The organism is Cryptosporangium japonicum (assembly GCF_039524755.1).
Classification (GTDB): domain Bacteria; phylum Actinomycetota; class Actinomycetes; order Mycobacteriales; family Cryptosporangiaceae; genus Cryptosporangium; species Cryptosporangium japonicum.
On record NZ_BAAAGX010000026.1, the window covers coordinates 4,097 to 55,700 of the forward strand.

At 71.3% G+C, this 51,604-nt stretch carries 34 protein-coding genes; 20 read left to right on the top strand and 14 right to left on the bottom strand.

Going from position 1 to position 51,604, the window contains the following annotated elements:
- Positions 1-868 (bottom strand): HAMP domain-containing protein (locus ABD437_RS30835; protein WP_344652461.1); only part of this gene is annotated, 868 nt, incomplete at its 3' end.
- A gap of 180 nt (positions 869-1,048) precedes the next feature.
- Positions 1,049-3,139: a S9 family peptidase gene (locus ABD437_RS30840; RefSeq protein ID WP_344652462.1), complete on the bottom strand. Its 2,091-nt coding sequence runs from the start codon at positions 3,137-3,139 to the stop codon at positions 1,049-1,051.
- Between the two features lie 77 nt (positions 3,140-3,216).
- Between ABD437_RS30840 and ABD437_RS30845 the strand changes: the two genes are divergently transcribed.
- On the top strand, positions 3,217-4,221 hold the full coding sequence (locus ABD437_RS30845; RefSeq protein WP_344652463.1) for an LLM class flavin-dependent oxidoreductase: 1,005 nt from the start codon (positions 3,217-3,219) through the stop codon (positions 4,219-4,221).
- Here ABD437_RS30845 and ABD437_RS30850 read toward each other — a convergent pair.
- Entirely contained in the window at positions 4,211-5,725 is a 1,515-nt protein-coding gene (locus tag ABD437_RS30850) for an aldehyde dehydrogenase family protein (RefSeq protein ID WP_344652464.1), read from the bottom strand. The genes ABD437_RS30845 and ABD437_RS30850 overlap by 11 nt on opposite strands.
- Before the next feature lie 213 nt (positions 5,726-5,938).
- Between ABD437_RS30850 and ABD437_RS30855 the strand changes: the two genes are divergently transcribed.
- The 4 genes from ABD437_RS30855 to ABD437_RS30870 are packed head-to-tail and all read left to right on the top strand — an operon-like array spanning position 5,939 to position 9,496.
- Complete coding sequence (locus ABD437_RS30855) at positions 5,939-7,612, top strand: 3-hydroxyacyl-CoA dehydrogenase family protein (protein WP_344652465.1); 1,674 nt, start codon at positions 5,939-5,941, stop codon at positions 7,610-7,612.
- Between the two features lie 10 nt (positions 7,613-7,622).
- Positions 7,623-7,904 carry a hypothetical protein gene (locus ABD437_RS30860; RefSeq protein WP_344652466.1) on the top strand — a complete coding sequence of 94 codons (282 nt, stop codon included), beginning with the start codon at positions 7,623-7,625 and terminating at the stop codon, positions 7,902-7,904.
- 4 nt (positions 7,905-7,908) lie between these two features.
- A complete protein-coding gene (locus ABD437_RS30865) occupies positions 7,909-8,706 on the top strand; it encodes an alpha/beta hydrolase (RefSeq protein WP_344652467.1) in 798 nt (265 codons plus the stop codon).
- A 13-nt stretch (positions 8,707-8,719) separates the two neighbouring features.
- Positions 8,720-9,496, top strand: a complete 777-nt coding sequence (locus tag ABD437_RS30870) for an alpha/beta fold hydrolase (protein ID WP_344652468.1) — start codon at positions 8,720-8,722, stop codon at positions 9,494-9,496.
- Between the two features lie 120 nt (positions 9,497-9,616).
- Here ABD437_RS30870 and ABD437_RS30875 read toward each other — a convergent pair whose 3' ends face one another.
- The 4 genes from ABD437_RS30875 to mce form a co-directional block, all read right to left on the bottom strand.
- Entirely contained in the window at positions 9,617-15,562 is a 5,946-nt protein-coding gene (locus tag ABD437_RS30875) for a hypothetical protein (RefSeq protein WP_344652469.1), read from the bottom strand.
- Positions 15,563-15,799: 237 nt separating this feature from the next.
- The gene (locus tag ABD437_RS30880; protein ID WP_344652470.1) at positions 15,800-17,161 is read right to left on the bottom strand and encodes a coiled-coil domain-containing protein; all 1,362 of its coding nucleotides are present in this window, start codon (positions 17,159-17,161) and stop codon (positions 15,800-15,802) included.
- 192 nt (positions 17,162-17,353) lie between these two features.
- On the bottom strand, positions 17,354-18,685 hold the full coding sequence (gene ccrA, locus ABD437_RS30885; protein WP_344652493.1) for a crotonyl-CoA carboxylase/reductase: 1,332 nt from the start codon (positions 18,683-18,685) through the stop codon (positions 17,354-17,356).
- 70 nt (positions 18,686-18,755) lie between these two features.
- Complete coding sequence (mce, locus tag ABD437_RS30890) at positions 18,756-19,190, bottom strand: methylmalonyl-CoA epimerase (RefSeq protein ID WP_344652471.1); 435 nt, start codon at positions 19,188-19,190, stop codon at positions 18,756-18,758.
- A 143-nt stretch (positions 19,191-19,333) separates the two neighbouring features.
- Between mce and ABD437_RS30895 the strand changes: the two genes are divergently transcribed.
- From ABD437_RS30895 to ABD437_RS30935, 9 genes are all read left to right on the top strand, one after another.
- Positions 19,334-20,533 (top strand): acetyl-CoA C-acetyltransferase, encoded by a 1,200-nt coding sequence (locus ABD437_RS30895; protein WP_344652472.1) that lies wholly within the window; start codon positions 19,334-19,336, stop codon positions 20,531-20,533.
- 81 nt (positions 20,534-20,614) lie between these two features.
- Positions 20,615-21,568, top strand: a complete 954-nt coding sequence (meaB, locus tag ABD437_RS30900) for a methylmalonyl Co-A mutase-associated GTPase MeaB (RefSeq protein ID WP_344652473.1) — start codon at positions 20,615-20,617, stop codon at positions 21,566-21,568.
- A gap of 37 nt (positions 21,569-21,605) precedes the next feature.
- Positions 21,606-22,055, top strand: a complete 450-nt coding sequence (locus ABD437_RS30905; RefSeq protein ID WP_344652474.1) for a DUF6313 family protein — start codon at positions 21,606-21,608, stop codon at positions 22,053-22,055.
- Positions 22,048-22,377, top strand: a complete 330-nt coding sequence (locus tag ABD437_RS30910) for a DUF6313 family protein (protein ID WP_344652475.1) — start codon at positions 22,048-22,050, stop codon at positions 22,375-22,377. The genes ABD437_RS30905 and ABD437_RS30910 overlap by 8 nt, the downstream gene beginning before the upstream one ends.
- 10 nt (positions 22,378-22,387) lie before the next feature.
- Complete coding sequence (locus ABD437_RS30915) at positions 22,388-23,203, top strand: pentapeptide repeat-containing protein (protein WP_344652476.1); 816 nt, start codon at positions 22,388-22,390, stop codon at positions 23,201-23,203.
- A gap of 74 nt (positions 23,204-23,277) precedes the next feature.
- A complete protein-coding gene (locus ABD437_RS30920; protein WP_344652477.1) occupies positions 23,278-23,595 on the top strand; it encodes a DUF3817 domain-containing protein in 318 nt (105 codons plus the stop codon).
- Between the two features lie 31 nt (positions 23,596-23,626).
- Entirely contained in the window at positions 23,627-24,541 is a 915-nt protein-coding gene (gene trxA / locus ABD437_RS30925; RefSeq protein WP_344652478.1) for a thioredoxin, read from the top strand.
- 177 nt (positions 24,542-24,718) lie between these two features.
- Positions 24,719-29,704 carry an NAD-glutamate dehydrogenase gene (locus ABD437_RS30930; RefSeq protein ID WP_344652479.1) on the top strand — a complete coding sequence of 1,662 codons (4,986 nt, stop codon included), beginning with the start codon at positions 24,719-24,721 and terminating at the stop codon, positions 29,702-29,704.
- The gene (locus ABD437_RS30935) at positions 29,694-30,935 is read left to right on the top strand and encodes a transporter substrate-binding protein (protein WP_344652480.1); all 1,242 of its coding nucleotides are present in this window, start codon (positions 29,694-29,696) and stop codon (positions 30,933-30,935) included. The genes ABD437_RS30930 and ABD437_RS30935 overlap by 11 nt, the downstream gene beginning before the upstream one ends.
- Here ABD437_RS30935 and ABD437_RS30940 read toward each other — a convergent pair.
- The 6 genes from ABD437_RS30940 to ABD437_RS30965 form a co-directional block, all read right to left on the bottom strand.
- A complete protein-coding gene (locus ABD437_RS30940) occupies positions 30,932-32,947 on the bottom strand; it encodes a WD40 repeat domain-containing serine/threonine protein kinase (RefSeq protein WP_344652481.1) in 2,016 nt (671 codons plus the stop codon). The two genes, ABD437_RS30935 and ABD437_RS30940, sit on opposite strands and share 4 nt — an antisense overlap.
- Before the next feature lie 60 nt (positions 32,948-33,007).
- Positions 33,008-33,202, bottom strand: coding sequence for a hypothetical protein (locus ABD437_RS30945; RefSeq protein ID WP_344652482.1), 195 nt, complete (start codon positions 33,200-33,202; stop codon positions 33,008-33,010).
- Between the two features lie 107 nt (positions 33,203-33,309).
- The gene (glgB, locus tag ABD437_RS30950) at positions 33,310-35,676 is read right to left on the bottom strand and encodes a 1,4-alpha-glucan branching protein GlgB (protein WP_344652483.1); all 2,367 of its coding nucleotides are present in this window, start codon (positions 35,674-35,676) and stop codon (positions 33,310-33,312) included.
- Positions 35,677-35,702: 26 nt separating this feature from the next.
- Positions 35,703-37,094 carry a maltokinase N-terminal cap-like domain-containing protein gene (locus ABD437_RS30955; RefSeq protein ID WP_344652484.1) on the bottom strand — a complete coding sequence of 464 codons (1,392 nt, stop codon included), beginning with the start codon at positions 37,092-37,094 and terminating at the stop codon, positions 35,703-35,705.
- Between the two features lie 87 nt (positions 37,095-37,181).
- Positions 37,182-38,855 (bottom strand): maltose alpha-D-glucosyltransferase, encoded by a 1,674-nt coding sequence (treS, locus tag ABD437_RS30960; RefSeq protein WP_425558285.1) that lies wholly within the window; start codon positions 38,853-38,855, stop codon positions 37,182-37,184.
- 149 nt (positions 38,856-39,004) lie between these two features.
- Positions 39,005-40,978: an alpha-1,4-glucan--maltose-1-phosphate maltosyltransferase gene (locus ABD437_RS30965; protein ID WP_344652486.1), complete on the bottom strand. Its 1,974-nt coding sequence runs from the start codon at positions 40,976-40,978 to the stop codon at positions 39,005-39,007.
- Between the two features lie 195 nt (positions 40,979-41,173).
- On the opposite strand from ABD437_RS30965, the gene glgP reads away from it, so the two are divergent.
- Complete coding sequence (gene glgP, locus ABD437_RS30970) at positions 41,174-43,735, top strand: alpha-glucan family phosphorylase (RefSeq protein WP_344652487.1); 2,562 nt, start codon at positions 41,174-41,176, stop codon at positions 43,733-43,735.
- A 25-nt stretch (positions 43,736-43,760) separates the two neighbouring features.
- Positions 43,761-44,435: a hypothetical protein gene (locus tag ABD437_RS30975; protein ID WP_344652488.1), complete on the top strand. Its 675-nt coding sequence runs from the start codon at positions 43,761-43,763 to the stop codon at positions 44,433-44,435.
- On the opposite strand, the gene glgX is transcribed toward ABD437_RS30975, so the two are convergent.
- Positions 44,432-46,558, bottom strand: a complete 2,127-nt coding sequence (glgX, locus tag ABD437_RS30980; RefSeq protein ID WP_344652489.1) for a glycogen debranching protein GlgX — start codon at positions 46,556-46,558, stop codon at positions 44,432-44,434. The two genes, ABD437_RS30975 and glgX, sit on opposite strands and share 4 nt — an antisense overlap.
- Positions 46,559-46,827: 269 nt before the next feature.
- Between glgX and ABD437_RS30985 the strand changes: the two genes are divergently transcribed.
- The 4 genes from ABD437_RS30985 to ABD437_RS31000 form a co-directional block, all read left to right on the top strand.
- Positions 46,828-47,658, top strand: a complete 831-nt coding sequence (locus ABD437_RS30985; protein ID WP_344652494.1) for an ABC transporter ATP-binding protein — start codon at positions 46,828-46,830, stop codon at positions 47,656-47,658.
- 100 nt (positions 47,659-47,758) lie between these two features.
- On the top strand, positions 47,759-50,296 hold the full coding sequence (locus ABD437_RS30990) for a protein kinase domain-containing protein (protein ID WP_344652490.1): 2,538 nt from the start codon (positions 47,759-47,761) through the stop codon (positions 50,294-50,296).
- Positions 50,297-50,360: 64 nt separating this feature from the next.
- Positions 50,361-51,143 (top strand): enoyl-CoA hydratase/isomerase family protein, encoded by a 783-nt coding sequence (locus ABD437_RS30995; protein ID WP_344652491.1) that lies wholly within the window; start codon positions 50,361-50,363, stop codon positions 51,141-51,143.
- Between the two features lie 125 nt (positions 51,144-51,268).
- Positions 51,269-51,604: helix-turn-helix domain-containing protein (locus ABD437_RS31000; RefSeq protein WP_344652492.1), on the top strand; the 336-nt coding region annotated here is incomplete at its 3' end.

Genomic DNA, 51,604 nt, shown 5'->3' on the forward strand with positions numbered 1-51,604 from the left:
AGGCCACCGTGGTCTGCGAACTGGTTTCGTCGGCGGCGTCGGCGATGCTGGCGCTGGCCTCGGAGAGCTGCTGGGACGAGCGGGTGAGCGCGGTCGCGTTCTCGCCGACGGCCTCGAGCACCTCGCGGATGCTCGCGGTCGCCGCGTCGAGCGACACCGCCATCTGCCCGACCTCGTCGCGGCTCGTGATGTCGGCCGAGCGGGTGAGGTCACCGCTGGCCAGCCCGTCGAGCACCGCGCGCATCCGGGCCACCGGGCGGGTGATGCCACGCACGATCGGGATCGCGAACAGCAGCAGGAGCGCCAGCGCCAGCAGGACGGTGATCAGCACCGCGCGGGTGGCCGAGCTGGACGTGGCGTCCATGTCGGCCCGCTCCTGCACGATCGCGGCGTCGACGGCCTCGTGCAGCACCTCGAGCTTGTCGTCGACGGCGTGGTTGGTCTCGGCGATCTGCCCCTCGTTCGCGCGGGCCGCGGCGTAGTTCGTGCCCGCGGTGCTCACCAGCGTCGTCACCGTGGTCGTGAACGTCTTCAGGTCGGGGCCGATCGCGTCGAACTGGGCCTGCAGGTTCGCGGGCAGCCCGGCGTCGTTCACGGCGGCGACCGCGTCGTCGATCGAGGCGGCGTCGTCAGTGGTGTCCTTCTGCACCGACGCCAGGTCGTCGGTCTCGATCAGCGAGCGGTAGCCGTCGACCTTCAGCTCCGCGTTGCGGGTGTCGACGTGGTTGAGCGCGGCCTTGGCGACTTCCAGCGTGCGGATGCGCTCCGACTGCTCGGAGAGCTGAGCCTGCGACCGGAGCCCGATCGCGCCCACGGCCAGTGCGCAGGCGACGCCGACGACGATCAGCACGCTCAGCTTCACTGCCATCCGGAGGTTCTGGAACCCCTGGTTCAACCGGGACACCGCAGACACGAGCGCCGCCTCGAATCGTCAGGGCGCGTGCCGGGCTGACGGGCGCCTCATTTCTCTGTCGGCCCGGCGACCAGCGAACTGAGAGTTTGCAGTGTTAACGGGTGTAATCGGAGAGCAGCCGGGTACCGTCGCCGGTCATGCCGGGGCGGCCCCCGCGACGTCGATGATGAACGCGGTGGCGAACGCGGCCTCGCGCCACGCGTCGTACCGGCCGCTCGGGCCCGAGTGGCCGGCGCCCATCTCGGTACGCAGCAGCACGTCGTTCGCGCCGGCCGCCCGGAGCTTGGCGACCCACTTGGCCGGCTCGTGGTAGAGCACCCGGGTGTCGTTCAGCCCGGCCAGCACGAGCAGCGCCGGGTACGGGCGCGCCTCGACGTTGTCGTACGGGGCGTACGAGCGGATGTACGCGTAGGCCTCCGGGTCGTGCAGCGGATCGCCCCACTCCTCCCACTCGGTGACGGTGAGCGGCAACGACGGGTCGAGGATCGACGTCAGCGCGTCGACGAACGGCACGTCGGCCACGATCGCGCGGAACGCCTCCGGCGCCATGTTCGCGATCGCGCCCATCAGCAGCCCGCCGGCGCTGCCGCCCCGGGCGACCAGGCGCTCGGTGGACGTCCACCCGGCCTCGACGACGCGGTGCGCGGCCGCGATGAAGTCGGTGAACGTGTTCTTCTTGCGCAGGAGCTTGCCGTCGTCGTACCAGTGCCGGCCGAGTTCGCCGCCGCCCCGGACGTGCGCGACCGCGAACACGAAGCCGCGGTCGAGCAGGGAGAGCCGGGCGACCGAGAACCAGGGGTCGATGCTGATCTCGTACGCCCCGTAGCCGTAGAGCAGGCAGGGAGCCGACCCGTCCCGCGGGGTGTCCTTCCGGGCGACGATCGAGATCGGCACCTTCGTCCCGTCGGGCGCGGTGGCCCACTCGCGGAACTGCTCGTAGGCGTCGGGCTCGTACCCGCCGAGCACCGGCTGCTGCTTGCGCAGCGTGAGCTCGCCGGTGGCCAGGTCGCAGTCGTAGACCGAGTCGGGCGTGACCAGCGACGTGTAGTGCAGGCGGAACAGCGTCGTCCCGTAGTCGGGGTTGCCGGCCGGCTCGACCGTGTAGACGGCTTCCGGGAACGTCAGGTCGCGGTCGGGCTCGCCCTCGGTGAGCACGCGCAGCCCGGTGAGACCGTCCTTGCGCAGGTGCACGACGACGTGGCCGGCGAACGCGTCGACGTCGGCCAGGCGCACCGCGGGGTCGTGCGGGATCAGCGGCGTCCACTCGGCCGGGGCGTCGATCGGGGCGGTGGCGAGCGTGAAGTTCTCCGCGCCGTCGTTGTGCAGGACCAGGAACCGCTCGGGGCGGTTCGGCCCGGCGGCCTGGTGGTCGACCGAGTACTCGACGCCGTCGCGCCGGGGCGCGATCAGGCGGGGTTCACCGGTGGCCGCGGCGGCGTCGAGGACACGCACCTCGCTGGTGGTCTTGCTGCTGGCCTGAATGATGACGTAGGCCTCGCTGCGGGACAGGCCGACGCCCACCCAGAACCGCTCGTCGGGCTCTTCGAACACGATCGTGTCCTGATCGGCCGGGGTGCCGACGGTGTGCCGCCACACCCGGTGCGGACGCCACGCGTCGTCGACCGTGAGGTAGAAGAGCTCGGTGCCGTCGGCCGACCAGGCGGTGCCGTACGAGGTGTTCGGCACCTCGTCGGCGAGGTCCTTGCCGGTCCCCAGGTCGCGGATGCGCAGCGTGAAGCGCTCGTCGCCGGCGAAGTCGGTGGAGTAGGCGAGCAGCCGGTCGTCGGGGCTGATGTCGAAGGCGCCGAGTGAGAGGAACGCTTCGTCGCCGGCGAGCGCGTTCTCGTCGAGCACGACCTCCTCGCCGGGCAGCGGGGTGCCGTCTTTCGTCTCGGGGGGCGTCGTGACGCCCGGCTCCGCGCGGAGCCGGCAGTGGATCGCGTACTGCTTGCCCTCCTCGGTGCGGCTGTAGTGCCACCAGTCGCCCTTGCGGCTGGGCACCGAGAGGTCGGTCTCCTGCGTGCGTCGCTTGATCTCGTCGAACAGCGTCTCGCGGAGCCCGGCGAGGTGCGCCGTGGCCTGCTCGGTGTAGGCGTTCTCCGCCGTGAGGTACGGGATCGTGTCCGGGTTCTCCCGGTCGGCGAGCCACGCGTAGTCGTCCACGACGTCGTCGCCGTGGAAGCTCCGGGTGAACGGGATCCGCTTGGCGACCGGAGGAGTAGTCATGCGCAGCACCGTACTGCGTCGGACCGACGATTCGCTGAAACGGGGAATGTCTCCGGATGGGCAGGGTTGATACCGGCATGGCGCCTGTTTCAGTACTCGACTTCGTCGGCATCCAGTACGGCGGTACCGCTACCGACGCGATCGACGCCAGCGTGCAGCTGGCCCGCGACGTCGAACGGCTCGGGTACCAGCGGATCTGGTTCTCCGAGCACCACAACTCGCCGACGCTGGCGTGTACCGCGCCGGAACTGCTGATCGCGCGGGTGGGCGCGGCCACCAGCACGCTGCGGGTGGGCTCGGGCGGCATCATGCTGCCCAATCACGCGCCGCTGAAGGTCGCCGAGACGTTCCGGACGCTCGAGGCGATGTACCCGGGCCGCGTCGACCTGGGGCTGGGCCGTGCGCCGGGTACGGACGGGCTCACCGCGCTCGCGTTGCGCGGCTCCGAGGACAAAGTGATGGGCAACGACTTCCCGCAGCTCATGGGGGAGCTGCTGGCGTTCCTCACCGACGGCTTCCCGGACGACCACCCGTTCCGCCGGGTGCAGGCCACGCCGGTCGTGCCGGGGATCCCGTCGCTGTGGGTGCTCGGCTCGAGCGACTACGGGGCGCGGTTCGCGGCGGTGAACGGGCTGGCGGCGAGCTTCGCGCACCAGATCAACCCCGAGCTGGCCGGGCCGGTGCTGCGGGCCTACCGGCGCGACTTCCGCCCGTCGTCGTTCCTGGACGCACCGCGCAGCAGCGTGTCGACGATCGCGTTCGCCTCCGAGGACACGCGGGAGATCGAGGAGTTCGCGGCCTACTGGACGCTGAACATGGCGAAGCTGCGGTCGGGGCGGCCCGGGCCGATCTCGCCCGACGAGCTGCGCGAGTTCGCGGCCTCGTCGTCCTACCCCGCGGCCCGGGAGGGCATGGGCGACCGCCTGAACGTCGGCACGCCCGATCTCGTCGCCGACCGGTTGCGTGCGTTGCTCGAGGAGACCGAGGCCGACGAGTTGATCCTCGCGACCCCGGCTCCGTCCTTCGAGGCCCGCACCCGCTCCTACGAGCTGCTGGCGAAGGCGCTCGACGTCACCGCTTAGGGGCGCCCCGCCCGTAGAGCAGGCGCATGCTCCTGATCAGCAGCGCGTTCGTCTTGTCGGTGCGACCGAAGCTGTAGATCGACATCGGCAGCGGGTAGCGCTGGCGCGCGATCGACTTCGGGCGGGTGAACTCGCGCAGCCCGTCCTCGCCGTGGATGCGGCCGAACCCGGAGTCGCCGACGCCGCCGAACGGCAGCGCGGCCACGCCCGCGAACGACAGCACGGAGTTCACCGCGGTCATGCCCGACCGGATCCGGCGGGCGAGCTCGATGCCGCGCCGCTTCGAGAACACCGAGGCGCCGAGCCCGTAGGACGTCGCGTTCGCCCGCTCGACGGCCTCGTCCATGTCGCGCACCTTGCTGACGGTGAGCGTCGGGCCGAACGTCTCCTCCTGGACGGCGGCGGAGTCCTCCGGGACGTCGGTGAGCACGACCGGGCCGACGAACGGCCCGCTCACCGACTCCGCGCCCCCGACGACCGCGGTGCCGCCGCGGGCCAGCGCGTCGTCGACGTGACGGCGGATGACGTCGAGCTGGGACGGCATGGTCGCCGGCCCGTACGCGGCGTCGACCGCCTCACCGGGGGTGACGGCCTTCGCCGTGGCCGTGAGCTTGGCCAGGAACGGCTCGTACACCGCCTCGTGGACGTAGATCCGCTCGGTGCCGATGCAGGTCTGGCCGCCGTTGGACATCCCCGACCAGACCGCGGCCTCGGCGGCGGCGTCCAGGTCGGCGTCCGCGTCGACGAGCAGTGGGTCCTTGCCGCCGCACTCGATCAGCACCGGCGTCAGCGTGTTCGCGGCGGCGGCCATGATCTTCTTGCCGGTCGCGGTGGAGCCGGTGAACGCGATCTTGTCGACGCCGGCCGCGGTGAGCGCCGCACCGGTCTCGCCGCCGCCGAAGATGCCGGTGAACACCGGGTACTCGGGCACGACCTCGGCGAACGTGTCGATCAGCCACTTGCCGACCAGCGGGGTGTACTCGCTCGGCTTGAACACCACGGCGTTGCCGGCGGCCAGCGCGTACGCGATCGACCCCATCGGCGTGAACACCGGGTAGTTCCACGGCCCGATCACGCCGACGACGCCGAGCGGCTGGTACTCCAGCGACGCGGCGATGTTCGACGAGAGCATCCCGGACGGCACCCGGCGCGGGCCGAGCACCTTGGCCGCCTTCTTCGCGGCCCAGTCCAGGTGGTGGACGGTGATCAACAGTTCGAGCATCGCGTCGTCGGTGGGTTTGCCGTTCTCGCGGTGCATGAGATCGGTGATCTCGTCGAGGCGCTGGACGATCAGCGCGCGCCAGGCCAGCAGCCGGGCACGACGCCCGCCGAACCCGAGGCCGGCCCACCAGGTCGACGCCGCGCGGGCGGTCGCGACGGCGGCACGGACGTCGTCCGGGTCGGTCACCGCGACCCGCCCGACCTCGGCGCCGGTGGCGGGGCTCGACGACACGAGGAAGCCGTCGGTGAACGTGGGGGTGCCGGGACGCTCGGTCACGGTCATCGGGACCTCCCTGGTGGGGTGGGGCTCGGCGTGAGTCTAGGACCGATCTGACTCGTCGGTAAGTCGAACTTGACTCGTGAGTAACCCAGGTGACTCGGTTCAGATGCGGGCAGAGGCCCGCAAGGGGTGTGATGCGGACCATGGTCGGGTCCAAGTTACTGATCAGTATGGAAAACTCGGCGCACCTCACGGCCAGCTAGGAGAGGGGCGACCGTGTCCAGGAACTTCGCGCGCATCGGAATCGTCGGACTGGGAACGTTGGGAGCCGGACTCGCGGAGGCGTTCGCCCGCGCCGGCGTCGAAGTGGTCGGGGTCGACCCGGACGAGGCGGCCAGGGCCCGGGTGAACGTGCCGGTGGCGTCGGGCCTGGACGCCCTGGCCGACGTCGACCTGGTGATCGAGGCCGTGCCCGAGCGGCTCGAGCTCAAGCAGCGGATCTTCGCCGCACTCGGGGACGTGGTGCGACCGGACACCGTGCTGGCCACGGCCGCTTCGGCGCTGTCGGTGACCGAGCTGGCGGTGGCCGCGGCACACCCGCACCGGGTGCTGGGGCTCCAGTTCACCGGAGACTCCCTGGTCGAGGTCGTGCGGACCGTGTTCACCGATTCGGACGTCGTCGACGACGCGGTCGACCTGCTCACCGAGCGCCTCGGCCGGAACCCGCTCGTCGTCGGCGACCGGCCGGGCCGGATCACCTCGTCGCTGCTGTTCGCGTACCTCAACCAGGCGGTGTCGTTCGTCGAGTCCGGGTACGCCACCCGCGACGACGTCGACGCCGCGATGCGGTTCGGCTGCGGCCTGCCCCTCGGGCCGCTCGCGGTCGTCGACCGGATCGGGCTCGACACCACGTTCGACGTGCTCACCGCGCTCCACGCCCGCAGCGGCGACCGGCGGCACGCGCCGGCACCGCTGCTCAAGCAGATGATCGCGGGCGGGTTACGCGGCGTGAAGTCCGGCCGGGGCTTCTACACGTACGCCGACGGCGTCGCGGTGTCCGACGCCGACGCCGAGAGGGTCTCCGCGGACGAGCGGACCGTGCGGACGGTCGGCGTGGTCGGCTCCGGGACGATGGCCACCGGGATCGTCGAGGTGTTCGCGAAAGCCGGGTACGACGTCGTGTTCGTGACCCGGTCGGAGGAGAAGAGCGCGGGGGTGCTCGCCGCGCTGACGAAGTCGTTGGACCGGGCCGTGTCCAAGGGGAAGCTCGCCGGGCCCGACCGGGACGCGGTGCTCGGCCGCGTGACCGGCAGCGCCACGCACGACGACCTGAGCGACGTCGACCTGGTGGTGGAAGCGGTCGTCGAGGACCTGGCGGTCAAGCGTGAGCTGTTCCGGACGCTCGACGCGGTGTGCAAGCCCGGTGCGGTGCTCGCGACGACCACCTCCAGCCTGCCGGTGATCGAGTGCGCGACCGCGACGAAACGGCCCCACGACGTCGTCGGGCTGCATTTCTTCAATCCGGCGCCGGTCATGAAGCTGGTCGAGATCGTGTCGACGGTGGCCACCGCGCCGGACGTGGTCGCGACCGCGCACGCGGTGACGTCGTCGCTCGGCAAACACCCGGTGGACTGCCGCGACCGGGCCGGCTTCATCGTCAACGCGCTGCTGTTCCCGTACCTGAACGACGCGATCGCGATGCTCGACGCGCACTACGCGGACGCCGACGAGATCGACACCGCGGTGACGCTCGGACTCGGCTACCCGATGGGGCCGTTCGCGCTGCTCGACGTCGTGGGCCTGGACGTGTCGCTGGCGATCCAGAAGGAGCTGCACGCCGAGTTCCACGAGCCCGGGTTCGAACCGGTGCCGCTGCTGTCGCACCTGGTGGCGGCCGGGTATCTGGGCCGCAAGACGTCCCGGGGCTTCCGCGACTACGCGCGCAAGTAGTTTTGAGGGCGTGAGCCCACGTTCCCATCGTTCCCGGCGCCGGGAACCCGGTCCGCGCGACCCGTACGTCCCGGTCGTCGACACCGTCGAGGACGGCTGGGTCGTGCGTCACCTGGCCGGCACGTCCAGTACGAAGACGTACCGCTGCCCGGGCTGCGACCAGGAGGTCCGGCCCGGGACGGCGCACGTCGTGGTGTGGCCCGAAGCCGGCTCCTGGGCCGGCCAGGCCACCCCCGACGACCGCCGCCACTGGCACTCACCTTGTTGGGCGGCGCGACACCGACGACGATGAGCACGTGGCTCGCATCGTTGCTAACTCCGTTCTGCCGGCTGACCGCCGGGACATCACACTGCACACCGCGGACGGGCTGACGCTCGTCGGTGAACTGGCGCTGCCGGTGTCGCGGCCGCCCGTCGCCACGCTGGTGTGCCTGCACCCGCTGCCCACCCACGGCGGCATGATGGACAGCCACCTCTTCCGCAAGGCCGCCTGGCGTCTCCCGGCGCTGGCCGACGTCGCGGTGCTGCGCTTCAACACCCGCGGGACGACGTCGGCGCGAGGCACGTCCGAGGGGACCTTCTCCGGGGCCGAGGACGAACGCTTCGACGTGGGGGCGGCGATCGAGTACGCGGAGTTCGAGGAACTTCCCAACCCCTGGCTGCTGGGCTGGTCGTTCGGCACCGACCTGGCGCTGATGTACGGGTGCGACCCCGGCATCGTCGGGGCGATTCTGCTGTCGCCGCCGCTGCGGTTCTCGCGCGCCGCCGACCTGGAGACGTGGGCTTCCTCGGGGAAGCCGGTGACCGCGCTGGTGCCGGAGTTCGACGACTTCCTCCGGCCCGAGGAGGCGGTGTCGCGGTTCGCGCCGCTCAAACAGGCCGAAATAGTCCCCGTGGCCGGTGCGAAACACCTCTGGGTGGGTTATGCCGAACGCGTGCTTGACGAGATCGTGGCGCGGATCGTGTCGCCCGACGCGGTCCCGCTCCCACGTGAATACGACGGCCCGATAGAGACTGGGGATGCCAGCCAGTACGCCGACCAGACCGTGGCGGCGTTCGCGGACGTGCCTCGTCCTTCGCCGCAGGCCGAATAACGCAGGGGGAACCGTGACGGTCGAGCTGACCTACCAGGAGAGCGGACACGGCACGCCGTTGGTGCTGCTGCACGCGTTCCCGCTCTCCTCGGCGATGTGGGCCACCCAGCACTGGCTGCTGGCCGACACCTGCCGGCTGATCACGCCCGACCAGCGCGGCTGGGGCGACTCGCCGCTCGGCGACGAGGAACCGTCGATGGACGTGCTCGTCGACGACCTCGCACTGCTCCTCGACGACCTGGAACTCGACCGGGTCGTCCTGGGCGGCGCGTCGATGGGCGGCTACGTCGCGATGCATTTCCTGCGCCGCTACCCGGAGCGGGTGCGCGGGCTGGTGCTGGCGAACACCAAAGCCACCGCCGACAACGACAAAGCCGCGGCGAACCGGATCGGCATCGCGCACGCGTTGGAACACACGCACTCGGCCGAGCCACTGATCGAGAACGTGTTCACGAATTTGCTGGGCGAGACCACCAGGTCGGCGAAACCCGCCGTGGCCGACGCCGTGAAAGCCGCGATCCGGGCCGCACCCCCGGAGGCCGCGGCCTGGGCGGAGTACGCGATGGCGTCCCGCGCGGACTCGCTCGACGTACTGCGCGCAGCCGACGTGCCCGCCCTGGTGATCGCGGGGGAGGAGGACGCGCTGATCACCGACCGGGACGTCGAGGCCATGGCGTCGGCATTGCCGGACGCGAAGGTGGTGGAGATTCCGCATGCCGGTCATATGACGGCGATCGAGGACCCGACCGCTTTCGACGGAGCAGTCCGAACCCTGCTGGCAAGGGTCTGAGCGGGGTTTCGGGTGGGGCCGGCTCGTGCTGGGCCTGGCTGGGTTGCGCCCGGCCGGGTTTGGTCCGGCCGGGGTCGCGCCTGGCCGGTCGTGTGTCGGGCTGGGCGCGGAACGCTCGGGTCAGGCTGGCTTACCGTCGCGCCGGTCGTTGCCACGATCCGCACGCCAGGTGAGGTCAAGAGTGGGCCCGACCCCAACCGCCGCACGGTCGTCGTCAACGAGCCCGAGCATCGACCGCGACCGGTTACCCCGATCACCATCGTCACTCGGCCCTCGCCCGTTCCCAGCAGGCCCGTCCTTCCCAGCCGAAGCCGGAGACCCACCCGTCTGCGATCCAGGCACTGGTGATCCACCGGCCTGAACCCCGCCCGTCGGCGAGCCAGCCCCCGAGCCCCGACCCGCAGAGCCCCCCACCGCCTGATTCCGCGGCGAGTGATTCCCCGGCGCCTGGTTCCCGGCCGGGTGGCCTCCAGGTACCTGATTCCCCGCCGGGTAGCCCCCGGACGCCTGATTGCTGGCCGGGTGGCCCCCAGGTGCCTGACTTCCGGCATGGGCCCCAGGAGCTTGATTTCCTGCCGAGTAACCCCTCGGCACCTGGTTGCCACCGGAGCGGTTTCCAGCCGAGCGGTTCCCGGGTGCCTGGCTACCGGGTGCCTGGTTCCCGGGTGCCTGGCTCCCGGCCGCCGGTGAGCCTGCAGCCGGTGTCCTGGGCGCGGGCGAGCCCGCCGCCTGGCCCCGCGGCGCGTAGCTACCGGGTGCCTGGTTCCCGACTGGCGGTGAGCCCGCAGCCGGTGTCCTCGGCGCCGGTGCGCCGGCCGCCTGGTTCCGCGGCGTGTAGTTCCCGGGCGCGTGGTTCCCAGGCACCGGGTTCCCGGCAGCCGGGGGATTCGCGGCGGGTGTCCGAGGTGCGGGGGAGCCCACCGCTTGGTTCCGAGGCGCGTACCCGCCGGTCGCGTGGTTCCCAGGCGCGTAATTGCCAGGCGTGGGGTTTCCGGGCGTGGGGTTACCAGGCAAGTGGCTTCCGGGAGCTTGGTTCCGGGGTGCCTGGATTCCGGCGGCCCGGTTTCCGGGGGCTTGGTTTCCGGGGGCTTGGTTCCGAGGCGCCTGGTTTCCGGATGCCGGAGTACCCGCGCCTGGAGTCCTGGGCGTCGGGGCCACTGGCATGCCAGTCAGGTGTCCCGGAGATCCAGCGCCCGATGTCCGGGGGCCCGCAGAGCCTGCGGCCGGTGGCCTGGATGCTGGGGTGCCTCCACCTGGTGTCCTGGGACCGGAGGAGCCTGCGGCTGGCCTGGGCGTTGAGGCTCCAGGTACCGCGATTCCGGGTGCCGGGGAGCCAGACGCCGGGGAGCCAGACGCCGGGGAGCCAGACGCCGGGGAGCCGGGTGCCGGGGAACCAGACGCCGGGGAGCCAGACGCCGGGGAACCAGACGCCGGGGAGCCAGACGCCGGGGAACCAGACGCCGGGGAACCAGACGCCGGGGAACCAGACGCCGGGGAACCGGATGCCGGGGAACCGGATGCCGGGAAGCCAGATGCCGGGGTTCCCTGTGCCTGGGGCCCGGGGGCCTGTAAGTCCGCGATCGGTGTCCTGGCGGTCGGGGAGCCGCCGGGTTCGTTTCCGGGCGCGGCGGGCTGGGCCGGGGCACCGTGGGACGCGCTCGCTGAGCGGGCGGGTGCGGTGCCGGCCGGGCTCGTGCCGGAGGAGGTGCGCTCCGCGGCCGGCGGAGGTGCGGGAGTCGGCAGGACCGGCGGGCGTGCCGGGGACGTGGGCACGTGGGTGGGGCTGGCGGCCAGCCGTGCGCCCAAGGTCTGCCGCGGCGCAGCAGGCTTGGGCGACTCAGACTCGGCCGACTGCGCGTCCGCCCCGACAGGCTTCCCAGCCTCCGACTTCCCCGCCTCGACCTTCGCCGCCTCCGACTTTCCAGCCTCGGGCTTCCCCGTCTCCGATTTTCCAGCTTCGGGCTTCCTCGCCTCAGACTTTCCAGCCTCGGACTTCCCCGCCTCGGGCTTCCCCGCGTCGGACTTCGTGCCCTCGGAGTTCGCGCCTTCGGACTTCGCGCCCTCGGACTTCGCGCCCTCGGACTTTCCCGCGTCGGGCTTTCGCGCGTCGGACTTTGCGGCATCAGGTTTTGCGGCGCGAAGCTTCCCAGCCTCGGTCTCTCCGCTTTCCGAACTTCCAGCCTCGGGCCCTCCAGCCTCCGGCCTTCCGCTTTCCAGCCGTCCGGCTTCAGACTTTCCGCTGCCCGCCCGCCCGGTCTCCGCCCGCCCGGCCTCGGGCTTTTCACTGCCTGGCCGTGCGTTCTCCGTACGTCCAGCCCCGGGCCCGCCGCTTTCTGAACTTCCGCTCTCCGGCCCGCCGGATACCGACATTCCCGGCTCGGACCGCCCGGTCCCGGTCTTCACCGACGGGGCCTTCGCGGACTCGGGCCGTCCGGACTCGGACTCGGTCTTCTCGGACTGGAGCTTCACGGAAATCGACTCGTCGGGCTCGGCCGATCGGGGTCGGGGCATCCGCACGTCCGAACCAGCCTGCCCGGCTCCGGCCCCGGCCACGCCCGCGTCGTCCGACTTCTCGGCATCGCTCGACTGCGTCGGACCCGGCTCGCTGCGAGAGAGCCGCACCGTCGGCGTGGCCGGCGGCGCCGCCGCACTGACCTTCGCCGCCACCTCGTCCCGCGACTCACCAGCCGCCGAACCACCACCGTTCACCCCAGCGCCATCACGCCCAGCATCCCCGCCCTGGGCGGATGGCACCCCTTCCGAGGCCGCGGCCGCCTCGCCCGCGGAAACCGGCGGCTCGGACTGGGCCACCGCCGCCGTCACGGCGGACAGGTTCGCGAACAGACCTCCCCCCAGCCCCGACAAAGCGTCCTGCAGACGGTTCATCTCGCCGTTGATCTGCTCCCGGCGCTCGATCAGCGCCTCGACCTCCGCCTTCAGGCGCGCCGCCTCCTTGCGCGCGCCGGCGACGGTCTTCTCCGCCTCCTCGCGCGCCTTGCGCATCGTGCTGTGCGCCTCGAGCCCGGCCTTTTCCTTCGTGTTGCGGGCCCGCAGTTCCGCGTCGCGCTTCATCGTCGCGCCCTGGGAGCGGGCGTTGTCGATCGTCTGTTTCGCGTTCGTGTTGGCGTCCGCGGTGATGCGTTCGGCCTCGGTGATCGCGTCCTGGATGATGCGCTCCGAGCGCGCCGCGGCCTCCTCGGTGGCCGACCGCGACAGTTCCTCGCTCTCGGCGTGCACCCGCGCGGCGTACTCGTCGGCCTCGGTGGTCGCCGCGGTCGCGACCTGGGTGGCCTCGGAGAGCAGCTTGGCGGCCTTCGCCTCCGCGTTCGACACCAGCTCGGCCGCGGTGGCCTGCGCCGTCGCGGTCACGTCGGCGGCGGCCTTCTCCGCGGTGGCGCGGTGCGTGTCGGCCTCGGTCTTCACCCGGGTGGCGTGCTCGTTCGCCTCCCGGCGGGTGGTCGCCGCGTAGTCGTCGGCCTCCGCGCGCACCTTCGTGTCGTGCTCGTCGGCGCCGCGCCGGGTGGTCGCCGCGTAGTCGTCGGCCTCGCGGGCGACGCGCTCGGCGTGGTCGTCGGCGGACTTCATCGTCTCGTTGGCCAGCGCTTCGGCCGTCGACGTCGTCTCGGTGGCCTGTTTCTCGGCCTCCGCGATCAGCTCGCCGGCTTTGCGCCGGGCCACCATCTTCGCGCCGGCGATCGTGGTGGCCGACTCCTGCTCGGCGGCGTTCAGCTTCTCCTGCGCGTCGCGGAGCAGCGCGGCCGACTCGTCGCGGTCCTCCTCGGCCTTGCGCGCGAGTTCCTCGGCGTCCTTGCGGAGCGCGGCGGCCTTCTCCTCCGCGGTGCGCACGACGCCGGCGGCCTTCTCCTCCGCCTCGGTGATCGTGCGTGCGGCCAGTTCCTCCGCGTCGGCGACGGCCTTCGCGGCGCTGTCCTCGGCCTCGCGGGCCCGCCGGAACACGTCGGCGGTGGCCTCGGCGGCGTCGGCGGCGGCCTGGCTGGCCTGCTCGTCGGCCTCGGTGAGCACGGCCTCGGCCCGCTGCTCGGCGTCCGCCTGCAGTGCGCGTGCGCGCTCTTCGGCTTTCGCGACCAGCGACGACGCCTTCTCCTCGCCGGTGCTGCGTACCTTCGCCGCGTGCCGCTCGGCGTCGGCGACCAGTTCCTGGGCCCGGCGCTCGGCGTTGGATACCAGGTCGAGGCCCCTGGCCTCGGCGACCGAGATGATCGTGCGGGCCCGGTCCTGCGCCTGCGCGACGGTGCTCTCGGCGTTCTCGGTGGCTTCCCGGGTGACCGTGGCGGCCTGCTGCTCGGCCGCGTCGATCATCGTCTGGACCTGCTCGTCGGCCTGCGCGGTGAGCGCTGACGCCGCCCGCTGGGCCTCGGTGACGATGCGCTCGGCCTCGCCGGCGGCCTCGGTGGTGACCGCCGTGCGGTGCGCCTCGGCCTCCGCGGTGAGCTCGGCGGCCCGGCGCTGGGCGTCGGACGTGAGCCGTTGGGCCTCGGCGGCGGCGTCGCCGGTGACGCGGGTGGCGGCCTCGTTCGCCTCGCTCGTGACGCGGGCCGCCTCGGCCGCCGCTTCCTCGGTGAGGCGGGTGGCCTCGGCGGTGGCGTCGGCCTTCGTGCGCGTCGCGTACTCGTCGGCGCCCTTGCGGATGTCCTTGGAGTAGTCGTCGGCCTCCCGCGCGACCCGTTCGGCCTGGTCGTCGGCCTTGCGGCGGGCGGCGACGACGTGCTCGTCGGCCTCGCGCCGGGTGTTCGCCGCGTACTCGTCGGCGGCCTGCTGGGTGGAGGCCTGGTACTCGTCCGCGGTCTGGTGCGTGGAGGTCTGGTAGGCGTCGGCCTCGGAGCGCGCGGCCGACGCGTATGTGTCGGCCTCCCGGCGCGTGCTGACCGAGTACTCCTCGGCCGCGAGCCGCACCGTGCTCTCGTGGTCGTCGGCCAGCCGGGCGACTCGCTCGGCGTGGTCGTCGGCCTCCTTGCGCGTGTTCTTCGAGTACTCGTCGGCCCCCTCGCGGGCGCTGCGGGCGTAGTCGTCGGCTTCGCGGGCGATGCTCTCGGCGTGGTTGTCGGCCTTCTTGATCGCCGCGGCGGCCTCGACCTCCGCGTCGGCGACCCGCTGGTCGGCGGCCGCGACCCGGGCCTCGGCCTCGGCCACCAGCGCGTCGGCCCGCTCGCGGGCCTCGGCCTCGATCGCGCTCGCGAGTTCACGCGCCTCGGCGGCGAGCGACTCGGCCTGCTCCTCGGCCTCGTTCACGGCGGCCGAGAGACGCTCGTTCGCGGCCGTCGTCAGCTGGTTGGCGTAGGACTCGGCGTCCGCGCGGGTGCGTGCCGCGTAGGCGTCGGCCTCGTCGCGCGCGGAGCCGGCGTACTCGTCGGCGCCGGAACGCACCTCGTCGGCGTAGGCCTCGGCGTCGAGGGGGATCGCGGTGGCGCGCTCCTGGGCGTCGGCCAGGATCGACTCGGCCCGGCGGCGGGCCTCGGCCTCGTTCTCGTCGATGACCTCCTGCGCGCGGGAGATCTCCTCGCGTAAGCCGATCAGGTGGTCGACGAGCTCGCGCTCGGCCTCCTCGCGCTGGCGGGTCATCTCCAGTTCGGCGTCGCGGAGCAGCCCGCGGGCGTCGCGCGCGGCGTCGTCGAGGACGCGGTGCGCCGCGGCCTCCGCCTCGGCGGCCGCCCGCTGCACGGTGTTGCGTGCGCCGACCAGTTCGTTCTGCGCGGTCGCGCGGATCTCGTTGGCCTCGGCCTCGGCCAGGTCGAGAATCTGCTGGACGCGTGCGCTGACCTCGGCGTGCGGGTTGCGGACGGCGTACTCGAGCTGCTGGCGCAGGTGGTAGATCTCGCCGCGCAGGTGCTCGATCTCGTTGTGCAGACGCTCCACCTGGGCGGCGTACGCGTCGGATCTGCCGTAGGCGGCGTCGCGGTCGGCTGCGACCGCGCTCAGCTCACCTTCCAGGCGGCTGAACGCGTCCTCGACCTGACGTCGGTCGTATCCGCGCAGCACCACCTCGAACGACGGCAGTGGTTCGCCGCCGCTCACTGGGAGAAGGCCGTGCCCGTCCTCCTGCGACATGCAGTCATACTCGCATCGTTCCGGGCCAGACCCCCAGTACGGCGGTCAGGCGCCTTGCAACAGGGTGATGGGAATCGCCGGTGAAGCGAGACTCATCGGCACATCGTTTCACGCCCGGGCGGATCGTGTCGGTGGCCCGGCCAGAACGCCGGGCCACCGCACCGCTCAGGTGTGCAGCCACCACCGAACGGCTGACCACGACGCCGTGGTCAGCCACCCGGACAGACGGTGAAGAGATCAGCCTCGACCGTTCGCGCTCGGGGCCTCGGCCGGCTCGACCTTGGCCGCCTCGGCGGCCTTCGCCACCGTGGCCGCCGCCGCGCCGCCGCCGACCAGGCCGGCGAGCATCTCGCGCAGCTGACCCAGCTGGGTGGTGATCGCGTCGCGCTGCGTGGTGAGCTCCGCGACCTGACGCTTGGCCTGCGTGGTGTTGTGGTCGGCGGTCGCGGTGGCGTCGGACACCAGCCGCTCGGCCTCGGCCCGCGCCTCGTTGACGGTCTTCTCGGCGAGCGCGCGAGCCTTCTCCACGATGTCCTTGGCCTGGGCCTCGGCGGCCTTCCGGCGGGACTCGGTGTGGGCCTCGACCTCGCGGGCGCGGGTCTCGGCGACGCGGGCGCGCTGCTCGGCCTCGCCGACCAGCTTCTGCGTCTCGGCGACCGCGGCGGCGTGCCGCTGCGACTCCTCCTGCTCGGCCCGCTCCCGGCGCTCGGCCAGGTTGAGCTCCAGCTCCTGCAGGTCGTTGTCGCGCTTCTCGCGCGCCTCGGCCAGGATGCGGCTCGCCTCGCCGCGCTTCTGCTCGGCCTCGCGGGTGGCCTCGGTGCGCAGCTGCTCGCTCTCCTGGCGCACGGTGGTGCGCAGCTGCTCGGTCTCGGCCTTGACCTTGTTGCGCAGCTGCTCGGTCTCCTGCTTGGCCGCGGCACGCAGCTGGGTGGCCTCGCGCTCGGCGGTGGCCTGCAGCTGCGCCACCTCGCGGTGCACCCGCGCCTTGAGCTCGGCGACCTCGTGGTCGGCCGTCGACCGGGCCTGCCGGACCTCGCGGTCGGCGGTGGCGCGGTTGATCTCGATCTCGCGGTTGACCTCGCCGCGGATCTCGGCGGCCTCGCGGTCGGCGCCTTCCTTGACCCCCGCGGCGTCCCGCTCGGCCGCCACCTTGACCGCCTGCGCCTCGGCGCGGGCCTTCTCGGTGAGCTCACGCGCCTGCAGGCGGGCGGCCGAGAGCGTCTCCTCGGCCTTTTTCTCCGCCTCGGTGCGGTGCTCGTTGGCCTGCTCCTCGGCCAGACGCAGCAGCTGCTCGACCCGGGTGCCGAGCCCGGAGAGCGTCGGCTTCGAGTTCTCCTGGAGCTGCTTCTGCTGGCTGCGCATCTGCTGCTGCAGCGCGGTGAGCTGCTGCTCGACGGCGCGCACGCGGTGCTGGGCCTCGGCGAGCTTCTGCTCGGCCTCGGATTTCGTCGACTGGTGCTGGCTCAGCTCGGTGTTGAGCCGCTGTAAGTGCTCGTTCACCTGGTGCCGGTCGTACCCCCGCAGCGCGATGGTGAAGCCGGGATCAGTGTTCGAGGAGTCGAAGAACGACATGTTGTTGTCGGTGGGGGTCGGCTGCATGCCGCCCACTATCGCAGACCCGCAAGGCCGCATCTAGCGAACCCTGTCTCACATTCGACGCGAAATTCCCACGCGACACACCGTACGGCGGTTCGGCTGATAGGCGACTCGCCCGAACCGACGCACGGCCCCTGGCCGGACGCGCCGCCGGCCGTGACGAGGCGACTCGCCACGGCCGGCGGCACGCCCCGATCAGCGGGAACGGAACCGGTTGATCGCGTCCACGTACCGGCTGCGCTTCTCCTCGTCCCGCACCCCGAGACCCTCCTCCGGTGCCAGCGCCAGTACCCCGACCTTCCCCTGGTGCAGGTTCCGGTGGACGTCGTAGGCGGCCTGCCCGGTCTGCTCGAGCGGGTACACCTTCGACAGCGTCGGATGAATCTTCCCGGTGGCGATCAGATCGTTAGCGAGATACGCCTCTCGGTAGTTCGCGAAATGCGATCCGATAATGCGCTTGAGGTTCATCCAGAGGTAACGATTGTCGAACTGATGGAGATATCCGGACGTCGACGCACAGGTGACAATCGTGCCACCTTTTCGTGCCACGAAGACGCTCGCGCCGAATGTCTCGCGACCCGGGTGTTCGAACACGATGTCGGGGTCTTTGCCGCCGGTCAGTTCTCGAATTTTCGCGCCGAAACGACGCCATTCGCGGGGGTCCTGCGTGTGCTCGTCGGTCCAGAACCGGTAACCCTCCGCAGTGCGGTCGATCACCAGCTCCGCGCCCATCGAGCGCACGATGTCCGCCTTGTCGGGGCTCGAGACCACGCAGACCGGGGTCGCGCCGGACGCCAGCGCCATCTGGGTGGCGTACGAACCGAGGCCACCGGAGGCGCCCCAGATCAACACGGTGTCACCGAGCTTCATCGCGGCGCCGTTGGTGCTGACCAGCTGGCGGTAAGCGGTGGAGTTCACCAGCCCCGGCGACGCCGCCTCCTCCCAGGACAGGTGCGACGGCTTGGGCATGAGCTGATTGGCCTTCACCAGCGCCAGCTCGGCCAGCCCGCCGAAGTTCGTCTCGAATCCCCAAATGCGCTGCTCGGGGTCGAGCATCGTGTCGTCGTGGCCCTCGTGCGACTCGAGTTCCACCGAGAGACAGTGTGCGACGACCTCGTCGCCGGGCTTCCACAGGTTCACTCCGGGCCCGGTGCGCAGCACGACGCCGGCCAGGTCCGAGCCGACGACGTGGTAGGGCAGGTCGTGCCGCTTCGTGAGCGGGGAGAGCCGCCCGTACCGCTCGAGGAACCCGAACGTCGAGACCGGCTCGAAGATCGACGTCCACACGGTGTTGTAGTTGACCGCGCTGGCCATCACCGCCACCAGCGCCTCGCCCGGCCCGAGCTCGGGCGTCGCCACGTCCTGCACGTGCAGCGATTCGCGCGGGTCCTTGTCGCGGCTGTCGCGTCCGGCGAACATGTCCGCCTCGTCTTTCCGGACCACCACGCCGCGGTAGGACTCCGGCACCTCGAGACCGCCTACGGCGTCCAGTTCGTCAGACAGGATCGCTTCGAGGATCTGCTTCACGGTCGGCGCCTCCAAGATCACGGGGGGTCGGTGGCGGCCGATGTTACTTACCAGTAGCGATTCAGATTGTTCAGCTGTGACCCAGTCCACCGGGCTCGACGAGTTCCACCAGGACGCCACCGGCGTCCTTGGGGTGGACGAAGTTGATGCGTGAGCCGGCGGTGCCGCGGCGCGGGGCGTCGTAGAGCAGGCGCAGGCCCTTGGCGCGCAGTTCCGCGCTGGTCTCCTCGACGTCGTCGACCGTGTACGCCATCTGCTGGATGCCGGGCCCGGTGCGGTCGAGGAACTTGCCGATCGCGGAGTCCGGACGCAGCGGCGCGAGGAGCTGCAGGCGCGCGGTCGAGGGGTCACCGTCGGCGGGCACCAGCATCGCTTCCCGGACGCCCTGCTCCTCGTTGATCTCCTCGTGCTCGGCGATCAGGCCGAAGGTGTCCCGGTAGAACGCGAGCGCCTCGTCCAGGTCCGCAACGGCGATACCGACGTGGTCGATCCGGCGAATGGCCATCGGTGGCCTCCTCTCAGCGTGACCGCGAAGGTACGCACGCGACCTGCGAAAAGCTGTGGTCTCTCTCACGGGGCCGAATCAAGCTACCCATCGGTATGGTGGCGTGACATCCCCGAAATACTTACTTATCGGAGGCGTCTCCCATGACCTCGGTAATCGTCGCCGGCGCGCGTACCCCCATGGGACGGCTCCAGGGCTCACTGAAGGACTTCGCCGCGTCCGACCTCGGCGCGGTCGCGATCAAGGCCGCGCTCGAGCGCGCCGGTGTCACGCCCGAGCAGGTGCAGTACGTGATCATGGGCCAGGTGCTGCAGGCCGGCGCCGGTCAGAACCCGGCCCGCCCGGCGGCGATCAAGGCCGGCATCCCGCAGTCGGTCCCGTCGATCACGATCAACAAGGTGTGCCTGTCGGGCATCGACGCGATCGCGCTGGCCGACCAGCTCATCCGCGCCGGTGAGTTCGACATCGTGGTGGCCGGCGGCATGGAGTCGATGACCAACGCGCCGCACCTGTTGCCGAAGTCGCGGGCCGGCTACAAGTACGGCTCGATCGAGGTGCTCGACTCGATGGCCCACGACGGTCTGACCGACTCGTTCGAGAAGATCGCGATGGGCGAGTCCACCGAGAAGTTCGCCGGCGTCGCCGGGCTCACCCGCGAGGACCAGGACGCGTTCAGCGCACGCAGCCACCAGCGCGCCGCGGCCGCCCAGAAGAACGGTGTCTTCGACGCCGAGATCACGCCGGTGGAGATCCCGCAGCGCAAGGGCGACCCGATCAGCTTCGCCACCGACGAGGGCGTGCGTGCCGACACCACCACCCAGACGCTGGGCAAGCTCCGTGCCGCGTTCGCCAAGGACGGCACGATCACCGCGGGCTCGTCGTCGCAGATCTCCGACGGCGCGGCCGCGGTCGTCGTGATGAGCAAGGCCAAGGCCGAGGAGCTGGGCCTGACCTGGCTGGCCGAGATCGGCGCGCACGGCAACGTGGCCGGGCCCGACAACTCGCTGCTGCCGCAGCCGTCGAACGCGATCCAGCACGCGCTCGGCAAGGAGGGGCTGACCGTCGCCGACCTCGACCTGATCGAGATCAACGAGGCGTTCGCCGCCGTCGGCGTGCACTCGGCGCGTGCGCTCGGGCTCTCCGCCGAGGAGATCGACGCCAAGGTCAACGTCAACGGCGGCGCGATCGCGCTGGGGCACCCGATCGGCATGTCCGGCACCCGGATCGCGCTGCACCTGGCGCTGGAGCTCCAACGCCGTGGCGGCGGCGTAGGCGCGGCGGCCCTGTGCGGCGGCGGCGGCCAGGGCGACGCCCTGATCCTCAAAGTCCCCACCTCCTCCTGACGCTCGGAAATCTGCGGGCTTTCTGCGCCCCTGCGAGCCCGTGAGACAGCACTGAGTCCGCAGATTTCCGGGGAGGTTTTTGTGGGGAGGGGGTCGGTCGGGGAACTTGTCGCGCAGGCGCGCGACGGGGTGCCCAGGGCGGTGGCGCGGTTGGTGAGCCTGGTGGAGAACGCGAGCCCGGCGGTGCGTGAGGTCGCAGCTGCGCTCGCCCCCCACACCGGGCGGGCGTATGTCGTGGGGTTGACCGGTGCGCCGGGGGTGGGGAAGTCCACCAGCACCAACGCGCTCGTCGGGGCGCTGCGGGCGGCCGGGAAGACGGTCGGCGTGCTCGCGGTCGACCCGTCGTCGCCGTTCTCCGGGGGCGCGCTGCTCGGTGACCGGATCCGGATGGAACAGCACGCGACCGACCCCGGCGTCTTCATCCGGTCGATGGCCTCCCGTGGTCACCTGGGCGGCCTGGCCTGGGGCACCCCGCAGGCGATCCGGGTGCTCGACGGCGCCGGGTTCGACGTGGTGCTGGTCGAGACGGTGGGCGTCGGGCAGGCCGAGATCGAGATCGCGTCGCTGGCCGACACCACGGTCGTGCTGCTCGCCCCGGGGATGGGCGACGGGATCCAGGCCGCGAAAGCCGGCATCCTCGAGGTCGCGGACGTCTACGTGGTCAACAAGGCCGACCGCCACGGGGCGGAGACGACCGTGCGCGACCTGCGCGGCGCGCTCGCGCTGGCGGGTGACCGCGGGTCGTGGCGTCCGCCGATCGTGAAGACCGTGGCCGCGCGGGCCGAGGGCGTCGACGACGTGGTCGCGGCGATCGACGCCCACCGCGCCCACCTCGAGCGCACCGGCGAACTCGCGGCCCGCCGCCGCCACCGGGCCGCCCGCGAGATCGAAGCCATCGCGGTGGCCACGCTCCGCGCCCGGATCGGCGAGGTCCGCGGCGGCGCGGCGCTGGACACCGTCGCCGAGCAGGTGGCGGCCGGGCGGACCGACCCGTTCGCGGCCGCCGACCAACTGCTCGCCGAGACCGCCAACTGAGAGGCGCGCCGGGGGCTGCACACCGTAGTTTGTCGGTATGGCTCGGTCACCGGGCGCCGACCTCCCGGCGGACTTCCCCCTCCCGGTTCCCGCCGTCGTGCACGAGCGGCGGCGTGACCTGGTGCGTCGCTGGTGGCGCTCCCGGGGGCACCAGCGCAACCTGCGGTACTGGATCCTCTTCCGCGGGTTACCGGTGCTGGCCGGGCTCGTCGTGCTCTACGTCGTCACCGGGTTCGTCGTCGGGTGGCGGGACGCCTACGACGTGAGCCTCGGCATCGAGTCGCCCGCCGACACCCGCGCGCCGGTGCTGGCCTGGTTCCTCTCGGTCGCCGGGTGGCTGGTCATGCCGGGTGTCGCGGGCGCGGTCGCCGGTTACGTGGTGAGCGACTCGATCGCGTCCCGTCGCTCGCGCGGGCTCGACGAGCAGTTCCCGCAGATCTCCAAGGACGAGCTCCGCGACATCCTGCGGGAACTGGGCGATGAGTGAACTGATCCCGCTCCTGGCCGAGCTGGCCGGCACCGAGGGGACGCGGCGCGGTTTCGTGCCGGTGCCCAACGGCTGGCCCGGCGTGCCCACCGAATTCGTGCCGACGTTCGTCGCCATCCACGCGGTGGGCTGGCGCGCCGCCCAGGCCCACTGGGAGATCGTGGTCGCGCGGGTGCTCGACACCGACATCGTCAAGCCCAATGTGTCCGGAGAACTCGCGATACGTCGAGCGGTTCGCGCATCCGCGCTACTCTTGAACAAGATGGCCCGCCAGGGTCGGTGTCCCATCTGCCCGCAGGCCGCGATGGCGAACTCCCGTTAGAGGAGGCCTCATGGACCAACACCCCCCGCGGGGAAGTTTCCGTGAGCTGAGCCGCGAGCTGTTCGACTCCGCGTTTCCCGAGGCCAAGGCCGAATGGCTCGATCGTCAGGTCACCACGACGGTCGTCGAGGTGGGTACTGCCCTCGACGCACGACTGCTCCCGTCCGACGCCGAGCTGCGCGCCGGCCGGCTCGACGGGGTGGACCTGCGCGGCGCCGACCTGCGTGACGCCGCGCTCGAGAAGGCCGAGCTGACCGGCGTCGATCTGCGCGAGACCTGTCTGGCCCGCGCCGACCTGCGCGGCGCGGCCCTCCGGAACGCCGATCTGCGCGGCGCCAACCTGCGCTCGGCCCGCCTCGCCGACGCCGATCTGGTCCACGCCCGGCTGCGGTGCGCCGATCTGGTGGCGGCCGACCTGGCCGGTGCCGATCTGCGCGAGGCCGAGCTGGGCTCGGCCCACCTCGTCGGGGCCGATGCCGACGGCGCCCGCTTCGACGGCGCGAAGCTGCCGGGCGCCGACGCGTCGACGGCCACGTTCCGCCGGGCCCGGTTCACCGACGCGAACCTGCGCCGCGCCGTCCTGGAGGACGCGGTGCTGGCGGGGGCCGACCTGTCCGGCGCCGATCTCACCGGCGCCGATCTGCGCGGCGCCGTCCTGGTCGGCGCCGAGTTGCACGGCGCCGATCTGTCCGCGGTCGTCTGGTCCGACGAGACCCGGTGGCCGGGCGCGCTCACCGCGGCCGTGCGGCGGCGCTCCGAGCTCATCGGCCCCGGTACCTATCGCGTCCGTCCGGCCGCCGGCCACCGGGCGTCCGTCCCCGCCTGAGGGTCGCCTTACCGCCACGCACCCCACTCGTCTACGCTGTGTCGACAAAGACCCGGCAGGAGTGGAGCCCGACGGTGCCGAACACGTTCCGATTCTTTCGCTTGGCGGCGTTCGCCGAGGCCGTCTCGTGGACCGGTCTGCTGATCGGCATGGTCTTCAAGTACCTCGTCGTCGAGAACGAGATCGGCGTCAAGATCTTCGGGCCGATCCACGGCGCGCTGTTCATCCTCTACCTGGTGTCCGTGCTGCTGACGCGGCCGGTGGCCGGCTGGAGCGTCCGGGCCACGCTCGTCGGTCTGATCGCCTCGATCCCGCCGTTCGGCACCCTGTTCTTCGAGCGCTGGGCGGTCAAGAAGGCGGCGGAACGCACGTTGGAGCCCGCGGGAGTCTGAGAACCGCCGCGGGGGTGGAAGACTAGAACGCATGCGACAGCCGAATCCCCGCATGACGGCCGCCTCGCTGGCCGGCGCCGTCGATCTCTCCGCATTGCGCTCCAGTTCGCCCGCGGCTGCGCCGGCCGGTGGCGGGCCGGCGGGAGCCCCGACGCCGGCCGCGGCCGGCAACTCGCCGTACGTGATCGATGTCACCGAGGCGACTTTCCAGAACGAGATCCTCCAGCGCTCACTGCAGACGCCGGTGGTCATCGACTTCTGGGCCGAGTGGTGTCAGCCCTGCAAGCAACTCTCCCCGGTGCTCGAGAAGCTGGCGGACGAGGCCGGCGGCGCCTGGGTCCTCGCCAAGATCGACATCGACGCCAACCCGCGCCTGGCGCAGGCGTTCCGCGTCCAGAGCATTCCGTTCGTGATGGCGATCGTGAACGGCCAGCCGGTCGACGCGTTCGCCGGCGTGCAGCCGGAGGCCAACCTCCGGCAGTGGCTCGCCGCGGTCGTGAAAGCCGCTGGTGGCGAAGCGGAACTGCCCGCCGACCCGCGGCTGGCCGACGCCGACGACAAGCTCCAGGCGGGCGACCTCGACGCCGCTGAGGCCGCGTACAAGGCGATGCTGGCCGAGACGCCGAACGACGCGAACGCCACCAGTGGCCTGGCCCAGATCGCGCTGATGCGTCGCCTGGAGGGCATCGCCGACGGCCGTGCCGTGCTCGAGGCCGCCGAGGCCGCGCCCGACGATCTGGCGGCCCAGACCCTGGCCGCGGACGTCGAGTTCGTCTCCGGTCTGGCCGAGCAGGCGTTCGCCCGCCTGGTCACGCTTGTGAAACGAACCTTCGGGGACGACCGAAACAAAGTTCGCACCCATTTGCTCGAGTTGTTCGCGATCGCGCCGCCGGACGATCCGGTGGTTAACAAGGCGCGACGTGATCTGACGAACGCGTTGTTCTGACGTATCGAGGGGGCCAGAGATGGCCCCCTCGATGCTTTTGTCCACCTACCTGCGGGCCAAACCGGATGCCGGTACGGGTTAGGGTGACCGCTGGCACCGTCGCGTCACCGGGCGTCACCGGCGCGCGTGCAACTCGGCGGTGGAACCCGCAGTGTCGCGGCCAACGGAGGAGCGTAAATGGAGCGGCGTGCCTTGTCTGCCAGGCAAACGGAGGACTCCGCCTTGGAGCCGATCGTCGATCCACAGCTGGGGCTGGCCGGGGACTTGCTCGCCTCGGTGGACGAGGTCGAGAACAGCAAGGACGACCTGATCGCCAAGGCGGCCGGCGGTGTCGAGGACGCGTTCGTCGCGGCCGCGCTCCCGGTCTACTACCGGTACGTGCCGGCCGAGGAGCTCCTCAACCGCTCGCCGAACGACCTCGTGGCGGCCACCGAGTCGCACCGCGAGCTGGCCGCCGTGCGGCAGCCCGGCGCCCTGAACCTCCGGGTGCTCACGCCCAGCGGCCGCACCGGGTGGTGCGGCGGGCACACCGTGATCGAGCTGGTCACCGACGACATGCCGTTCCTGGTCGACTCGGTCACCGCCGAGCTGGCCCGGCACGAGCTGGGCGTACACCTGCTCGTTCACCCGCAGATGGTCGTCGTGCGCGACGAGAACGGCACGCTCGTCGACGTCCGCCCCTCGGCCGATCCGGACGCCCCGGTGGCGGACGAGGTCGTCGAGTCGTGGATGCACATCGAGATCGACCGGCGTTCGCACCGCGGTGCCGAGGAGGCGCTGCAGACCGACCTGGCGCGCGTACTCGCCGACGTCCGCGCCGCGGTCGGCGACTGGGAAGAGATGCGCGCCCGCGCGCTCACGATCGCCGACGGGCTCACCCACAAGACGCTCCCGGTGCCCGACAAGGACGTCACCGACGCTCGTGAGCTGCTGCGTTGGCTGGCCGACGACAACTTCACGTTCCTCGGCTACCGCGAGTACCGCCTGGAGCCCTCCGACGGCGACCGCAGCCTGGTCGCGGTCTCCGGCACCGGGCTGGGGATCCTGCGTGAGAGCTCGGGCCGGGAGCGGCGCCTGGCCGACATGGCGCCCGACGTGCGCGAGAAGATCCTCGAGAAGCGCCTGCTGATCATCACCAAGGCCAACTCGCGCTCCACCGTGCACCGACCGGCCTACCTGGACTACGTCGGGTTCAAGACGTTCGACGCCGAGGGCAACGTCACCGGTGAACGCCGCTTCCTCGGCCTGTTCTCGTCCGCGGCCTACCTGGACAGCGTCCGCTCGCTGCCGGTGATCTCGCGCAAGGTCGACGAGGTGCTGGCCCGCTCCGGGCTCTCCCGCAGCAGCCACTCCGGCAAGGACCTGCTGCAGATCCTCGAGACCTACCCGCGCGACGAGCTGTTCCAGATCGCCACCAGCGAGCTGTTCGACACGGTGATGGCCGTGCTGCGCCTCGGCGGGCGGCGCCGGCTGCGCCTGTTCGTCCGGCGCGACGCGTACGGGCGGTTCATCTCCTGCGTCGTCTACCTGCCGCGGGACCGGTACACCACGCAGAACCGGCTGCGCATGCAGGACATCCTGATGGACGCTCTGCACGGCGTCGGCGTCGACTACACGACCAGGGTCACCGAGTCGGTGCTCGCCCGGGTGAAGTTCGTGGTCCGCACCGACCCCAACACGTCGGTCGGCCCGATCGACGTCGACGCGCTGCAGCAGCGGCTGGGCTACGCCACCCGCAGCTGGGACGACGAGTTCGCCGCCGAGATCCGCCGGGAGATCGGCGAGGAGCAGGCCACCCGCCTGCTGCGCCGCTACGGCACCGCGTTCAACGCCGCCTACCAGGCCGAGCACACGCCGGCCGAGGCCGTCGAGGACCTCTCCCGCATCGAGGTGCTGGAGGAGGACGGCGACCTGGGCGTCAGCCTCTACCGCTCCGCCGACCGCGGGCTCCGCTTCACCGTCTACCGCCTCGGCGACGCGATGGCGCTGTCCGACGTGCTGCCGGTGCTGCACTCGCTCGGCGTCGAGGTGGTGGACGAGCGCCCGTACCGGGTGCAGCGCACCGACGACAAGCCCACCTGGGTGTACGACTTCGGGCTGCGGTTGCGCACCGGCTCGGACGCGCCCCACCTCATCGGGCGCGCGATCGCCGAGTCCGGGCCGCTGGCCGCCACCGGCCCGGTCGACATCCGCCGGGTGCACTCGGCGATGGAGAACGCGTTCGCGGCCTGCTGGCGGGGCGAGTGCGAGGTGGACGGGTTCAACGCGCTCGTCGTCTCGGCCGGGCTGGCCTGGGACGAGGTCGTCGTCCTGCGTGCCTACGCGAAGTACCTGCGGCAGGCCGGCAGCCGCTGGTCGCAGGAGTACGTCGAGCGGGTGCTGGCCGAGCACCCGACGATCGCGCGCCAGCTGGTCGACCTGTTCACGGCCCGCTTCGACCCGAACTTCCGGGGCGACGCCGAGGCGCGCGCCGCCGCTGCGGACACGCTCCAGACCACGCTCGTCGAAGCCCTCGACGCGGTGCAGAGCCTCGACGCCGACCGCATCCTGCGCAGCGTGCTGACGCTGATCACCGCGACGCTGCGCACGAACCACTTCCAGCGCGGCCGCACCGGGCGGCACAAGCCGTACCTGAGCTTCAAGATCGACCCGCGGGCCGTGCCCGACCTGCCCGCACCGCGGCCGGCGTTCGAGATCTTCGTGTACTCGCCGCGCGTCGAGGGCGTGCACCTGCGTTTCGGCGCGGTCGCCCGCGGTGGCCTGCGCTGGTCCGACCGGCGCGAGGACTTCCGCACCGAGATCCTCGGCCTGGTCAAGGCGCAGATGGTCAAGAACACCGTGATCGTGCCGGTGGGCTCCAAGGGCGGGTTCGTGGTGAAGAACCCGCCGCCGGGCGGCGACCGGGACGCGGTCATGGCCGAGGGCATCGAGTGCTACCGCACGTTCATCCGGGGCCTGCTCGACGTCACCGACAACCTGCGTGACGGCCGCACGGTCGTGCCGCCGCCCGACGTCGTCCGGCACGACGGGGACGACTCGTACCTGGTCGTCGCGGCCGACAAGGGCACCGCGACGTTCTCCGACATCGCCAACGAGGTGGCCGCCGAGTACGGCTTCTGGCTCGGCGACGCGTTCGCGTCCGGCGGGTCGGTCGGTTACGACCACAAGGCCATGGGCATCACCGCGCGCGGCGCCTGGGAGTCGGTGAAGCGGCACTTCCGCGAGCTCGGGCTGGACACCCAGACCGAGGACTTCACGGTGGTCGGCGTCGGCGACATGTCCGGCGACGTGTTCGGCAACGGCATGCTGCTCTCCGAGCACATCCGGCTGGTGGCCGCGTTCGACCACCGCCACATCTTCATCGACCCCACCCCGGACTCGGCGGTCGGTTTCGCCGAGCGGCGGCGCCTGTTCGACCTGCCCCGCTCCAGCTGGGCCGAGTACGACGCCGCGCTCATCTCCGCGGGCGGTGGTGTGTTCCCGCGCACGGCCAAGGCGATCGCGATCACGCCGGAGATGCGCACCGCGCTGGGGCTGCCGGAGACCGCGCAGAAACTCAGCCCGAACGAGCTGATGAAGGCGATCCTGCTCGCGCCGGTCGATCTGCTGTGGAACGGCGGCATCGGGACGTACGTCAAGGCCTCGGACGAGACCCACGCGGACGCCGGGGACAAGTCGAACGACGCGGTCCGGGTCGACGGCAGGCAGCTGCGGGTACGTGTCGTGGGCGAGGGCGGCAACCTCGGCCTGACCCAGCGCGGCCGGATCGAGTACGCGCTGGCCGGCGGCCGCGTCAACACCGACGCGATCGACAACTCGGCCGGTGTCGACACGTCCGACCACGAGGTCAACATCAAGATCCTGCTCGACCAGGCGGTGCACGCCGGCGATCTGGACATCGCCGACCGCAACGCGCTGCTCGCCGAGATGACCGACGAGGTGGCCCACCTCGTGCTGGCCGACAACTACAGCCAGAACGAGGCCCTGTCGCTGGCCCGCCACCTCGCGCCGCGGCTGTTCGGTGTGCACCGCCGGCTGATGTCGGAGCTCGAGCGCACCGGCCGCCTGGACCGGGCGCTGGAGTTCCTGCCCGACGACGAGACCGCGGCGACCCGGGAGTCGCTCAGCTCGCCGGAGCTGTCGGTGCTGCTGGCCTACGTGAAGATCACGCTCGCCGACGACGTCCTCGCCAGCGGCGTGCCGGACGACCCGTGGTGCCGGCCGATCCTGCGTGACTACTTCCCGACCCCGCTGCGTGAGAAGTACGCGCAGTACACCGAGAAGCACCCGCTGAGCCGCGAGATCATCACGACCGCGGTCGTCAACGACGTCGTCAACCACGGCGGCATCTCGTTCGTCTACCGCGCGATGGAGGAGACCGGCGCCACGCCGGCCGACATCGTCCGCGCGTACGCGGTGGTCCGGGACGTGTTCGGCCTCGACAAGCTCTGGAAGGCCGCGAACGAGCTGGACGCGAGCGTGCCGGCCACCGCCCAGACCGCGGTGATGGTGCAGGCCCGCCGGGTGCTCGACCGCGGCGTCCGCTGGCTGCTGCAGAGCCGCAGCGGGACGATCGACGTCGAGGGCGAGATCGAGCGGTTGAGGCCCGGCATGGCCGAACTGACCGCGGACGTGGGCGGGCTCATGCTCGGCCGGGAAGCGGAGCGGTACCGCGGCTTCGCCGCCGAGCTGGAGAGCGAGGGCGTGCCCACCGAGCTGGCCGACCGGGTCACGGCCACGCTCTACGGGTTCGGCCTGCTCGACGTCGTCGAGCTGGCGCGCCAGACCGACCTGTCCCGCCGCGAGGTCGCGACGCTCTACTACACGCTGTCCGAGCGGTTCCGGATCGACGAGATGCTCGACCGCATCTCGGCGCTGCCCCGGGCCGACCGCTGGCAGGCGCTGGCCCGGCTGGCGCTGCGTTACGACCTGTACAGCACGCTGGACAGCCTCACCCGGGAGGTGCTGCGGCGGGTGCCGGGCGACCTGCCGGCCGAGGAGCGGGTGAGCCGCTGGGCGGACGCGAACGCCGACAACATCAGCCGGGCGCTGACCACGCTGGGGCTGCTCGCGGAGGACGCGCCGTCGGACCTCGCGACGCTCACCGTCGTGCTGCGTCAGATCCGGACGGTGGTCCGGGCGTCCTCGGCGCATGCCGCCTGAGATGCGCCGGCGGCGCGTGCCGTCCGCACGGCGCCGTGCGCTCGCCGTCGGCCTGGTGGCTCTGCTCGCGCTCTCCGGATGCGCGAGCGAGCCACCGGTCGCGGTGTCGTCGAGCACGGTCCGGGTGGGGCTGCTGCACTCGCTCACCGGCACCACGGCGATCAGCGAGACCGCGCTGGTCAACGCCGAGAAGATGGCGATCGAGGAGATCAACGCGGCCGGTGGCGTCACGATCGACGGCCGGGAGAAGAAGATCGACCCGATCGTGATGGACAGCGGCTCGGACCCGGTGCGCTTCGCCAAGAAGACCAAGGAACTGGTGAAGTGGAACCACGTGCCGGTGGTCTTCGGCGGGTGGACGTCGTCGAGCCGCAAGGCCGTGCTCCCGACGCTGGCCGAGCACGAGGCGCTGCTCTTCTTCCCGGCGCCGTACGAGGGGCTGGAGAGCTCACCGAACGTCGTGTACACCGGGGCGACCGCCAACCAGCAGGTCGTCCCGGCCCTGGACTACCTGAAGGCGCAGGGCAGCAGGCGGATCTTCCTGGTCGGCAGCGACGACCTCTTCCCGCGCACGGCGAACAAGGAGATCAAGAGCTACGCCGCCGCGAACGGCCTGACGATCGTCGGTGAGCAGTACCGGCCGCTCGGGAGCACCGACTTCGCGTCGATCGTCGCGACGATGAAGGCGGCCCAGCCGCACGCCGTGGTGAACACGCTGACCGGCGACAGCAACGCCGCGTTCTTCGCCGCGCTCAACCGGGCCAAGCTCACCTCGTCCGCCCTCCCGGTGATGTCCCTCTCGGTCACCGAGGAGGAGGTCCACACGATCGGCCCGGAGGTCCTGGCCGGCCACCTGGTGGCCCGCAACTACTTCCAGACGACGAGCGGCGGCCGGAACTCGAAGTTCGTCCAGGCCTACAAGGCCAAGTACGGCGAGGACAAGGTGACCTCCGACCCGATGGAGGCCGCGTACGTCGGTGTCCACCTGTGGGCGAAGGCGGTCTCGAAGGCGGGCTCGACCGACGTGGTGGACGTCCGGAACGCGCTGGGCGGGCTGTCGTTCGACGCGCCGGAGGGCCGGGTGACCGTCGACGGTGGCACCCGGCACGTCGCCAGAACGGCCCGGATCGGCGTGATCTCGGCCGACGGCCTGATCGACGAGATCCGCAACTCCGGCCGCCCCATCACCCCCGACCCGTACCTGACGTCGTACGACTGGTGGAAGGCCTAGGAGAGCTCCCAGAGCTTCACGGTGTCGTCCGCGCTGCCGGTGGCCAGGCGTTTGCCGTCGGGGCTGAACGCCATCGTGAAGATCGTGTCGTGATGGTCGGTGGCGACCAGGCTGATCGGTGCCCCGGTGCGTGGATCCCACAGCCCGAGCGCGACGTCGCCGCCGGCCGAGGCCAGCAGTGAACCGTCCGGGCTGAACGCCACCGTGGTCACCTTGGTGGTGTGCCCGGTGATCGCGGCGCCGATCTGGCGGTGGGCGCCGACGTCCCAGAGCCGGACGGTGGTGTCCCGGCCGCCGCTGGCCAGGCGCTTGCCGTCCGGGCTGAACGCGACCGTCAGCACCTCGTCGGTGTGGCCGAGCAGCGGCGTTCCGAGCTGGGTGCCGGTGGCGACGTCCCAGAGGCGCACCGTGCGATCCGCGCCGGCCGAGGCGAGCAGCCTGCCGTCCGGGCTGAACGTCACCCAGACGACCGGCTTGGTGTGGCCGATCAGCGGTTTGCCGATCGGACGGCGGGTCGCGGGGTCCCAGAGCCGCACGGTGTGGTCGCCGCCCCCCGAGGCCACCCGGCGGCCGTCCGCGCTGACCGCCACCGAGTTCACCTGGTCGGTGTGGCCGGTCAGCGGCGGCCCGCTGGGTCGCCCGGTGGCCGGGTCCCACAGCTGCACGGTGTTGTCGCCGTTGCCCGACGCCAGTACCCGCCCGTCGGAGCTGGCCGCCAGGCCCAGCACCGACTCGTGCTGCCCGGGCCGGGCCGGACCGGTCGCTTTCCCGGTGGCGATGTCCCAGTACCGCACCGAACGATCGTTCCCGGCCGAGATCAGCCGGTGGTGGGCGGCGTCGTAGACGAGCCCGTACACCGAGTCGGTATGGCCGGTGAACGTGTGCACCAGCGTGGCGATCGTCGCGACCGCCGGGGTCGGGCTCGCCGACGCGGTCGGTGCGGCCGACCGTCCCTCGCCGGGGTCGGCGATCAACGCACCGGCGTAGCCCGCGGTCAGCACCAGCGCCACGAGCGCGACCCCGGCGGCCACCAGCGGCCAGAGCCGCCGCCGCGGCCTCGTCGGGCCACCGACGACCACGGTGGGCGGCTCCCGGACCAGTTCGGTGACCGGTTCCGGCGGTGCCGGCTCGTCGAGCAGCAGCCCCGGCGCGACCCGCAGCGGCACCTCCGACGCGGCGATCCAGCCGGCGCCGAAATCCTCCCTGGCCGCCCGGGCCAGCTCCGCCGCGAACGAGTGCGCGGACGCGGGACGCTCGGCCGGGTCCTTCGCCAGCGCGCGGAAGACGACGCCGGCGATCGTCGGGGGAGTGTCCTCCAGCGGGGCCGGCGGCATCTCCAGCTGGTGGCGCACGATCGCCGCGAGCGACAGGTCGGGGCCGAACGGCGCGCGCCCCGACAGCGTCCGGTACAGGGTGGCGCCGAGCGAGTACACGTCGGTGCGCGGCCCCACCGGTGCGCCGAGGAACTGCTCGGGAGCCATGTAGAGCGGCGTGCCGAGCAGGCCGCTGGTGGGCATCGCGGTGCCCTCCATCACCTTCGCGATGCCGAAGTCGGCGAGCTTCGGGGCCCCGGCCGCGGTGAACAGCACGTTGTCGGGCTTGATGTCGCGGTGGGCGACGCCCCGGTCGTGCACGGCCTGCAGGCCGTCGGCGAGCGCCAGCGCCCAGGCGCAGGCCTCCCGGGGGTGCACTGTCGTGCGGAGCCGCTGGGTGAGCGTGCCACCGGCCAGGTACTCCATCACCAGCAGGTGCAGCGGGCCGTCCTCGGCGTACTCGAACACCCGGACCAGGTGGGGATGGTCGAGCGCGGTCATCACCTGCGCCTCGGCCAGGAAGCGGCGGCTCAGCTCGAGCTCGTCGACCTCGGCGGTGGCGATGACCTTCACGGCCCTGATCGTGTCGAGGCGCCGGTGGCGGGCCGTGAACACCAGGCCGAAACCCCCGCGCCCGATCTGGCCGCCGATCTCGTAGCCCGGTAACACCCGCTCGATCTCGGTGCGGTCGATCAGCATGCGGCCATTCTGCCGACCGCGTCTACACACGACCTCCGACGGGTGTGTAGACGCGGCGACCTACAGCAGCTCCTCGTCTTCCTCAGGGAAGTAGTAGTAGAGCGTGACGTGCGGACGGTTGGCGCCGGCCTCGAGGTCGTAGTGCAGCAACACGTCCATCACGCCGATTGGGCCGTCGGTCTCCATCTCCTCGATGGTCGCGGCGGCCGCCCGGAGCAGGTCCGGTATCCGGTCCTGGCCCGGACCCTCGGGCAAGGCGATATTGACATGACGGCACTGGAAGCCGTGGTGGATCCGATCGTGTGGCATCGACTGTGATCATGCCGTGTAGGTAGGGGACGTTTGCAACCGGCTCACCCGAACTAGTCCTCCTCGGACGTGGGTTCGACACCGGGGTCGCGCCCGGCGGCGGCACCCGGGCCGCTCTCGGCGGCGGCGCCGGACACCGGCTCGGTGCGCACGACCGGCGCCGGAGCCGGCTCGGACACCGTGCTGAGCTGCGGCTGGGCGGCCGGGAGCGCGACCGGCTCGGCCGCGGTACCGGTCGGACGCAGCCAGATGACGCCCAGCGGCGGCAGCGTGACGACCGCCGAGGCCGGCTCGCCGTGCCAGGGCCGTTCCTCCGCCTCGACCGACCCGAGGTTGCCGACCCCGGAGCCGCCGTACGCGTCGGCGTCGGTGTTGACGACCTCTTCCCAGGTGCCGGCCCTGGGCAGCCCGATCCGGTAGTCGTGGTGCGGGTGACCGGCGAAGTTCGCGATGCACGCCAGCGTCGAACCGTCGGCGCCGTAGCGCAGGAACGAGAAGACGTTGCCGGCCGCGTCGTTCGCGTCGATCCAGGAGAACCCGGCCGGGTCGACGTCCTGGGTGTAGAGCGCGGGGGTGTCCTTGTAGACCCGGTTCAGGTCACCCACCAGCTTCTGGACGCCGGCGTGGTCGGCGTTGTCGAGCAGCCACCAGTCCAGCGACCGGTCCTGCGACCACTCCGACTCCTGGGCCAGCTCACCACCCATGAACAGCAGCTGCTTGCCGGGGTGCGCCCACATGTAGGCGTAGAGGGCACGCAGCTGGGCGAGCTTGCGCCAGCGGTCGCCGGGCATCTTGCCGTAGAGCGAGCCCTTGCCGTGCACCACCTCGTCGTGCGAGAGCGGCAGCACGAAGTTCTCGCTCCACGCGTACACCAGCGAGAACGTCATCTGGTGGTGGTGGTACTGGCGGTGGATCGGGTCCCGGCTCAGGTACTCGAGCGTGTCGTGCATCCAGCCCATGTTCCACTTGAACCCGAAGCCCAGCCCGCCGACGTGCGTCGGGCGGCTCACGCCCGGCCAGGACGTCGACTCCTCGGCCACCATCATCGTGCCGGGGTGGTACCGGTAGACGGTGGCGTTGAGCTCCTGCAGGAACTTCACCGAATCGAGGTTCTCCCGGCCGCCGTACTCGTTCGGCAGCCACTCGCCTTCTTTGCGCGAGTAGTCCAGGTAGAGCATCGAGGCGACGGCGTCGACCCGCAGGCCGTCGACGTGGAACTCCTCCAGCCAGTAGAGCGCGTTGGCGACGAGGAAGTTGCGCACCTCGTTGCGGCCGACGTCGAACACGTACGTGCCCCAGTCGGGGTGCTCACCGCGGCGCGGGTCGGCCGGCTCGTAGAGCGGCGTCCCGTCGAACCGGGCCAGCGCGAACGCGTCCTTCGGGAAGTGCGCGGGCACCCAGTCGACCAGGACGCCGATGCCGGCGGCGTGCAGCTTGTCGACGAGGTAGCGGAAGTCGTCCGGCACGCCGAAGCGCGAGGTGGGCGCGTAGTACCCGGTGACCTGGTAACCCCAGGAGCCACCGAACGGGTGCTCGGCGACCGGCAGGAACTCCACGTGGGTGAAGCCGGTCTCGGTCACGTAGGCGACGAGTTCGTCGGCCAGCTCGCGGTAGGAGAGGCCCTGCTTCCACGAGCCGAGGTGCACCTCGTAGATGCTCACCGGCTTGGCGTGCCAGCCGCCCCGGTCGCGCTCGGCCACCCACTCGTCGTCGCTCCACTCGTACGACGACTCGGTGACGACGCTGGCGGTGGCCGGCGGCACCTCGGTGGCGAACGCCATCGGGTCGGCCTTCTCGCGCCAGTGCCCGTCGGGCCCGAGGATCTGGTACTTGTACCGCGCCCCGATCTCGACGCCGGGCACGAACAGCTCCCAGACCCCGCTGGAGCCCATCGAGCGCATCGGCAGCGCCCGGCCGTCCCAGAACGTGAAGTCACCGGTGACCCGCACACCGCGCGCGTTGGGCGCCCACACCGCGAAGCTGACGCCGGTGACCGGCCCGCCGGGCGTCGCGTAGTGCTGCACGTGCGCGCCCAGCACGTCCCAGAGCCGCTCGTGGCGGCCCTCGCCGATCAGGTGCAGGTCGACCTCGCCGAGCGTGGGCAGCCAGCGGTACGGGTCGTCGACGAGGTGCGCGCCGTGGCCGGGACCGTGCTCGTAGCTCACCTCGAGCCGGTAGTCGCCCGGCTGCTCCTCGAAGTCGATGGCGAACACGCCGCCGTCGTGGACGCGCGACATCTCCCGGCGCTCGTCCCCCGACACCAGCGTGACGACTGCGGCATCGGGACGCAGCGTCCGCACCACCCAGCCGCCGTTCTCCAGGCGGTGGACGCCGAGGATCCCGTGCGGGTTGTGGTGCTCGCCGCGGATCAGTTGATCCAGCTCGGTACGGCTCACGGACAGCTCGGGATGGATGCTCATGGCCCCTTGGTTTCCCGGTGGAATGGTCAGGTAGTCGCCAGCCGGGCGATCGAGCGCAGCGGGATGTCGACCCAGCTCGGCCGGTTGTCGTATTCGTAGGCCACCTCGTAGACGGCCTTGTCCAGCTCCAGCGCGCGGAGCAGCACCGGGTTGGCCTCCGGGTCGGCGAGCATGACGCCGTCCTTGGCGTAACCCTCGATGAACGCCGCCCGGTTGCGGTCGGCCCACTCCACCACGCGCGCGTCGACGATCGGCGCGATCTCGTCCGCCTCGACGTGCCCGACGAGCAGGTGGTGGGCGGCGTAGTCGAACGAGCGCAGCATCCCGGCGACGTCACGCAGCGGCGACATCTTCGCCACCCGCTCCGGCAGCGGCCGGGCCGGCTCGCCCTCGAAGTCGATGAGCACCCAGTTGGTCAGCGTGCGCAGCACCTGGCCCAGGTGCAGGTCACCGTGGATGCGCTGGACGATGACCGGTTCGCCGTGGCTGGCTACCTCGGCGAACACCCGGCGGATGCCGGGCTCGAACGGGGCCAGCCCGCTCACCCGGCGCAGCACCGCGTCCAGGCGTGCGTTCATGCCGGCCACCACGCTGTCGAGCCGGTCGACCGCGACGACCTCGGTGCCGAGCGCGCTGACCAGGTCGGCGTGCACGGCGGCGACGGCCTGCCCGAGCCGGCAGGCCTCGGTGGAGAAGTCGCTGCCGAGCTCCTCCAGCGGCGTCTCCGGCTCGTTGATCAGGTCACGCACGGACGCGGTGGCCATCGCCCACCCGTCGGCCGTGTTCGCGAAGAACTTCTGCAGCAGGCCGTAGGTGACCGGGGCGTCCTGCAGTTCGCCCTCGATCGCGCCGTAGAGGTCGGCGATGTGCGCGCTGCCGACCCCGCGCAACGCCCGGTGCAGCTCGAGGTCGGGGCTGACGCCGCGGTCGAGCTTCCGGAACAGCTTCATGATGTATTCGCCGCCGAAGACGACCGACGTGTTGCTCTGCTCGGCCGAGATCGGCCGGCTGGCGAGGTCGGTGTCGATGACGACGTCCGGCTCGTGCCGGAACCGCACGCCCTCCCGGTCGGCGTCCGCGGCGATCAGGTCGCGGATCACGCCGGTGAGCTCGTGGTCGTGCGCGGCGTCGTAGGCGGTGAGGCCGGGCTCGACGTCGCCGATCCGTGCGTGCTCGAGCCGCTCCGGCAGCTCGGCACGCAGGCCGACGAGCAGCTGGTAGCGCTCGACCCGGCCGCCGGACGCGACGCCCACCACGACGTGCTCCAGACGCGCGGCGGCGTCGGAGAACCACAGCGCGGCCGAGACCACCCGCACGTCGTCGATCTCGCTCTGCTTGTCGCCGAACCACCGCTGTTTGGGCAGCCACGAGGAGAGCAGACCGGTGAGCGCCTCGGCGTGCGTGACCATCGTTGTCATGCGACTCCTCCCGGTAAAGCACGCGTACGGCAATACTCGGCGTCGGGCCGGACCCCACCGACCCGACGCCGTCGTTCGTCAGCTAGCTCAGCCGCGCTCTTCGTGCGGGGTGAGCTGGAACCAGTAGAACCCGTGGCCGGGCAGCGTCAGCAGATACGGCAGCTCGCCGATCGGCGGGAAGTGCACCCGTCCGGTGAGCTCCACCGGCGTGCAGCCGCGGAACCGCCCGAGGTCGAGTTCGACCGGTTGCGGGAACCGCGACAGGTTGTTTACGCATATCACTATGTCGTGTTCCCCGTCGGCGCCGACGTATTCACGAACATAGGCCAGCACCGTCGGGTTCGATCCACCGAGGTCGGTGAACGAGCCGAGCGGGAACGCCTGGTGCTGCTGCCGGATCTCGATCATCCGCCGCGTCCAGTGCAGCAGCGACGCGCTGGCGCCGAGCTGGGCCTCGACGTTGGTGACCTGGTAGCCGTAGATCGGGTCCATGATCACCGGCAGGTAGATCCGGCCCGGGTCGCAGACCGAGAAACCGGCGTTGCGGTCCGGTGTCCACTGCATCGGCGTCCGGACGCCGTCGCGGTCACCGAGCCAGATGTTGTCGCCCATCCCGATCTCGTCGCCGTAGTACAGCACCGGCGAACCGGGCAGCGACAGCAGCATCGCGGTGAACAGCTCGATCTGGTTGCGGTCGTTGTCCAGCAGCGGCGCGAGCCGGCGGCGGATGCCGACGTTCGCACGCATCCGCGGGTCCTTGGCGTACTCGGTGTACATGTAGTCGCGCTCTTCGTCGGTGACCATCTCGAGCGTGAGCTCGTCGTGGTTACGCAGGAAGATGCCCCACTGCGCGCCCTCGGGGATCTCCGGCGTCTGGGCCAGGATCTCCGAGATCGGGAAGCGGGACTGGCGGCGGACCGCCATGAAGATGCGCGGCATCAGCGGGAAGTGGAACGCCATGTGGCACTCATCGCCGCCCACCGACGGGTCACCGAAGTACTCGACGACGTCGGCCGGCCACTGGTTGGCCTCGGCCAGCAGCACGCGCCCCGGGTACTCGTCCTCGACGACCTTGCGGCAGCGCTTGAGGAACTCGTGGGTGCGCGGCAGGTTCTCGCAGTTGGTGCCCTCCTCCTCGAAGAGGTAGGGCACCGCGTCCAGGCGGAAGCCGTCGATGCCGAGGTCCAGCCAGAACCGCAGGACGTCGAGCATGGCCTCCTGGACGGCCTCGTTCTCGAAGTTCAGGTCGGGCTGGTGCGAGAAGAACCGGTGCCAGTAGAACTGCCCGCGGACCGGGTCGTACGTCCAGTTCGACGACTCGGTGTCGATGAAGATGATCCGCGCGTCGGCGTACTTCGAGTCGTCGTCGCTCCACACGTAGAAGTCGCCGTACGGACCCTCCGGGTCCCGCCGCGACTCCTGGAACCAGAGGTGCTGGTCCGAGGTGTGGTTCATGACCAGGTCGGTGATGATCCGGATCCCGCGCTTGTGCGCCTCGTCCAGCAGCGTGACGAAGTTCTCGACGGTGCCGAACTCCGGCAGCACCGCCCGGAAGTCGCTGATGTCGTAGCCGCCGTCGCGCAGCGGCGAGTCGTAGAACGGCGGCAGCCAGATGCAGTCGATGCCGAGCCAGGCCAGATAGTCCAGCTTGGCCGTCAGACCGTCCAGGTCGCCGGTGCCGTCGCCGTCCGAGTCGGAGAACGCCCGCACGAGAGCCTCGTAGAAGACCGCGCGCTTGTACCACTCGGGATCGAGTGGCATCTGACGCGCGTGCTTGAAACTTTCGGACTGGGGTTCGACGAGATGCCCGTCAGCGGTGTGCGGGTGCGCGGCGGCGGTCTCGACGGACCGGTCCGGCGTGTGGGCCCGCAGTCTCGGCGGGTGTGGCAAAGAGATGGTCATGTGCGCCCTCAGGACGTCTGGCGGTGGATCGAGAACACGTGCGCGACCTGCTGGTACGGGTCGAGGCGGACAGCGTTGTGCTGCCCCCAGTCGAAACTTGCCCCGGTGAGCTCATCGACTACCCGGAACCGCTCGTGCCACTCGAACCCGAGCTCCGGCATGTCGAGCGCTGTGTTGCCCCAGTGGGTGTTGTGCGGGTCGAGCGTGCACACCACCAGAACGGTGTCGTCCCCCAACTGCTTGGAGAAACAGATCAGCGCTTCGTTGTCGACGTGGTGGAACCGGAGGTTCGTGAGACGGTGCAGCGCCGGGTGGGCACGGCGCAACTCGTTGAGCCGGCCCAGGAACGGAGCCAGCGTACGCCCCTCCGCCTCCGCCTGCTTCCAGTCGCGGGGACGCAGCTGGTACTTCTCCGAGTCCAGGTACTCCTCGGAACCGGGGCGCACCGCGACGTGCTCGTAGAGCTCGTAGCCGGAGTAGACCCCCCAGGTGGGCGACATCATGCTCGCCAGCACCGCGCGGATCGCGAACATCGCCGGACCGCCGTACTGCAGTGACGCGTGCAGGATGTCGGGGGTGTTCACGAAGAAGTTCGGCCGCATGTAGTGCCCGGACTCGACCAGCTCGCGGCCGTACTCCTCGATCTCCCACTTCTCCGTGCGCCAGGTGAAGTACGTGTACGACTGGGTGAAGCCGATTTTCGCCAGGTGGTGCATCATCGCCGGGCGGGTGAACGCCTCGGCGAGGAACAGCACGTCCGGGTGGACCTTCTTGACCTCCCAGATCAGCCAGTGCCAGAAGTCGGTCGGCTTGGTGTGGGGATTGTCGACCCGGAAGATCTTCACGCCGTGCGAGACCCACAGCAACACGACGCGGAGCATCTCCGCGTAAATGCCGTTGCGGTCGTTGTCGAAGTTCAGCGGGTAGATGTCCTGGTACTTCTTCGGCGGGTTCTCCGCGTAGGCGATCGTGCCGTCGGGCAGCGTGGTGAACCACTCCGGGTGCTCGGTGACCCACGGGTGGTCCGGCGCGCACTGCAGCGCGAGGTCGAGCGCGATCTCCATGCCGAGCTCGCGGGTGCGTGCGACGAACGCGTCGAAGTCCTCGAACGAGCCCAGCTGCGGGTGGATCGCGTCGTGGCCGCCCTCGGCCGCCCCGATGGCCCACGGCGAACCCACGTCGTCCGGGCCCGGCGTCAGCGTGTTGTTCTTGCCCTTGCGGTTGACCCGGCCGATCGGGTGGATCGGCGGCAGGTAGACCACGTCGAAGTTCATGTCGGCGATCGCCGGCAGGCGGCGGGCCGCGGTGCGGAACGTGCCGTGCGTCGGCGCGCCGACGGCGTCCGAACCGGGCTCGGGCACGACCGCGCCCTCCGAGCGGGGGAAGAACTCGTACCAGGCGCCGTAGAGCGCCCGCTCCCGGTCCACCCAGACGCTGAACGCGGGGGAGCGGGTCACCAGGTCGCGTACCGGCCGCTCGCGCATGACCTCGGCCAGCGCGAGGCCCGGCTCGACCCGCTCGGCCAGCGGCCTGGTGGTGTCGCGCAGCGCCGCGGCGGCCTCGAACAGCTCGTCCCGCCGCTGCCGGGGAGCGAACCGGCCGGCCTTGAGCAGCAGGCGCGCGCCGGTCTCCAGGTCGTTGGCGAGCTCCACCGCGGACTGTCCGGCGGCGATCTTCACCTCGACGGCGTGGTGCCAGGTCTCGTAGGGGTCGCCCCACGCCTCGACGACGAACGTCCAGCGCCCGGGAGCGTCCGGCACCACCGACGCGTGCCACCGATCGTTCTCTCCCCGCACCATCGGGGTGAACGGTGTTCGCCGCCCGTCGGGGGCGGTCCACACCACGTTCGCCCCGACCGCGTCGTGGCCTTCTCGGAAGACCGTGGCGGAGACGGGCATGAGTTCACCCACGACGGCGCGGGCTGGATACAAACCAGCGGCGACGACGGGGGTGATGTCTTCGATCGCGAAGCGTCCGGTCATCAAGGCCTACCGTATCGAGTCAGAGGGACGGTCGCGGTTGCGGTCAGGTGCCCCCGACCCAGGGTCCCCTGTGCACGATGCCCGGAGTCCCTGTGGAGGTATAGCCGCCCCGGAGGGAAAATACTTGCGGGACACGGAGGCAATGTTCGCGCCCGTGACACGGGAACCAACCCCGGCGTCTGTAGGGTGCGGGCCGTGAGAGCCCTACGTCGTTTTACCGTGCGGGCCAAGCTGCCCGAACCACTGGCCCCGCTGGGCGAACTCGTGATGAACCTGCGGTGGTCGTGGAATCCGCCCACGGTCGACTTGTTCGCCTCCGTGGACGCGAAGCTGTGGGACCAGGTCAGGCAGGACCCGGTGCGGCTGCTGGGCGAGGTCTCCGGCCAGCGTCTGGAGGCCCTGGCGGCCGACGGCGACTTCCTGGCGCGCCTCAACGCGGCCCACGCCGACCTCCAGCGGTACCTGACCGAGCCACGCTGGTACCAGCAGGCGGCCCAGGCCGGTCTCGACTCCGGTGAGCCGCTGCCGGCCTCGATCGCGTACTTCTCGCCCGAGTTCGGCATCACCGAGGTGCTGCCGCAGTACTCCGGCGGCCTCGGCATCCTGGCCGGCGACCACCTCAAAGCCGCGAGCGACCTCGGCGCGCCGATCGTCGGCGTCGGGCTGCTGTATCGATCCGGATACTTCAGTCAGTCGCTCACCGCCGACGGCTGGCAGGCCGAGCACTACCCGCCGCTGGACCCGCACGGGCTGCCGCTGCAGCGGCTCGCGGACGCCGACGGGTTGCCGCTGCGTGTCTCGGTGAACCTGCCCGAGCACCGGGTGCTGCACGCCCACGTCTGGAAGGCGCAGGTCGGCCGCGTGCCGCTGCTGCTGCTGGACTCCGACATCGAGGACAACGGCCCGGCCGAGCGGGGCGTCACCGACCGGCTGTACGGCGGCGGCGCCGACCACCGGCTGCTGCAGGAGATCCTGCTCGGCGTCGGTGGGGTCCGGGCGCTGCGTGCCTACGCCGCGCTGACCGGTGAGCCCGCTCCCGAGGTCTTCCACACCAACGAGGGCCACGCCGGCTTCCTCGGGGTGGAGCGCATCCGCGAGCTCGTCCAGGGCTCCGGACTGACGTTCGACCAGGCGCTGCACGCCGTGCGCGCGGGCACCGTCTTCACGACCCACACCCCGGTGCCGGCCGGCATCGACCGCTTCTCCCGCGACCTGATCGCGCACGTGTTCGGGGCCGGCGTGCTCGCCGACGTGCCCGGCGTGCCGATCGACCGGCTGCTGGCGCTCGGCGCCGAGGACGACCCCGGCGTGTTCAACATGGCCCACATGGGGCTGCGCCTGGGCCAGCGGGCCAACGGCGTGAGCAAGCTGCACGGCATCGTCAGCCGGGAGATGTTCAACAACCTGTGGCCCGGGTTCGAGTCGGGCGAGGTGCCGATCACCTCGGTCACCAACGGCGTGCACGCGCCGACCTGGGTGGCGCGCGAGACCGCCGAGCTCGGCTCCGGCCGGATCGACGACGACCTCTGGGCCGCGATCGGCCAGGCGCCCGGCAAGGACATCTGGGCCACCCGCCGGACGCTCCGCGCGAAGCTGGTCGGCGAGGTCCGCCGCCGCCTGCGCGAGTCGTCGCTGCGCCGCGGGCACACCGACGCCGAGCTCGGCTGGATCGAACAGGTCTTCGACCCGGACGTGCTGACGATCGGCTTCGCCCGGCGGGTGCCCTCGTACAAGCGGCTCACGCTCATGCTGCGTGACCCCGAGCGGCTCCGCGCGCTGCTGCTCGACTCCGACCGTCCGGTGCAGTTCGTCATCGCGGGCAAGAGCCACCCCGCCGACGAGGGCGGCAAGATGCTGATCCAGCAGATGGTGCGCTTCACCGACGACCCGGCCGTCCGCAACCGCATCGTGTTCCTGCCCGACTACGACATCGGCATGGCCCGGTACCTGTACTGGGGCTGCGACGTCTGGCTGAACAACCCGCTGCGCCCGCTCGAGGCCTGCGGCACGTCCGGCATGAAGGCGTCGCTCAACGGCGGTCTCAACCTGTCCATCCGGGACGGCTGGTGGGACGAGATGTTCGACGGCGAGAACGGGTGGGCGATCCCCACCGCCGACGGCGTCATCGACCCCGACCGGCGCGACGACCTGGAGGCGGCGGCGTTCTACGACCTGCTGACCACCCACGTCCGGACGCTCTTCTACGACCGGGGCGAGGACGGCGTGCCGGCCCGCTGGCTGGAGATGGTGCGTCACACGCTCAGCTCGCTCGGGCCGAAGCTCACCGCGGAGCGGATGGTGGCCGAGTACGTCGAGCGGCTCTACGCACCGGCGGCGCGGGCCTCGACCCGGGTGCTCGCGAACGACTACGCGGGCGCGCGTGAGCTGGCCGAGTGGCGCGGCCGGGTCGCCGACCACTGGAACGGCGTCAAGGTGGCGCACGTGGAGTCGTCCGGGATCGGCGACACGCCCGAGCTCGGCGCGTCGGTGAACATCCGGGCCGAGGTGAACCTCGGCGGTCTGAGCCCGGACGCGGTGGCGGTCCAGGCGTGCTACGGAACCGTCGATCTGGACGACGTCCTGCACGACGTCCACACCGTCCCCATGCGTGCGCTGGGCAACGGCGGTGACACCTACCGGTACGAGGCCGACATCCCGCTGGAGCAGGCCGGGCCGTTCGGCTACACCGTGCGGGTACTCCCGACCCACGAGTTGCTGACGGATCCGGTGGAGCTCGGGCTAGTGACGACCGCCTGAATCAGTTCGGGTTCATAATTCACGCATGGCGATAGCAGGCGGTACCGAGCGGTCCGCCGCGGGCGCAGGGGAGTCCGCGGCGGACGGGCGGGGTCTGTCCGGCCTCGAGGACGAGCTGCGGGTCGTCCATACCCGAATCGACCAGGTCAAGGCGCGGATGCGGTCCGCGATCGACGTCTTCGGGCTGCTCGGCTTCGGGCTGGCGTTCGTCGGCCTGATCGTCGTCGCCGGCCTCGCGGCGGTGTCGTTCACCTCCGGCGACCGCGGGGTCGGCATGCTGTTCAGCGCGCTGACCGTCGTCGCGCTCCCGATCGTGGGCATCGCCGCCTGGCACGCGTTCGGTGCGCTGTGGGCGCTCAACGGCGAGCTGACCGTGCTGCGCAAGCGCGAGGCGACGATCTTCGGCGAGCTGGAGAGCGTCAGCGGCCCGGCGCCGGCCCGCGCGGCCGACGACACGCTGATCGACGCCGGCCCGCCCACCGGGCTCGGCGGCTTCGGCGGGGGCCTCGGCCGAGGTCCGCGCCGGGTCGGGCTGCGTGAACCACCGGCCGGCAACACCGCCGACGGCTACCGCGAGATCACCACCGAGAACCGTGGCCTCTTCGGACGCACCACGGCGCTCTGGTTACTCGTCGGGGGCGGGATCCTCTTCCTGATCTTCATCCTCGGTGTCGCGCTGGGCACCGCCAGCACCAACTAGGTGGACGTCGCGCGCAGCAGCACCGTCGACCAGGCCGAGAGCGGGCGGGACGCACCGCCGTCGAGCGTCTCGCTGCCGTCCGGCAGGTCGGGCCGGGCGGTGTCGAACACCACCTGGTAGCGCTCGGCCCAGGGTGGGCCGGGCAACCGCACCTCGAGGTCACCGTCGGCGGCGTGGATCCAGAGCAGGTACGAGTCGTCGACGATGCGCTCGCCACGCATCGTGCGGTTCCGGATCTGGTCGCCGTTGAGGAACATGCCGAGCGTCCTGGCGTCGTGCCGGTTCCAGTCGTCCGGCCCCATCAGCCCGCCGTCCGGCCGGAACCACGCGAGGTCGCTCACCGGGTTCTCGACGTCGGTCGGCGCGCCGACGAAGAACGAGCGCTGCCGGAACACCGGCGCCTTCGCCCGCAGCTCGAGCAGCCGCGAGGTGAACCCGAGCAGGCTCTCGGCCTCCGGATCGAGCTTCCAGTCCATCCAGGAGATCTCGTTGTCCTGGCAGTAGGCGTTGTTGTTGCCGTGCTGGGTGCGGCGGAGCTCGTCGCCGGCGGTGATCATAGGCACCCCCGCCGACAACACCAGCGTCGCGAGCGCGTTGCGGATCTGCCGGTTGCGCAGCGCGATCACCGCCCCGTCGTCGGTCTCGCCCTCGACGCCGCAGTTCCAGGACCGGTTGTCGTCGGTGCCGTCCCGGTTCTGCTCCTTGTTGGCCTCGTTGTGCTTGTGGTTGTACGTGAACAGGTCGCGCATCGTGAAGCCGTCGTGCGCGGTGATGAAGTTGATCGACGCGAACGGGCGGCGGCCGTCGTCCTGGTAGAGGTCCGACGAGCCGGAGAGCCGGTAACCGAGCTCGCCGAGGTTGCCCGCGCCGCGCCAGAGGTCGCGCACGGCGTCGCGGTACCGGCCGTTCCACTCCGTCCACAACGGGGGGAAGTTGCCCACCTGGTATCCGCCCGCGCCGATGTCCCACGGCTCGGCGATGAGCTTGAGCTGGTTGATCACCGGATCCTGGTGGATCACCGACATGAACGAGGAGAGCTGGTCGACGTCGTGCATCGACCGGGCCAGCGCCGACGCGAGGTCGAACCGGAAGCCGTCGACGCCCATGTCCAGCGCCCAGTAACGCAGCGAGTCCATCAGCATCTGCAGCATCGCCGGTTGCCGGGCGTCCAGCGTGTTGCCGCAGCCGGTGTAGTCGACGTAGCGGCTGCCGTCGTCCTGGGCCAGCCGGTAGTAGCCCCGGTTGTCGATGCCGCGGAAGCTCAGCGTCGGCCCGTCCGCACCGCCCTCGGCGGTGTGGTTGTAGACGACGTCGAGGATGACCTCGATGCCGGCCGCGTGCAGTGCGGCCACCATGTCGCGGAACTCCTCGACCTGGCCGCCGGCGTCGCCGCGGGAGGAGAACCGGGAGTCCGGGGCGAAGTAGCCGAGCGTGTTGTAGCCCCAGTAGTTCGGCAGGCCGCGGGCGGCGATCGTCGGCTCGGTGACCATGTGGTGCACCGGCAGCAGCTCGACCGACGTGACACCCAGCCCGACCAGGTGGTCGATGACCGCCGGGTGGGCCAGGCCGGAGTACGTGCCACGCAGGTGGTCGGGCACCTCGGGGTGGCGCATCGTGAAGCCACGCACGTGCAGCTCGTAGATGACCGTGTCCTCCCAGGGCACCCGGGGACGGGTGTGCGAGAGGCCGGTGGAGCGGGCCAGCACGACCGAGCGCAGCGTGTGCGGTGCGGAGTCGCGCGGGTCCGGCCAGCCGCGGGCGGCGTCGCCGGTGTGGCCGTAGAGGGCCTGGTCGTAGTCGACCTGGCCGGAGTAGGCCCGCGCGTACGGGTCCATCAGCAGCTTGGCCGGGTTGAACCGGTGGCCGGCGAGCGGGTTCCACGGGCCGTGCACCCGGAAGCCGTAACGCTGGCCCGGCCCCACGTTCGGCACGTACCCGTGCCAGACGTGGTAGGTGCTCTCCTCGAGCAGCAGTCTCCGCTCGTTCCCGGCCTCGTCGAAGAGACAGAGGTCGACGCCGATCGCGTGCGGACTCCACAGCGAGAAGTTGACGCCGTCGCCGTCCCAGGTCGCTCCGAGCGGAAACGGGTGACCGGGCCAGGGACCACTGGTATCGACGCTCATGGCACCCCCAAGCAGCCTGTTGTGCACAGATTAGGGGTTGGTCTCCGAAACCGTACCGAGACCTCCCGAGATGTGGTCCAGCGCCTGGTTCTCCTGAGTACCAAGCGGCGCGTCGGGACGGGGGAGGACGACAGTGGTTGGCCCGGGTGTTGTTGGATGGGTACGTGCCTGACGCTTCTCGTCCCTCCGCCGTCGGCCGCGCGGCCGTGCCCTCCGTTTCCCCGGTCTTCTCGGTGACCCGAGGCGTGTCCGTGGTGCCGGATTCAGCGCTGAAGTCACGTTCGGCCACGCCGCGGACGTCGTACCCCGACCCGGACCCCGACGCGGTGCTCGACCTGGCCGGGGTCACGGTCACCCGATCGGGCAACGACCTGCTGCACGAGATCGACTGGCAGGTCCGCGAGGACGAGCGCTGGGTCGTACTCGGCCCGAACGGCGCCGGCAAGACCACGCTGCTCTCGGTCGCCGCCGCGCGGCTGCACCCCACCCGTGGACGGGTCGCGATCCTCGGTGAGCAGCTCGGCAAGGTGGACGTCTTCGAACTCCGGCCGCGGATCGGGCTGTCGTCCGCGTCGCTGGCCGAACGGATCCCCGCCGACGAGACCGTGGCCGACGTCGTCGTCACGGCCGCGTACGCCGTGGTGGGGCGCTTCACCGAGCAGTACGACGGCCTGGACGCCGACCGCGGCCGGTCGCTGCTGGCCCAGTTCGGTGTCGAACACCTGGCTCCGCGGCTCTACGGGACGCTCAGTGAGGGCGAGCGCAAGCGCGTCCAGATCGCCCGCGCGCTGATGACCGACCCCGAGGTGCTGATGCTCGACGAGCCGGCCGCCGGCCTCGACCTGGGCGGCCGGGAAGACCTGGTGCACCGGCTCTCGGTGCTGGCCAGCGACCCCGCCTCGCCCGCGCTGGTGCTGGTGACGCACCACGTCGAGGAGATACCGCCCGGCATCACCCACGCGCTGCTGCTGCGCCAGGGGAAGGTCGTCGCGGCCGGGCCGCTGGACGAGGCGCTCACCGCGCAGACGCTGTCGAGCACCTTCGGTCTGGCCCTCCGCCTCGACCGGGTCGACGGCCGGTACGCTGCTCGCGCATTGTGAGGGGCACGGTTCTGGCGGAAATGTGACAGAACCCTTTGATCGATCACCTGCGTGACCCCTTTACAGTGGACACCGGGAGATCTTCGGGGAGCGCACACCCATGGGCCGGCACGACCAGATGGTCCTCGACATCGGCGAGGACGTCGACGGGTACCGCGTCGAGTCGTTCATCGCCCGTGGCGGGATGGCCGTCGTCTACAAAGCACGTGACCGACGCCTCGGGCGCCCGGTCGCGCTGAAGCTGATCGCGCCCGAGCTGGCCGCCGACACGACGTTCCGGGCGCGGTTCACCCGCGAGAGCGAGCTCGCCGCCTCCCTGGACCACCCGAACGTGCTGCCGATCTACCAGGCCGGCGAGCTCGACGGGATGCTGTGGACGGCGATGCGTTTCGTCGACGGCGAGGACCTGGACACGGTGCTGAGCCGCCGGGGCCGCCTGACGCCGGACGAGACGATCACGATCTTCACGGCCGTCGGCGCCGCGCTGGACGCCGCCCACGCGCGCGAGCTCGTGCACCGCGACGTCAAGCCGGGCAACATCCTGCTCACCGGGCAGGACAGCGACGACGGCGACATGAACCTCACCGCCAGGCACATCTACCTCACCGACTTCGGGCTCACCAAGCGCAGCGCCGACGTCACCGGCCTCACCACCGCCGGGCAGTTCCTCGGCACGATCGCGTACGTCGCGCCGGAGCAGATCGCGAGCCAGGCCGTCGACCACCGCGCCGACGTGTACTCGCTGGGGTGCGTGCTCTACCACGTGCTCACCGGCGCGGCGCCGTTCGCGCGCGACGACTACGTGGCGATGCTGTGGGCGCACATCAGCTCGCCGCCACCGGTGCTGTCGGAGGTGCTGGCCGACGTGCCGCCCGCGGTCGACGCGGTGATCCAGTCGGCGATGGCGAAGGAGCCGAGCGCGCGGCCGGACAGTTGCGGTGCGCTGGTCGGGCAGTTGCGGAACGCGTTCGGGTTGGCCGCGCAGATCCCGTTCCGCCTGGCCGACCGGCCGGGGAAGGTCGCGGGTGTCCGCGACCGCTACGTCAGCGAACCCGCCGACGACACCCCGACGCTCGTGACGGACACTCCCGCCGAACCTCCCACTGGTACGGCCCCGCCCCCGGCCGCGGCTGAGCCGGCCGGTGCGGCGCCGGTGCCGCGGGCCGCCGCGGAGACCCGGCCGGCGAGCCTCCCGCCGAGGCCGACCCCGTCGTCGGCCCCGTCATCGACCCCGTCGTCGGCCGCACCGTCGGCCGCACCGTCGGCCCCGCTGTCGGCCGCATCCGGACAGTCCGGCGGGCAGGTCCCGGCGGCCGATTCCGCGCCGGCGTCCGAGGCCGTACCGCAGACCGAGCCCGCCGCGGCGGCGCCGGCGGAGAGTCTCGAAGAGGCGCTGGCCTTACGGCCGGTGTCGTCCGAGCCTCCGCCGCCGCGGGCCGAGCCGACGGTCGTCGGGAGCCCGTCACCGGCCCGCGCGGACGCGATCGCCCAGCGCGATTCGCCGCCCACGCTGGTCAGCCACCGCCGCGACCCCGAACCACCGGCCGCGCCCGACCGCCCCCGCCGCATCGCGCTCGTCGCCGGGCTCGTCGCCCTGGTCGTGCTCGCGGTCGGAGCGGGTTTCTGGATCTTCCGCCCCGACCCCGCCGACCGCGCGGTCACCGCCTCCCCGTCGACGACCCCGGCGCCGTCCGCGAGCCCGGGCCCCAGCACCCCGGCCAGCGTCGCGAAGCCCCTCGTCGCCACGACGGTGAAGGTCGGCAACGGCCCCCAGGGCATCGCGTTCTCCCGCGACGGCCGCCGCGTCTACATCGCCAACAGCAACGAACGCTCGGTGTCGGTGATCGACAACGAGGACCACCGGGCGACCAGGGTGATCCGGACCCCGAACCAGCCGCAGTACCTCGCGGCCAGCCCCACCCAGGACCGGCTCTACGTCTCGACCCACAACGACAACGGCGGCGGCAACGCGATCGTCGTGATCGACACCGTCAAGTCCACAGTGGTCACCAGCATCGCCGTCGAGCAGGCGACCGACTCGCACCCGTACGCGCTCGCGGTGTCACCGGACGGGGCGTGGGTCTACGTGCCCGACCACGACCGCGAAGTGGTGCTGGTCATCGACACCGCGACGAACAAGCTCGCGGCGAAGCTGGCCGTGGCCCCGCGTCCGCACTCGGTGACGTTCGCCGGGAGCACCGCGTACGTGGCCAATCACGAGTCGAACCAGGTGTCGGTCGTCGACACGGGGAAGACCTCGGTGGAGTCCACGATCCCGGTCGGCGCGGCACCGCACAGCGTCGCGGCCAGCCCCGACCGCAGCCGCGTCTACACCGCCAACTACGACGACGGCACGACGTCGGTGATCGACACGGCGACGAGGAAGAAGATCGGTACGGACGCGAAGGTCGGCACGAACCCGCGCTGCGTGGCGGTCTCCGCCGACGGTAAGCACGCGTACTTCGCGGTCACCGGCGACGACACGCTCACCGTGCTCGACACGACGACGATGAAGCAGACGGCGTCGATCAAGCTCGGCGTCGACCCCTACGTCGTCGCGGTCTCGCCGGACGGACGCACCGGTTACGTGACGAACCGGGAGTCCGACACGGTCACCGTGCTCTCGCTCACGGCCTGAGACCCGGCTGACTACCCGCCGGTAGGCTGCGGCGAACGGCGTCGTCGAAGGGTGGTCGGAGCGGATGACCGGTGAGTTCGTGAACCTCGAGGTGGCGGATGGGGTCGGCACGATCCGGCTCGACCGGCCGAAGATGAACGCGCTCGACACCCAGGTGCAGGGTGAGCTGCGTGCCGCCGCCGAGGAGGCGACGCGCCGCGACGACGTCCGGGCGGTGGTGCTCTACGGCGGGCCGAAGGTGTTCGCGGCCGGCGCGGACATCAAGGAGTTCGCCGAGACCTCCTACACCCAGATGGTGTCGCGGGCCGAGGCGCTGACCGGGTCGCTGACCGCGGTCGCGCGCATCCCGAAGCCGGTCATCGCCGCGGTCACCGGGTACGCGCTCGGCGGCGGGTGCGAACTCGCGCTCACCGCGGACTTCCGGGTGGCGGGCGAGAACGCGAAGCTGGGGCAGCCGGAGATCCTGCTCGGCATCATTCCCGGCGCCGGCGGCACGCAGCGGCTGACGCGCCTGGTCGGCCCGTCGAAGGCCAAGGACCTGATCTACTCCGGCCGGTTCGTGGACGCCGCCGAGGCGCTCGCGATCGGGCTCGTCGACAAGGTCGTACCGGCCGACGACGTGTACGCCGCGTCGGTCGAGTGGGCGTCGACGTTCGTGAACGGCCCGGCCTACGCGCTGCGTGCCGCGAAGGCCGCTATCGACGGCGGCCTGGACGTGGACCTGGAGACCGGGCTGCGGCTGGAGAGCCACTTGTTCGCCGGCCTGTTCGCCACCGAGGACAAGCGCATCGGCATGGAGTCGTTCCTGGCCAGCGGCCCGGGCAAGGCGAAGTTCACCGGCGCCTAGATGTACTCGGCCGGGACGTTGGTGGCAGATGACCTGCCCGACACGCCGGGTGGGTTGGTTGAACTGGTGAGGACCTCCGGTTGAGGTGTGGCTTGTCTAGAGTCCGCACCTGACCGGAGGCCCTCGTGTCTCACCGTAATGCCCGTTTGACCTTTCATGGCCGCATGCTGCTGGTCGATCGTGTCCGCCGTCAGGGCCATCCCCAGGCCCACGTGGCCGGCCAGATGGGTGTCTCGCGGCAGACCGTCGGCCGGTGGCTGGCCCGCTATGACGCCGAAGGCCCCGGCGGGCTGCACGACCGCTCGTCCCGGCCGCGCACGAGCCCGCGCCGCACCCCGGCCGAGGTGGAACAGAAAGTCCTCACGCTGCGCCGCGAGAAGCGCCGCGGCCAGGACTGGCTCGGCCCCGAACTCGGTCTCCCACCGCGGACTGTTTCCCGGATCCTGCGCCGCCACCACACC

Bases quoted from the DNA above. Each gene is read 5' to 3' on its own strand.
- ABD437_RS30840 (WP_344652462.1), bottom strand. From the start codon at position 3,139: ATGACTACTCCTCCGGTCGCCAAGCGGATCCCGTTCACCCGGAGCTTC.
- ABD437_RS30845 (WP_344652463.1), top strand. From the start codon at position 3,217: ATGGCGCCTGTTTCAGTACTCGACTTCGTCGGCATCCAGTACGGCGGT.
- ABD437_RS30850 (WP_344652464.1), bottom strand. From the start codon at position 5,725: ATGACCGTGACCGAGCGTCCCGGCACCCCCACGTTCACCGACGGCTTC.
- ABD437_RS30875 (WP_344652469.1), bottom strand. From the start codon at position 15,562: ATGTCGCAGGAGGACGGGCACGGCCTTCTCCCAGTGAGCGGCGGCGAA.
- ABD437_RS30880 (WP_344652470.1), bottom strand. From the start codon at position 17,161: ATGCAGCCGACCCCCACCGACAACAACATGTCGTTCTTCGACTCCTCG.
- mce (WP_344652471.1), bottom strand. From the start codon at position 19,190: ATGGCCATTCGCCGGATCGACCACGTCGGTATCGCCGTTGCGGACCTG.
- ABD437_RS30895 (WP_344652472.1), top strand. From the start codon at position 19,334: ATGACCTCGGTAATCGTCGCCGGCGCGCGTACCCCCATGGGACGGCTC.
- ABD437_RS30905 (WP_344652474.1), top strand. From the start codon at position 21,606: ATGGCTCGGTCACCGGGCGCCGACCTCCCGGCGGACTTCCCCCTCCCG.
- ABD437_RS30910 (WP_344652475.1), top strand. From the start codon at position 22,048: ATGAGTGAACTGATCCCGCTCCTGGCCGAGCTGGCCGGCACCGAGGGG.
- ABD437_RS30915 (WP_344652476.1), top strand. From the start codon at position 22,388: ATGGACCAACACCCCCCGCGGGGAAGTTTCCGTGAGCTGAGCCGCGAG.
- trxA (WP_344652478.1), top strand. From the start codon at position 23,627: ATGCGACAGCCGAATCCCCGCATGACGGCCGCCTCGCTGGCCGGCGCC.
- ABD437_RS30930 (WP_344652479.1), top strand. From the start codon at position 24,719: ATGGAGCGGCGTGCCTTGTCTGCCAGGCAAACGGAGGACTCCGCCTTG.
- ABD437_RS30935 (WP_344652480.1), top strand. From the start codon at position 29,694: ATGCCGCCTGAGATGCGCCGGCGGCGCGTGCCGTCCGCACGGCGCCGT.
- ABD437_RS30940 (WP_344652481.1), bottom strand. From the start codon at position 32,947: ATGCTGATCGACCGCACCGAGATCGAGCGGGTGTTACCGGGCTACGAG.
- glgB (WP_344652483.1), bottom strand. From the start codon at position 35,676: ATGAGCATCCATCCCGAGCTGTCCGTGAGCCGTACCGAGCTGGATCAA.
- ABD437_RS30955 (WP_344652484.1), bottom strand. From the start codon at position 37,094: ATGACAACGATGGTCACGCACGCCGAGGCGCTCACCGGTCTGCTCTCC.
- treS (WP_425558285.1), bottom strand. From the start codon at position 38,855: ATGCCACTCGATCCCGAGTGGTACAAGCGCGCGGTCTTCTACGAGGCT.
- ABD437_RS30965 (WP_344652486.1), bottom strand. From the start codon at position 40,978: ATGACCGGACGCTTCGCGATCGAAGACATCACCCCCGTCGTCGCCGCT.
- ABD437_RS30975 (WP_344652488.1), top strand. From the start codon at position 43,761: ATGGCGATAGCAGGCGGTACCGAGCGGTCCGCCGCGGGCGCAGGGGAG.
- glgX (WP_344652489.1), bottom strand. From the start codon at position 46,558: ATGAGCGTCGATACCAGTGGTCCCTGGCCCGGTCACCCGTTTCCGCTC.
- ABD437_RS30990 (WP_344652490.1), top strand. From the start codon at position 47,759: ATGGGCCGGCACGACCAGATGGTCCTCGACATCGGCGAGGACGTCGAC.
- ABD437_RS30995 (WP_344652491.1), top strand. From the start codon at position 50,361: ATGACCGGTGAGTTCGTGAACCTCGAGGTGGCGGATGGGGTCGGCACG.